The organism is Janthinobacterium sp. UMAB-60 (genome assembly GCF_900095235.1).
Taxonomy (GTDB): domain Bacteria; phylum Pseudomonadota; class Gammaproteobacteria; order Burkholderiales; family Burkholderiaceae_D; genus Janthinobacterium.
The window spans coordinates 147930-204754 of record NZ_LT607492.1 but is presented as its reverse complement, the minus strand read 5'-3'; the positions used below and the strand labels follow the sequence as shown (position 1 = coordinate 204754).

At 62.9% G+C, this 56825-nt stretch carries 54 protein-coding genes (1 of these 54 only partly in view); 31 read left to right on the top strand and 23 right to left on the bottom strand.

The genetic code is table 11. The features are described 5' to 3' along the window. Positions 1–310, bottom strand: partial view of a PLP-dependent aminotransferase family protein gene (locus K0F86_RS18345; protein WP_219135722.1) — the 5' end (the start) only. 1112 nt of this gene lie to the left of the window's left edge; the window shows 310 of its 1422 coding nt (coding positions 1–310); its start codon is at positions 308–310; its stop codon lies off the left edge, out of view. A gap of 158 nt (positions 311–468) precedes the next feature. Here K0F86_RS18345 and K0F86_RS18340 point away from each other — a divergent pair, with 158 nt between their 5' ends. The 3 genes from K0F86_RS18340 (at position 469) to msbA (ending at position 3977) form a co-directional block, all read left to right on the top strand. Then, positions 469–1431 (top strand): Dyp-type peroxidase, encoded by a 963-nt coding sequence (locus K0F86_RS18340; protein WP_219135721.1) that lies wholly within the window; start codon positions 469–471, stop codon positions 1429–1431. Between the two features lie 58 nt (positions 1432–1489). Beyond that, on the top strand, positions 1490–1873 hold the full coding sequence (locus tag K0F86_RS18335) for a hypothetical protein (protein WP_046682396.1): 384 nt from the start codon (positions 1490–1492) through the stop codon (positions 1871–1873). Positions 1874–2141: 268 nt separating this feature from the next. Further along, positions 2142–3977 (top strand): lipid A export permease/ATP-binding protein MsbA, encoded by a 1836-nt coding sequence (gene msbA / locus K0F86_RS18330; protein WP_219135720.1) that lies wholly within the window; start codon positions 2142–2144, stop codon positions 3975–3977. A gap of 4 nt (positions 3978–3981) precedes the next feature. On the opposite strand, the gene K0F86_RS18325 is transcribed toward msbA, so the two are convergent. Beyond that, a complete protein-coding gene (locus tag K0F86_RS18325; protein WP_219135719.1) occupies positions 3982–4389 on the bottom strand; it encodes a hypothetical protein in 408 nt (135 codons plus the stop codon). Between the two features lie 77 nt (positions 4390–4466). On the opposite strand from K0F86_RS18325, the gene K0F86_RS18320 reads away from it, so the two are divergent. From K0F86_RS18320 to K0F86_RS18310, 3 genes are all read left to right on the top strand, one after another. Beyond that, the gene (locus K0F86_RS18320; RefSeq protein ID WP_219135718.1) at positions 4467–5588 is read left to right on the top strand and encodes a toxin-antitoxin system YwqK family antitoxin; all 1122 of its coding nucleotides are present in this window, start codon (positions 4467–4469) and stop codon (positions 5586–5588) included. 27 nt (positions 5589–5615) lie between these two features. Then, positions 5616–6407 carry a toxin-antitoxin system YwqK family antitoxin gene (locus K0F86_RS18315; protein WP_219135717.1) on the top strand — a complete coding sequence of 264 codons (792 nt, stop codon included), beginning with the start codon at positions 5616–5618 and terminating at the stop codon, positions 6405–6407. A 124-nt stretch (positions 6408–6531) separates the two neighbouring features. Beyond that, a complete protein-coding gene (locus tag K0F86_RS18310; RefSeq protein ID WP_257572220.1) occupies positions 6532–6981 on the top strand; it encodes a MarR family winged helix-turn-helix transcriptional regulator in 450 nt (149 codons plus the stop codon). On the opposite strand, the gene K0F86_RS18305 is transcribed toward K0F86_RS18310, so the two are convergent. Next, the gene (locus K0F86_RS18305) at positions 6971–8314 is read right to left on the bottom strand and encodes a chloride channel protein (RefSeq protein ID WP_219135715.1); all 1344 of its coding nucleotides are present in this window, start codon (positions 8312–8314) and stop codon (positions 6971–6973) included. The two genes, K0F86_RS18310 and K0F86_RS18305, sit on opposite strands and share 11 nt — an antisense overlap. A 115-nt stretch (positions 8315–8429) precedes the next feature. Then, the gene (gene nhaR, locus K0F86_RS18300) at positions 8430–9329 is read right to left on the bottom strand and encodes a transcriptional activator NhaR (RefSeq protein ID WP_219135714.1); all 900 of its coding nucleotides are present in this window, start codon (positions 9327–9329) and stop codon (positions 8430–8432) included. A 157-nt stretch (positions 9330–9486) separates the two neighbouring features. On the opposite strand from nhaR, the gene K0F86_RS18295 reads away from it, so the two are divergent. After that, positions 9487–10449, top strand: a complete 963-nt coding sequence (locus K0F86_RS18295; protein ID WP_141172326.1) for a TerC family protein — start codon at positions 9487–9489, stop codon at positions 10447–10449. Positions 10450–10519: 70 nt separating this feature from the next. Further along, complete coding sequence (locus K0F86_RS18290; protein WP_096234556.1) at positions 10520–10921, top strand: TerB family tellurite resistance protein; 402 nt, start codon at positions 10520–10522, stop codon at positions 10919–10921. Between the two features lie 6 nt (positions 10922–10927). Here the strand turns inward: K0F86_RS18290 and K0F86_RS18285 are convergent, their stop codons facing one another. After that, positions 10928–11281 (bottom strand): YnfA family protein, encoded by a 354-nt coding sequence (locus tag K0F86_RS18285; protein ID WP_219135713.1) that lies wholly within the window; start codon positions 11279–11281, stop codon positions 10928–10930. An 89-nt stretch (positions 11282–11370) separates the two neighbouring features. On the opposite strand from K0F86_RS18285, the gene K0F86_RS18280 reads away from it, so the two are divergent. After that, positions 11371–12639 (top strand): glycerate kinase, encoded by a 1269-nt coding sequence (locus K0F86_RS18280; protein ID WP_219135712.1) that lies wholly within the window; start codon positions 11371–11373, stop codon positions 12637–12639. Here the strand turns inward: K0F86_RS18280 and K0F86_RS18275 are convergent, their stop codons facing one another. Continuing rightward, entirely contained in the window at positions 12640–13656 is a 1017-nt protein-coding gene (locus K0F86_RS18275) for a zinc-binding alcohol dehydrogenase family protein (RefSeq protein ID WP_219135711.1), read from the bottom strand. A 105-nt stretch (positions 13657–13761) separates the two neighbouring features. Here K0F86_RS18275 and K0F86_RS18270 point away from each other — a divergent pair, with 105 nt between their 5' ends. From K0F86_RS18270 to K0F86_RS18255, 4 genes are all read left to right on the top strand, one after another. Continuing rightward, entirely contained in the window at positions 13762–14664 is a 903-nt protein-coding gene (locus K0F86_RS18270; RefSeq protein ID WP_219135710.1) for a LysR family transcriptional regulator, read from the top strand. Positions 14665–14763: 99 nt separating this feature from the next. Then, positions 14764–16311 carry a DUF1800 domain-containing protein gene (locus K0F86_RS18265; RefSeq protein ID WP_219135709.1) on the top strand — a complete coding sequence of 516 codons (1548 nt, stop codon included), beginning with the start codon at positions 14764–14766 and terminating at the stop codon, positions 16309–16311. 20 nt (positions 16312–16331) lie between these two features. Further along, positions 16332–17516 (top strand): DUF1501 domain-containing protein, encoded by a 1185-nt coding sequence (locus tag K0F86_RS18260; protein ID WP_219135708.1) that lies wholly within the window; start codon positions 16332–16334, stop codon positions 17514–17516. Positions 17517–17608: 92 nt separating this feature from the next. After that, complete coding sequence (locus K0F86_RS18255; RefSeq protein WP_219135707.1) at positions 17609–18721, top strand: AI-2E family transporter; 1113 nt, start codon at positions 17609–17611, stop codon at positions 18719–18721. 214 nt (positions 18722–18935) lie between these two features. Here K0F86_RS18255 and K0F86_RS18250 read toward each other — a convergent pair whose 3' ends face one another. Then, positions 18936–19160: a hypothetical protein gene (locus K0F86_RS18250; RefSeq protein WP_010396348.1), complete on the bottom strand. Its 225-nt coding sequence runs from the start codon at positions 19158–19160 to the stop codon at positions 18936–18938. Between the two features lie 142 nt (positions 19161–19302). Between K0F86_RS18250 and K0F86_RS18245 the strand changes: the two genes are divergently transcribed. From K0F86_RS18245 to K0F86_RS18235, 3 genes are read left to right on the top strand one after another with little or no spacing between them, the layout of a single operon-like run. Further along, on the top strand, positions 19303–20061 hold the full coding sequence (locus K0F86_RS18245; protein WP_257572219.1) for a phosphatase PAP2 family protein: 759 nt from the start codon (positions 19303–19305) through the stop codon (positions 20059–20061). 5 nt (positions 20062–20066) lie between these two features. Further along, on the top strand, positions 20067–20981 hold the full coding sequence (locus K0F86_RS18240) for a diacylglycerol kinase family protein (RefSeq protein ID WP_219135706.1): 915 nt from the start codon (positions 20067–20069) through the stop codon (positions 20979–20981). A gap of 3 nt (positions 20982–20984) precedes the next feature. Next, the gene (locus K0F86_RS18235; protein WP_219135705.1) at positions 20985–21803 is read left to right on the top strand and encodes a metallophosphoesterase; all 819 of its coding nucleotides are present in this window, start codon (positions 20985–20987) and stop codon (positions 21801–21803) included. 250 nt (positions 21804–22053) lie between these two features. Here the strand turns inward: K0F86_RS18235 and cls are convergent, their stop codons facing one another. Together cls and K0F86_RS18225 are read right to left on the bottom strand one after the other, a co-directional pair. Continuing rightward, positions 22054–23445, bottom strand: coding sequence for a cardiolipin synthase (cls, locus tag K0F86_RS18230; protein WP_219135704.1), 1392 nt, complete (start codon positions 23443–23445; stop codon positions 22054–22056). Next, entirely contained in the window at positions 23442–25553 is a 2112-nt protein-coding gene (locus K0F86_RS18225; RefSeq protein WP_219135703.1) for a site-specific recombinase, read from the bottom strand. Before K0F86_RS18225 ends, cls begins: the two co-directional genes overlap by 4 nt. A gap of 317 nt (positions 25554–25870) precedes the next feature. Here K0F86_RS18225 and K0F86_RS18220 point away from each other — a divergent pair, with 317 nt between their 5' ends. Next, positions 25871–26980 carry a porin gene (locus tag K0F86_RS18220; protein WP_219135702.1) on the top strand — a complete coding sequence of 370 codons (1110 nt, stop codon included), beginning with the start codon at positions 25871–25873 and terminating at the stop codon, positions 26978–26980. On the opposite strand, the gene K0F86_RS18215 is transcribed toward K0F86_RS18220, so the two are convergent. From K0F86_RS18215 to K0F86_RS18205, 3 genes are all read right to left on the bottom strand, one after another. Beyond that, on the bottom strand, positions 26968–27546 hold the full coding sequence (locus K0F86_RS18215; RefSeq protein WP_219135701.1) for a DUF3617 domain-containing protein: 579 nt from the start codon (positions 27544–27546) through the stop codon (positions 26968–26970). The two genes, K0F86_RS18220 and K0F86_RS18215, sit on opposite strands and share 13 nt — an antisense overlap. A 67-nt stretch (positions 27547–27613) precedes the next feature. Next, positions 27614–29161 carry a TerC family protein gene (locus tag K0F86_RS18210; protein ID WP_219135700.1) on the bottom strand — a complete coding sequence of 516 codons (1548 nt, stop codon included), beginning with the start codon at positions 29159–29161 and terminating at the stop codon, positions 27614–27616. Between the two features lie 84 nt (positions 29162–29245). Continuing rightward, complete coding sequence (locus K0F86_RS18205; RefSeq protein ID WP_219135699.1) at positions 29246–29521, bottom strand: hypothetical protein; 276 nt, start codon at positions 29519–29521, stop codon at positions 29246–29248. 285 nt (positions 29522–29806) lie between these two features. Here K0F86_RS18205 and K0F86_RS18200 point away from each other — a divergent pair, with 285 nt between their 5' ends. Next, positions 29807–32653 carry a pitrilysin family protein gene (locus K0F86_RS18200; RefSeq protein ID WP_219135698.1) on the top strand — a complete coding sequence of 949 codons (2847 nt, stop codon included), beginning with the start codon at positions 29807–29809 and terminating at the stop codon, positions 32651–32653. 197 nt (positions 32654–32850) lie between these two features. On the opposite strand, the gene K0F86_RS18195 is transcribed toward K0F86_RS18200, so the two are convergent. The 4 genes from K0F86_RS18195 to K0F86_RS18180 form a co-directional block, all read right to left on the bottom strand. Next, positions 32851–33534 (bottom strand): OmpA family protein, encoded by a 684-nt coding sequence (locus K0F86_RS18195; RefSeq protein ID WP_219135697.1) that lies wholly within the window; start codon positions 33532–33534, stop codon positions 32851–32853. Positions 33535–33701: 167 nt separating this feature from the next. Continuing rightward, positions 33702–33848, bottom strand: a complete 147-nt coding sequence (locus K0F86_RS18190) for a lmo0937 family membrane protein (RefSeq protein WP_121670992.1) — start codon at positions 33846–33848, stop codon at positions 33702–33704. Between the two features lie 184 nt (positions 33849–34032). After that, on the bottom strand, positions 34033–34344 hold the full coding sequence (locus tag K0F86_RS18185; protein WP_219135696.1) for a hypothetical protein: 312 nt from the start codon (positions 34342–34344) through the stop codon (positions 34033–34035). Positions 34345–34443: 99 nt separating this feature from the next. Next, positions 34444–35100: a glycine zipper 2TM domain-containing protein gene (locus K0F86_RS18180; protein ID WP_219135695.1), complete on the bottom strand. Its 657-nt coding sequence runs from the start codon at positions 35098–35100 to the stop codon at positions 34444–34446. Positions 35101–35277: 177 nt separating this feature from the next. Here K0F86_RS18180 and K0F86_RS18175 point away from each other — a divergent pair, with 177 nt between their 5' ends. After that, a complete protein-coding gene (locus K0F86_RS18175; protein WP_257572218.1) occupies positions 35278–36054 on the top strand; it encodes a Crp/Fnr family transcriptional regulator in 777 nt (258 codons plus the stop codon). A gap of 78 nt (positions 36055–36132) precedes the next feature. Here the strand turns inward: K0F86_RS18175 and K0F86_RS18170 are convergent, their stop codons facing one another. Both K0F86_RS18170 and K0F86_RS18165 read right to left on the bottom strand, forming a co-directional pair. After that, positions 36133–36351, bottom strand: coding sequence for a glycine zipper 2TM domain-containing protein (locus K0F86_RS18170; protein ID WP_219135694.1), 219 nt, complete (start codon positions 36349–36351; stop codon positions 36133–36135). A 182-nt stretch (positions 36352–36533) separates the two neighbouring features. Further along, the gene (locus tag K0F86_RS18165; protein WP_219135693.1) at positions 36534–38570 is read right to left on the bottom strand and encodes an AsmA family protein; all 2037 of its coding nucleotides are present in this window, start codon (positions 38568–38570) and stop codon (positions 36534–36536) included. A 260-nt stretch (positions 38571–38830) separates the two neighbouring features. Between K0F86_RS18165 and K0F86_RS18160 the strand changes: the two genes are divergently transcribed. From K0F86_RS18160 to K0F86_RS18130, 7 genes are all read left to right on the top strand, one after another. After that, positions 38831–39235 carry a DUF4398 domain-containing protein gene (locus K0F86_RS18160; protein ID WP_219135692.1) on the top strand — a complete coding sequence of 135 codons (405 nt, stop codon included), beginning with the start codon at positions 38831–38833 and terminating at the stop codon, positions 39233–39235. Between the two features lie 32 nt (positions 39236–39267). Next, positions 39268–40167: an OmpA family protein gene (locus K0F86_RS18155; protein WP_219135691.1), complete on the top strand. Its 900-nt coding sequence runs from the start codon at positions 39268–39270 to the stop codon at positions 40165–40167. A gap of 192 nt (positions 40168–40359) precedes the next feature. Beyond that, positions 40360–40896 carry a ferritin-like domain-containing protein gene (locus K0F86_RS18150; RefSeq protein ID WP_070224913.1) on the top strand — a complete coding sequence of 179 codons (537 nt, stop codon included), beginning with the start codon at positions 40360–40362 and terminating at the stop codon, positions 40894–40896. Between the two features lie 58 nt (positions 40897–40954). Next, entirely contained in the window at positions 40955–41257 is a 303-nt protein-coding gene (locus K0F86_RS18145; protein WP_034786336.1) for a YqjD family protein, read from the top strand. Positions 41258–41275: 18 nt separating this feature from the next. Then, positions 41276–41662, top strand: a complete 387-nt coding sequence (locus K0F86_RS18140; RefSeq protein WP_219135690.1) for a phage holin family protein — start codon at positions 41276–41278, stop codon at positions 41660–41662. 185 nt (positions 41663–41847) lie between these two features. Continuing rightward, a complete protein-coding gene (locus K0F86_RS18135) occupies positions 41848–42186 on the top strand; it encodes a hypothetical protein (RefSeq protein WP_219135689.1) in 339 nt (112 codons plus the stop codon). A gap of 137 nt (positions 42187–42323) precedes the next feature. Further along, positions 42324–43478, top strand: coding sequence for a patatin-like phospholipase family protein (locus K0F86_RS18130; RefSeq protein WP_219135688.1), 1155 nt, complete (start codon positions 42324–42326; stop codon positions 43476–43478). 167 nt (positions 43479–43645) lie between these two features. On the opposite strand, the gene K0F86_RS18125 is transcribed toward K0F86_RS18130, so the two are convergent. The 3 genes from K0F86_RS18125 to K0F86_RS18115 all read right to left on the bottom strand — a co-directional run bounded on the left by K0F86_RS18125 (position 43646) and on the right by K0F86_RS18115 (position 44660). Then, entirely contained in the window at positions 43646–43948 is a 303-nt protein-coding gene (locus K0F86_RS18125) for a hypothetical protein (RefSeq protein ID WP_219135687.1), read from the bottom strand. A gap of 45 nt (positions 43949–43993) precedes the next feature. Beyond that, positions 43994–44146: a DUF3309 family protein gene (locus K0F86_RS18120; protein WP_010396415.1), complete on the bottom strand. Its 153-nt coding sequence runs from the start codon at positions 44144–44146 to the stop codon at positions 43994–43996. Positions 44147–44213: 67 nt separating this feature from the next. Beyond that, entirely contained in the window at positions 44214–44660 is a 447-nt protein-coding gene (locus K0F86_RS18115) for a glycine zipper 2TM domain-containing protein (protein WP_219135686.1), read from the bottom strand. A gap of 269 nt (positions 44661–44929) precedes the next feature. On the opposite strand from K0F86_RS18115, the gene K0F86_RS18110 reads away from it, so the two are divergent. From K0F86_RS18110 to K0F86_RS18100, 3 genes are all read left to right on the top strand, one after another. Continuing rightward, on the top strand, positions 44930–45484 hold the full coding sequence (locus tag K0F86_RS18110) for a hypothetical protein (protein ID WP_071078642.1): 555 nt from the start codon (positions 44930–44932) through the stop codon (positions 45482–45484). Positions 45485–45566: 82 nt separating this feature from the next. Continuing rightward, on the top strand, positions 45567–45878 hold the full coding sequence (locus tag K0F86_RS18105; protein WP_071078641.1) for a BON domain-containing protein: 312 nt from the start codon (positions 45567–45569) through the stop codon (positions 45876–45878). 177 nt (positions 45879–46055) lie between these two features. Next, complete coding sequence (locus K0F86_RS18100; RefSeq protein ID WP_219135760.1) at positions 46056–47147, top strand: AI-2E family transporter; 1092 nt, start codon at positions 46056–46058, stop codon at positions 47145–47147. A gap of 55 nt (positions 47148–47202) precedes the next feature. Here the strand turns inward: K0F86_RS18100 and K0F86_RS18095 are convergent, their stop codons facing one another. Both K0F86_RS18095 and K0F86_RS18090 read right to left on the bottom strand, forming a co-directional pair. Further along, positions 47203–48150 carry a YihY/virulence factor BrkB family protein gene (locus K0F86_RS18095; RefSeq protein WP_219135685.1) on the bottom strand — a complete coding sequence of 316 codons (948 nt, stop codon included), beginning with the start codon at positions 48148–48150 and terminating at the stop codon, positions 47203–47205. Positions 48151–48220: 70 nt separating this feature from the next. Continuing rightward, entirely contained in the window at positions 48221–49249 is a 1029-nt protein-coding gene (locus tag K0F86_RS18090; protein ID WP_219135684.1) for an OmpA family protein, read from the bottom strand. A gap of 478 nt (positions 49250–49727) precedes the next feature. Here K0F86_RS18090 and K0F86_RS18085 point away from each other — a divergent pair, with 478 nt between their 5' ends. Continuing rightward, positions 49728–55478: an alpha-2-macroglobulin gene (locus K0F86_RS18085; protein WP_257572217.1), complete on the top strand. Its 5751-nt coding sequence runs from the start codon at positions 49728–49730 to the stop codon at positions 55476–55478. A 17-nt stretch (positions 55479–55495) separates the two neighbouring features. After that, a partial coding sequence (locus tag K0F86_RS27625; RefSeq protein WP_257572222.1) for a transglycosylase domain-containing protein occupies positions 55496–56825 on the top strand: 1330 nt, incomplete at its 3' end.

Here is a 56825-nt window from a genome sequence, read left to right as displayed (position 1 = left end):
AGCGCAGGGTCGACAGCACCAGGCGGCTGACGTGCACTTCGGCCGGCACGGGGCTGGGGTGCGACGCCTGCATGCACAGGGACGGCGCGGCCGTATCGCTGGCCCGCTGGCGCACGAAGTAGCCGGACTGGGGCCGGCTTTCGAGCACGCCCATGCTTTCCAGCTTGACGTAGGCGCGCAGCACCGTGGTGATACTGAGCTTGTGCTGCTGGCTGGTCTGGCGCACTGAGGGGATGCGTTCGCCGGGCAAGAGCACGCCCTTGTCCACCAGTTGCTCGATGTCGCCGACGAGCTTTTCATACAATTTCATGCAATGGTTCCATTCCTGATTCTTGCTCTACATCATTGCATTATCGTCCAATTCATGACGACCTATAGTTACAAAGATCGCATGTTGCCTAAATGAAACTACCAACCTGCACTTCTGGTTTAATATCCATAGAGAAAACTAAAAGAGGAACATCTGTCATGGCAATTCCACAAAGCATGCTGTCCGTCGTCGCGCGCGATGAAGTGCATTTGCAGTTCAATGTCAAGGCCGGCATCGATATGCGGCAGCTATTCAAGTCGCTCAGTAAATTGTGGGAATCCGAGGTCACTGGCATCCTCGATCCCACCCTGAACCGCCATCATCAGTTGACGGGCGGCACGGCCAATGTGGTGCTGGGATTCAAGCCTGAGCTGTGGCGCGCCACCTGTCCCGGCGGCGTGCCGGACAACATGGAATCGTTCGCGCAGGATCTCGTGGGCGCCAACGGCAAGACGGCGCCCGCCACCCAGCACGATTTCTGGGTCTGGATCACGCAGTCGAACGCGGCCACCCTGTACGACAGCATGCGCACGACGCTCACTTTGCTGAGTCCCTTCGCCGAGCTGGCCAGCGAACAAGTGTGTTTTCCATATCACAATAATGTGACCTTCGACGGCTTTGCCGACGGCGTCGCCAATCCGAATCCGTTCCGCGCCCACGGCGTGGCCATCATTCCGGACGGCGAGGCGGGCGCGGGCGGCTCCACCGTGCTGCTGCAGAAATGGCGCATGGATGTCGAGCGCCTGCGCGCCTTGCCCGTGCACGCGGCCGAGCAGGTGTGGGGCCGCACCAAGGCCGGCAGCCATGAATTGTCGCCGCTGCCCGTCGATTCCCATGTGGGCCGCAACCAGTTCATCCGCGATGGCGAGGAAGTCGATATCGTGCGCCGCAATGCCAATTATGCCAATGCCGGCGAGGCGGGCGTCATGTTTGTCGGTTTTTGCCGCGATATCACGGTGACCATGGGCATGCTGCGGCAAATGTACGGCGTAGGCTATGATGGCGTCACCAAGACGGACAGGCTGCTGGATTTTTCCACGCCGCTGTCGTCGGCGATTTACTTCGTGCCCAGCATCGACGCCTTGCTGGCCGTGGGTATTTCGCCGGCGGATCCCGGCTAAGGGCCGCCCCGGCGGTTCCCGGTCCTGTCCCTATTCTTTACTTTACAAGGAGTTTTCCATGCGTATTCGTCCCGCCACACTGTTGTCCGCCCTGATCTTCGGCAGCGTCGTCTTCAGCGCTTCCGCTTCCGCCGTCGGCCTGGGTTTCCTGGCCGATACGCCGATGGCCTACCTGAACAAAAACGACAAGCCCGTCTTCGTGAAAGCCGTCACCGACGTGCTCAATGACAAGAAGGATGGCGAAACCGTGCAATGGAGCAATGAAGGCTTGCGCAATTCCGTGCGCATCGCCGCCGAGATCACGGCCAGCGACACGGAAAAGACGGACGCGCAAACCTGCCGCAAGGTGCAGGTGGGCTTGAGCGCCAAGGGCCAGGAGCAGACCCTCAAGCTGAAGGTCTGCAAGGCAGGCACGGCCGCGTGGAAAGTGGCGAAGAGCTGATTTTCCGTGCATTGCCCTTGCCGGTTCTGCGCCGGCAAGGTGCGACTTTCGTCTAAGTAGGTCGTGGGAAATTATTGTGAAGTTATGACGAACAGAACCGGATGCTCTGCAAGGCGCCCGCTGCGACGCAGTGCGAGCACTGCTAGCAGCGGGCAACACCGCAGAGCGTCGGTTATGGAAGTCAGAAATCACAATAATTTATTGCGACCTACTTAGGTAAGTCTGGCAGCGGTTAGAATCACGCTTTACCCTCACTTTTTCCAACTACATGCAGCAAAGTCGCCTCCTGTTCTTCCGCCTGGCCGGCCAGTTTCGCCGCTATGGCGCCATCGTTGCCGCTACCTTGCTGGCCGTGGGCGTGGCGTCCGCCACCGATGTGTTGTTAATCCGCCAGTTGCAAAACGTCGTCGATGCCATGCGCACGACGGCCAGCGAGCAGGTCGCGCCCGTGTCCGGCGTGATGGGCATGCTGCAGGGCTGGGTCGACCGTTTCCTGCCCGCGCATGCGGGACAGGTGGACTTGTGGGTCATTCCCGCCACCATCCTGGGCCTGGCCGTGCTGCGCATGGTCTCCAGCTTTGCCGGCGATTACGGTTCCGTATGGCTATCGAGCCGGGTGCAGGCCGATTTGCGCGAAAAGATGTTCGCCACCATCATGCGTCTGCCCAGCCGCTTCTTCGATACCACCACCACCAGCCTGACGCAGTCGCGCGTGGCCTTCGACGCCAGCCAGGTGTCGCAGGCGGGCTTGAACGTGCTCAACGTGATGGTGCGCGATTCCGTCGCCACCATCGGCTATCTGATTTTATTGTTCAGCATCGATGTGAAACTGGCCCTGTTCTGCATGGCCTCGATGCCCATCGTGGCCCTGGTCGTGACCCTGGCGGGCCGCCGCATGCGCCACCTGAGCAAGAGTTCGCAGCAAGCCGTGGGCGAGCTGACCTCCGTGCTGGACGAAAGCATCGCCGGCCAGCGCGTGGTGAAAATCTTCGGCGGGCAGGATTATGAACAGGCGCGCTTCGTCGACGTCGTCAAGCGCAACCGCCAGCTGGCCGTCAAACATGCGGCCACCTCGGCCATGAATTCCGGCTTCATCATGATGCTCGTCGGCATTACCCTGTCTTCCGTGATTTACTTTGCCATGCTGCGCGCGCAAAGCGGCGCCATCACGCCGGGCGCCTTCGTCGCCTTCATGGGCGCGCTGATGGCGATGCAGTCGCCGATCAAGAATTTAACCAAAATCAATGAGCCGCTGCAGCGGGGCCTGGCGGCGGCCGAATCCGTCTTCGGCTTGATCGACACCCCGCTGGAACCGGACCCGGGCACCATTGCGCCGGCGACCGTGCAGGGCAATCTGTCCTTGCAGAACGTCAACTTCCGCTACAACAGCGACGATCCCGATGCGCCCACGGCCTTGAGCGAGATCACGCTCGACATCCGCGCCGGCGAAACGGTGGCCCTGGTGGGCGGCTCGGGTGGCGGCAAGACGACCTTGCTGGGCTTGCTGCCGCGCTTCTACGACGTCAGCGGCGGCCAGATCCTGCTCGACGGCGTCGACGTGCGCGACTACGCCTTGCTGGCCCTGCGGCGCCAGTTCGCCCTCGTCAGCCAGGATGTGATTTTGTTCAACGACACCATGGCGGCGAATATCGCGTATGGCGACCCGGCCCCGGACCAGGGCAGAATCGAAGCGTCGGCTCGCGCCGCCTACGCGCATGACTTCATCATGCAGTTACCGCAAGGCTACGCGACCCAGGCGGGCCAGAACGGCTCGCGCCTGTCGGGCGGCCAACGCCAGCGCCTGGCCATCGCGCGCGCCCTGTACAAGGACGCGCCGATTCTGCTGCTCGACGAAGCCACCAGCGCGCTCGATACGGAGTCGGAGCGTTCCGTGCAGGCGGCGCTGGAAGTGCTGATGCGCAACCGCACCACCATCGTCATCGCCCACCGCTTATCCACCATCGAAAACGCCGACCGCATCGTCGTCATGCAGGGCGGGCGCCTGGTGGAGTCGGGCAGCCATGCCGCCTTGCTGCGGCAGGGCGGCGCGTATGCGCGACTGCATGCGAGCCAGTTGTCTCCCGTCAAGAATGGCGCGGCCTAGAGCCTTAGAACACGTGAATTTCCTGTAATACCAGCGTGGCGCCCGACGCCGCGCCCTCCACGCGAAAGGTGGCAGTCAGGTCCGACCAGGCGCCGTTCAGGGGCAGGGAATGACGCACCTCGGCGATCACTATGCCGCCATCCTGGCCGTCCGGGCGCTCGACGCAGCGCTCGTGCGGCGCGCCGCCGGCCAGCGCCGCCGGGGTGACCCGGTAGACCCGGCCATCCGCATACGCTTCCGGCGAACCATACCCTTCGATCACGGCGCGCAACAGCGCTGGCGTCCAGCCGTAATACGCGTCGTGCGCCGTGCGCGCATGGGCGCACGCGTAATCGCCGCGCGCCAGGTCCGCGATCCAGGCGTCGATGATGTCCAGTATCCGGGTGTCGCCGGGGGCGGCGGGCAAGTGCATGGCTTTCTTTCGTGACAGGGGGAAACGTTGCCTTCCTTTATGATGGCAGCCGCAGAATAACATCGCAACGGAACACAATGCACACACCACAGACGACGCGCGCGGCACTGGCCGCACTGCTGGGCATGGCCCTGGCCTTGCCGCTGGCGGCGCAGGAACAGCCGGCGGCGCCAACGCCAACCTTACTGGAGGAAGACCACAGCATGTATCTGGATGAAAATTTCATGCCGAGCAATCAGCGCCGTGCCGCGTATGCGCTGCGCACGCCGCCCGTGCGCGACGAGGCGCTGGGCGCCTGGCATGTGCGGCTCGAATTTCCCGACACGCCGGGCGTGCTGGCCTTTGAAACCTATGCCACGGATCTCGACCTGAGCCAGATCAAGTTCGTGCGTTTTCGCAAGTACTACTACGAGAATGGCCAGCTGCTGCGCGAAACTTATTTCGATGCCCAGGGCGAGGAGCTGCCCGGCGGCAGCGTGTACTTCGAGAATGGCCAGGTCAAGCAAAAGGTGACGCCGCTGCCGAACGGGCGCGACAGCATCTCGGAAACGTATCACGAGAACGGCCAGCTAATGAGCCGCACGCTGTATCACGGCGACGAGATGGCCGATGGCGAGCATGTGTCGTATGGCGCGAATGGCGCCGTCAGCAGCCGGTCTTATCAACGCAATGGCGAGATGCATGGCGTGCAGGAATCGTTTTATGCCGATGGCAAGCTGTTCCAACGGGGGCAGTTCGTCGATGGCAAGCGCGAGGGCGAGTTTGTCACGGTTGCCCAGGATGGCAGCGTGCTGGCCCGGACCGTCTGGGTGCATGGCCAGCCCGACGGCTGGTCGTTTGAAAGCCATGGCAATGGAAAACTGTCGAACAAGACGCTGTACCAGAAGGGTGCCGTGCTCAGCTTGCAAACGTGGGGGCCGAATGGCCGGCCCAATTTTGCGTGGCAGAAAGACGCCCAGGGGCGCGACCACGGCGACACGACTGACTGGCATGCCAACGGCGTGCGCGCCAGCGTGACCCCGTTTATTGAAGGCCAGCGCCACGGCTTGCTGCAGACCTGGTATAGCGATGGCAGCCTGCGCCAGATCGTGCCGTACGACCACGGCAGGAAGCACGGCATCGAGCGCCAGTGGGACCCTGCCGGCAAACTGGTGCTGGAACAGGCGTGGCAGGATGGCCAGCCCGTGGCCGCGAAGTAGGGGGATCGCATGCCATATCGACAGACTATGCGGACCATGCGCCTGGCGCTGCTGGCGGCGTTGATTGCCTTGCCGCTGGCGGCGCAGGGCGATACGTCGTTCTATGACAACGGCCAGCTCAAGCAAAAGGTGACCCGGCTGCCGAACGGGCGCGACCGTATTGTCGAGACTTACCATGCGAATGGCCAGCTGATGAACCGCATCCGCTACCACGGCCAGCAAATGGCCGATGGCGAGTATGTGTCGTACGGTCCGAATGGCAAGGTGAGCAGCCGCGCCTTCCTGAAAGGCGGCAAGATGCATGGGCTGCAGGAAGTGTTTTACGCCGATGGCAAGCTGTTCCAGCGCAGTCATTTTATTCATGACAAGCAGGATGGCGAGTTCCTCACCCTGGCCGAGGATGGCAAGGTGCTCGCGCGCAAGGTCTTGGTGGATGGCGAAGCCGATGGCTGGTCGTTTGAAAGCCATGACAATGGCCAGCTGGCGCAAAAGGCCCTGTACCGCAAGGGCAAGCTGCTGAGCATGCAGAAGTGGGGCAGTAACGGCAAGCCGTCGATCGCCTGGCAGCAGGACGCGCAAGGGCGCGAGCAGGGCGACGTGACGCAGTGGCATGACAACGGCGTGCGCGCCCAGGTCACTCCCATGCGCGACGGCCAGCGCCATGGCTTGCTGCAAAGCTGGTACGGCGACGGCAGTGTGCGGCAACTCGTGCCGTACGAACACGGCAAGAAGCACGGCATCGAGCGCGAGTGGGATCCGGCCGGCAAGCTGGTGCTGGAGCAGGCCTGGCGCCATGGACAGCCTGTAGCAGGCAGTTAGTCGAGCGCTTCCTTTGCAGGTATCATGCAGGGATTCCGGCCCGCCAGCAGGCGTGAAGCCGGCAGGATAACTGGAGGCAATGGTGGTGGAAGCGGAAGTTTCGGCGGTGGCCCGGGCACAGGGCATGGCCTTGCAAAACATGCGCGTCGTCATGCGCGCAGCGCAGCGGCACTCGGCGCAGATCGAGAAGCAATGCGGCGTGTCTGGCGCGCAATTGTGGGTGATGCAGGAATTGCTGGAGCACCCAGGCCTGCGCATGGGCGAACTGGCAAGCAAGATGTCGATCCACCAGACGACGGCCAGCAACCTGGTCGACGCGCTGGTGAAAAAAACCTATGTACGCAAGGCGCGCGACCAGCCCGACCAGCGCGTGGTCACACTCACCCTGACGGCGGAGGGCCAGGCCGTGATCGCTGGCGCGCCGCAGCCGGCGCGCGGCCTGCTGCCCAGCGCGCTGGCCCAGCTGGACCCCGACAGCCTGGCGCACCTGAACCAGGGCTTGAACGCCTTGCTGGCCGTGGTCGCCCCAGACGACCGCCAGGCGGGCATGCAGCCGTTTCCGTTTACGATGTAGTGTCCCGGCCAGCCTGCAACTGCAGCGGCAGCCGTTGCAGCTGCAGCTGCGCCAGCGCCCCGTACAGCGGTTCGCTGAGCACGCGCGAGACGGTGCTGGCCACCACGGCGCAGGCCATCAGGCTCAGCACCATACCGTGGCCATCGACCATTTCCATGACAATGATAAACGCCGTCAGCGGCGCCTGCGTGGCGGCGGCCAGGAAGCCCACCATGCCCAGCGCGATCAGCGCGGGCGCGTGCGGGTAGTGCAGCAGCACGGCGATATCGTGGCCGATGCCGGCGCCGATGGCCAGCGACGGTGCGAAGATGCCGGCCGGCACGCCCGACCACACGGTCAGCCACGTCGCCACATACTTGAAAGCAACAAAGGCGGGCGAGGCGTCGCTGGAACCTTCCAGCATGGCGCGCGTGGCCACGGTGCCGCTGCCAAACGTGGCGCCATGGCTGGCGATGCCGATGGCCGCCACCAGCAAACCGCAGACGGCGGCGAACAGCACGGGCCGGCCCTTTCTCCACGCGGATAATTTCCCCAGCGGGTTGCCGCGGGCGGACGCCAGCAGCAGCCGCGCGAACAGGCCGCCGGCCACGCCCGCCACCAGGGTCACGAGTAAACCTGGCAAGGCCAGCGCCAGGCCGATGGGGCCAGGGTGGATGATGCCGAAGTGCGTGGCGTTGCCGTGGATAGACACGGCCATCATGCCGGCCAGCACGATGCCGGCCACGATCAGGCCGCTGTTGCGCTGCTCGGGCGAGCGCGAGAGTTCCTCGATGGCAAACATGACGCCCGCCAGCGGCGTATTGAAGGCGGCCGCGATGCCGGCCGCGCCGCCGGCCACCAGCAGGGAATGGGCGCTCACCTGCGAGTGGCGCGGCAGCCAGCGGCGCGCGGCCAGCATCACGCCGGCGGCAATTTGCACGGATGGCCCTTCGCGCCCCAGAGACAACCCTCCCAGCAAGCCGCCCGCCGTCAGGACGATTTTCGCGGCACTGAGTTTCAGCGACACGAACAGCGAACGCTGCTCGGGTGCCACGGCCGGGTCCAGCGTCGCCATCACTTGCGGGATGCCGGAGCCGGCCGCGCCCATCGCGTAGCGGCGCGTCAGCCAGACCAGCAGGGCGGCGCAAGCTGGTGTCCACAGCAGGGCGAACCACCAGGCCTTGCCATTAAAAAAGAGAAACAGGTCCAGCGCTTCCTCCGCCAGCCACGTGAAGCCGACGACGACGAGGCCCGCGATGGCGGCCATGCCGACGACGACGGCGCGCGACCACCACAGGCGCGGGTTGGCAAATTCATGCTTGAAGGCAGAGGGGATGTCGTGCAAGTGCTTCATTGCGGCAAGTCCAGGAAGGGGCGCGCAGGGCGTCGGGGAGGCTTGTCATTATATAGATATATTTGTTCAAATGTATTCACGGGGTTTTAATTGTGGAACGTCAGTTGCAGAACTGCTACACGAACAGTTCGTGCCGCGCGCTCTGGCTGATGGCGACGGTGGCCGGGTGGCTCAAACGCCGTTCCGTGGTGATCGCATACACTTGCTCGACGAGGCTGTCGACCCGGCCCAGCGCCACCACGGCGTACTGTTCGCAGACCTGGGGCGCGATGACGGTGGGCGCGAAGAACAGGCCGGCGCCGGACTGGCCGAAGGCTTTCATCATGGCGCTGTCGTCGAATTCGCCCACGATGCGCGGATGCAGATGGTTGTCGCCCAGCCACTGCAGCAAGCGCCCGTAGATGGCGAAGTCTTCGCCCGGCAGCAGCAGCGGCGCACCATCGAGGCATAGCGGAAAGTCCCCCGTCAGGGTGGCGGCCAGCGCTGGCGTACCGAACAGGGTCATGCCGCTTTCGCCCAGCAAATGGTTAAAGCCGCGCACGCTCAAATGGGCGGGCATGGGGCGGTCCGCCATGATCAGGTCCAGCCGGTGCACGGCCAGGTCCGCCAGCAGGCTGGCGAGCCGGCCTTCGCGGCAAATGATGCGCAGCGGTTCGGCCAGACCCAGCGCGGGCGCGACCAGGCGGCAGGCGATCAATTTCGACACGGAATCGGCGCAGCCCACGCGAAACGTCGTCGTCGCCGTGCGCGACTGGTCGCGCACAATTTCCAGCAGTTCATCGCCCGTGTTGAAAATGTTTTCTGCATGGCTGAGGATGCGCCGGCCCGTGTCCGTCAATTCCAGCTGGCGCCCGCTGCGGCGGAACAATTCCACGCCCAGGGTGTCGGCAAACTCGCTGAGCTGCCCGGAGATCGATTGCGGCGTCAGGTGCAGCTGTTCGGCTGCGCGCGCGATGCTGCCCGTCTTGGCCACCATCCAGAAATAGCGCAAGTGCTTGAAGTTAAGTGTCGACATGCTTTTCCCTGAAGCTAATACATCGAGTTTTTCGATGTATTCGTCAATTATATTCGATTTGTTCGATGTTTATATTCGGACTATGATGGCTGCTCAATTCATGCAAGGAGAGTGCCATGGGCATCAGGATAGAAACAGACAGTTGCGGAGGCCGCCGATGAACGGCCTGGAGAGTATTGCAACGGCACCCATGTGGGCCGGCTTCATCGCCTTTGTCCTGGTGATGCTGGCGCTGGACTTGTTCGTTTTCGGCGGCAACAAGGCGCACAAGGTCAGCGTCAAGGAAGCGGCGACGTGGTCGCTGGTGTGGGTCAGCCTGGCTCTGCTGTTCAACGGCGGCCTGTGGTGGTATCTGAACGGCACGGCCGGACCCGAAATCGCCAACCAGAAGGCGCTGGAATTTTTCTCCGGCTACCTGATCGAGAAAGCGCTGTCGGTCGATAACGTGTTCGTCTTCCTGCTGATCTTCAGCGCCTTCCAGGTGCCGATCCAGTACCAGCGCCGGGTGTTGATTTACGGCGTGCTGGGCGCGATCGTCATGCGTGCCGTAATGATCATGGCCGGCGCATGGGTGGTAAGCGAGTTCAGCTGGGTGCTGTACCTGTTTGGCGCGTTCCTCTTGATTACCGGTATGCGCATGCTGGTGGCGGCCGACTCAGAGCCTGACGTGGCGAACAACCCCGTGTTGCGCTTTGCCCGCCGCCACTTGCGGGTGGCGGACGGCGACCACGGCGAGCGTTTCTTCGTGGCAAAAGGCGGCTTGCGCTATGTCACACCGCTGTTCCTGGTGCTGATCCTGATCGAGGTGACGGACCTGGTCTTCGCGGTCGATTCGATCCCGGCGATTTTCGCCATCACGACGGACCCGTTCATCGTCTTCACGTCGAACCTGTTCGCCATCATGGGCTTGCGCGCCTTGTACTTCCTGCTGGTGGACGTGGCTGACCGCTTCCACATGCTCAAGTATGGCCTGGCGATGGTGCTGGTGTTCATCGGCGCCAAGATGCTGATCATGCCGTGGTACCACGTGCCGGTGGAAGCTTCGTTGCTGGTGGTGGCGGTGCTGATCGTATCGAGCTGCGTGGCGAGCGTGTTCATCACCCGCAGCGACAAGAAATAAATAGCAATACGGCGCGCCCCGCACGGCGGTGGCGCGCTTTTTAATTAATTAACTGAGAGAGTAGAAAATCATGCGTACCTATGAAGCGAACAGTCCCCAGGCAGCGGGACGTATTCTGGCCCTGATGATGGTAGTCGATGGCAACCTGGCCAGCGCCGAGCTGCAAGCCATGCACCGCAGCAAGATCCTCGAGCATATCGACCTGGCGCCGGCCGCTTTTCAGCAGTTGCTGCAAGACTTGTGCGACGACATGCTGACCTCGACCGTGCATGGCGCGGTACAGCTGGCCAATGGCGTGATCGACAGCCTGCTCGATGAAATCGATGATCCGGACTTGCGCCGCAAGCTGCTGCAAGCCATGTGGAAGATCGCCGACGCCGACGACTGGCTGGCCGATGGCGAAGCCGTGTTGCTGGCCCGCGCCAGCGCCGTGTGGTCAGCGGAAACGAACTTCCGTGCGCACGGTGCCTGATGCACATCAAGCCGTCTTGTGCCCCATGGCAATGACGGCGGCGCCAGCCAGGGCCAGGCCCACGCCGGCGATGTCGGTCCAGGCGGGCGTGATGCCGTCCACCAGCCACAGCCATCCCAGCGCCGTGGCGATATAGATGGCGCCATACGTGGCATACACCCTGCCGCTGGCGGCTGGATGCAAGGTCAGCAGCCACACGAAGATCAAGAGGCTGATAGCGGCCGGCAACAGCAGCCAGGCGCTGCCCTTGTTGCTCAGCCACAGCATGGGCAGGTAGCAGCCCAGCAGTTCAGCCACGGCCGTGACGGTAAACAGCCCGAAAGTGCGGGCAAGACTGGTCCATTCGATGGCGTCGCTCATGGTGTTCCTGTGATGTGGTCAAGGCGCCATTCTAGCTGCCGGGCTGCCGGCACTGCTATGATCGGGTTCGGATACCCGAGGAGAACACCATGACGACGATCCCGGCGCCGCGCGCCTTGTTGCAAGCCATGTTCCAGGCCGCCATCGCAGCGGCCCAGCCATCGCACTGCATACCGCCCCATCTGCCGCCCCCGCCCAAGGGACGGCTGATCGTCATCGGCGCCGGCAAGGCGTCGGCCGCCATGGCGCAAGCCGTGGAGCGGCACTGGCCGGGGCCGCTGTCCGGACTGGTGGTCACGCGCTACGGTTACGCCGTGCCGTGTGACCGCATCGAGATCGTGGAAGCGTCGCACCCCGTGCCGGACCAGGCCGGGATGGACGCGGCGCGGCGCATGCTGGACCTGGTGGCCAACTTGCAGCTTGATGACACGGTGCTGTGCCTGATCTCGGGCGGCGGCTCGTCGCTGCTGGCCTTGCCGCTGGACGGCATCAGCCTGGAAGACAAGCAAGCCTTGAACCGCGCGCTGCTGGCGTCGGGCGCCACCATCGGCGAAATGAATTGCGTGCGCCGCCATTTGTCCGCCATCAAGGGGGGCAGGCTGGCGGCCGCCTGCCATCCGGCGCAAGTCATCACCCTGGCCATTTCCGACGTGCCCGGCGACAAGCTGGGCGATATCGCTTCCGGCCCCACGGTGGGCGACGCGACGACGTGCGAGGACGCGCTGGCCATCGTGCGCCGCTACGGCATGGACTTGCCGGACAGCATACGCGCAACGCTGGAAAGCGGGCGCGGCGAATCCGTGAAACCCGACGACCCGCGCCTGGCGCGCACGCAGACGACCCTGATCGCCACGCCGCAGATGGCCCTGGAAGCGGCGGCAGCCGTGGCGCGCGCGGCCGGTATCACACCGTATATATTAGGCGATAGCCTGGAAGGCGAGGCGCGCGACGTGGGCAAAGTCATGGCCGGCATCGCGCTGCAAACGGCCATGCGGGGCCAGCCGTTTCCCGCCCCGTGCGTGCTGCTGTCGGGCGGCGAAACGACGGTCACCGTGCGCGGCAACGGGCGCGGCGGGCGCAACGTGGAATTTCTGCTGGCGCTGGGCATCGCGCTGGACGGACACGCGGGCATCCACGCGCTGGCCGGTGACACGGATGGCGTCGACGGCCAGGAAGACATCGCCGGCGCGGTTCTGGCGCCGGACACCCTGCGGCGCGCCTGGGCGCTGGGCACCAAGCCGCGCGACAGCCTGGACAACAACGATGGCCACGGCTTCTTCCAGGCGCTGGGAGATTCCGTGATTACTGGCCCGACCTTGACGAATGTCAATGATTTCCGGGCCATCCTGATTACCTGATTAATTAAAATTTTCCAGCACGATCTTGCCCTTGGCCGTATTGCTTTCCAGCAGGGCATGCGCGCGTTTCAAATTTGCCGCATTGATCGTGCCAAAGCGCTCGGCCACGGTGGTCTTGATGACGCCTGCGTCGACCAGCTGCGCCAGTTCCTCCAGCAATTCATGCTGCCGGACCATGTCGGCCGTCTGGAACAGTGAACGGGTAAACATCAGTTCCCAGTGCAGGGACACGCTCTTGCCCTTGAACTTGCGCACGTCGATGTGCTCGGGGTCGTCGATCAGGGCAAATTTCCCCTGCGGCGCGATCAGTTCGACGATTTGCTCGAAATGCTGGTCCGTCTGGTTCAGGCTGATGACGTAATCGACTGGCGGTAAACCCAGGCGCGTGATTTCCCCCGCCAGCGGCAGGCTGTGGTCGATCACGTGGTGCGCGCCCAGTTCCTGCACCCAGGCCGCCGTCTCTGGACGCGAGGCCGTGCCGATGATGGTCACGCCCGTCAATTGCCGCGCCAGCTGCACCAGCACGGAGCCGACGCCGCCGGCCGCGCCGATCACCAGCAGGGACTTGCCCGTGAGGTTCTTGTCGCGGCTGAGCTGCAGGCGGTCGAACAGCAATTCCCAGGCCGTAATGCTGGTGAGGGGCAGGGCGGCGGCCTGGGCGAAATCGAGGCTGGCCGGCATGTGGCCGACGATGCGCTCGTCGACTAATTGAAATTCGCTGTTGCTGCCGGGGCGGTTGATGGCGCCCGCGTACCAGACTTTATCTCCCGCCTGGAACAGGGTCACGTCGGGGCCGACGGCCGTGACGACGCCGGCCGCATCCCAGCCCAGCACTTCCGGCTGAGCGTCTTGCGGCGCGCGGTTCTTGCGCACCTTGGCGTCGACGGGGTTGACGGAGATGGCGTGCACGGCGACGAGCAGGTCGCGCCCCGTGGCGACGGGCGTGGGCAGCTCGATGTCGAGCAGGGCGTCGGCATCGGTGATGGGCAGGCTGTGGTGGTAGGCGATGGCTTTCATGATTATCCTTGGTCAAGAGTGGGCAGGCGATGACGTATGATGGTTGCTTTCGCGTCCGGGAAAAAGAGGGCGCGTACCGAAACACTTTCAAAGGAATGCTGAAAATTGCTGCGACTCGATGACTTGCAGGTGTTTGTGCGCACGGCCGACCGGGGCAGTTTGTCGGCGGCCGCGCGCGAGATCGGCATTTCGCCCGCGCTGGCCAGCGCCGCCGTCAAGCGCCTGGAAGGGGAGCTGGGCTTGCGCCTGCTGACCCGCACGACACGTTCACTGAGCCTGACGGCGGAAGGCACGCAATACCTGGAACACGCGCGCGAAGCCTTGCGCCTGCTGCGCGCGGGCCACGACGCGCTGCTGGCCGGCAAGGACAGTTTCGGCGGAACCTTGAAAATTGCCATGCCTTCCGATTTGGGGCGCAACCTGATGCTGGGCTGGCTGGACGAATTTCAGTCGCGCCACCCGAAGCTGCAGTACCAGCTCAGCGTCAGCGACCGGGTGGCCGACATGGTGCGCCAGCAAGTCGATATTGCCCTGCGTTACGGCCAGCAGGACGATTCGAGCATGGTCGCCATGCCGATCGCGCCCGCCAACGACCGCGTGCTGGTGGCGTCGCCCGCTTACCTGCGCGAGCACGGCCCCCTGCTGGCGCTGGAAGACTTGTCGCAACGTAATTGTCTGCGCTTCGCGCTGGAAGATGGCTTGCACGACCGCTGGACTTTTTATCGCTTGCCGCAGCGCGAGCAAGTCACCGTGCAAGTGAGCGGCAACCGCAGCGCCGACGATGCCGACCTGGTGCGGCGCTGGGCCGTGGCGGGCCTGGGCATCGCCTATAAATCGCGGCTCGACGTTGCCGGCGACGTGGCGGCCGGCCGCCTGCAGGTGTTGCTGCCCGAGGTGGCGGGCGAGGCCACGCCCTTGCAGCTGGTATGCATGCACCGGGCCCAGGTGACGCCGCTGGTGCTGCAGCTGCGCGATTTCTTGCGCGACAAGTGTGCGGAGTTGACATAACGGCACTATTGATTACAACTCGTTGCAAATGGCAATCATGCGCGGGTCAACCTGAGCGTACCCTCAGGCATTGTGCATGAAACCGCCTGAAGGATAGCCATGACTCCGAAACAACTGTTGCCGACGACCTTGATGTGCCTGCTGTTGCTGGCCGGCTGCGCCGCGACGGCACCGCCGGCCGCGCAGCATGCCGCCGCCGCGCCCGACAATGCCGCGCAAGGCATCGCCATGCTGGAACGGGCCAGCTGGGGCGTGAATGGCGGCAGCGTGCGCCAGTTGCAAAAGGAAGGCTGGAGCGCTTACCTGCAGGCGCAGTTGCATCCAGGCAAAATCAGCCTGCCGCCCGCCGTGCAGGCGCAGATCGACGCCATGACGATCAGCCAGGTGCCGCTCGATCAATTGGTGATGTCGATGGAGCAAAAGCGCAAGGAGTCGGCCGCCGTCATGGATGACATGGCAAAGCAGCAGGCGCAAAAGGATTACCAGCAGGAACTGAACCGCCTGGCGCGCGAGGCGGCCACGCGTTCGCTGTTGCTCGACGTGTATTCGCCGAACCAGCTGCAGCAGCAACTGAGCTGGTTTTGGCTCAACCATTTCAGCGTGCACCAGGGCAAGCACAACTTGCGCGCCATGGTCGGCGATTACGAGGCGAACGCCATCGCCCCGCATGCCCTGGGGAAATTTCGCGACTTGCTGGGCGCGACCGTCCACCATCCGGCCATGTTGCGCTACCTGGACAATGAAGCCAATGCCGTCAAGCGCATCAATGAAAACTATGCGCGCGAACTGATGGAGCTGCACACGCTGGGCGTCAACGGCGGCTACAGCCAGGCTGACGTGCAGGAACTGGCGCGCATCCTGACCGGCGTGGGCGTCAACCTGGGAGGGGACACGCCGAAGGTGAAACCGGCCTTGCAATCGCAATACGTGCGCCGGGGCTTGTTCGAATTCAACCCGAACCGCCACGATTACGGCGACAAGCAATTCCTCGGGCAAACGGTGAAGGGCAGGGGGCTGGCCGAACTCGACGAAGCGCTGGACCGCCTCAGCCGCAGTCCCGCCACCGCGCACTTTATCAGCGGCAAGCTGGCCCAGTATTTCGTCGGCGACAATCCTCCCGCGCCGCTGGTGGCGCGCATGGCGGCCACCTTCCAGCACAGCGACGGCATGATCGCCGACGTGCTGCAGACCATGTTCAACAGTCCCGAATTCAGGCAATCGCTGGGCAAGAAATTCAAGGACCCCATGCATTATGTGGTGTCGGCCGTGCGCCTCAGCTATGACGACAAGCCCATCCTCAACGCGGGCCCCATGCTGAACTGGCTTTCGCGCATGGGCCAGCCCCTGTACGGACGCCAGACGCCCGATGGCTATCCCATGACGGATGCCTCCTGGGCCAGTCCCGGCCAGATGACGACGCGCTTCGATATCGCCCGCACCATCGGTTCGGGCAGCGCCGGCCTGTTCAAGACGGATGGCCCGCAGCCGCAGGAAAAAGTGGCGTTTCCCCAGCTGGCCAGCGCCCTGTATTACCAGTCGCTGCAGCCAGGCTTGAGCCCCGCCACGCGCCAGGCGCTGGAGCAGGCCGCTTCGCCGCAGGAGTGGAACACCTTTTTGCTGTCTTCGCCAGAAATGATGCACCGCTAAGTTGAAACCGGAGGATTGCCATGAACCGTCGTGACTTGTTGAAAGCCCTGGCCGCCGCGCCCTTGCTGTCGCATGCGGGCAGCTTGCTGGCCGCACCCGCCACGAATGCCCGGCTGTTGTTCGTCTTCTTGCGCGGCGGCTATGACGCCAACAACCTGCTGGTGCCGGTCGGCAGCGATTTTTACTATGCATCGCGGCCGAATATTGCCATTGCAAAACCTGGTGTGGAAAACGGCGCGCTGGCCTTGAATAGCGATTGGGCCCTGCATCCGGCCCTGCGCGAGACCATCTACCCCATGTTCACCGGCGGCGAGGCGGCCTTCATCCCGTTTGCGGGCACGACGGATTTGACGCGCAGCCATTTCGAGACGCAGGACAGCATTGAGCTGGGGCAGGAACTGGGCGGTCGGCGCGATTTCCGCTCGGGTTTTTTGAACCGGCTGGCGCAAAGCCTCAATAGCAACAATCACGCCATTTCCTTCACGGACCAGCTGCCCCTGATCTTCCAGGGCGGCGTGCAAGTGCCGAACATGGGGCTGCGCTCGGTGGGCAAGTCGGGCATCGATGCGCGTCAAAGCCAGCTCATCGCCGCCATGTACAAGGGTACGCCCTTGCAGCAGCCGGTCAGCGCGGGCTTTGCCGTGCGCGACGATGTGACGAAGGAATTGACGGGAGAGATGCAGGCGGCCAACCGCAACGCCATCAGTACCAAGGGTTTTGAACTGGAAGCGCAGCGCATCGCCCGCTTGATGAAGGACAAATACAATATTGGCTTCGTCGACGTGGGCGGCTGGGATACGCACGTGGGGCAGGGCGGCGCCAACGGCTATCTGGCGGGGCGCTTCGACGAGCTGGGACGGGGCCTGGCCGCGTTTTCGCAGGAAATGGGCAGCGCCTGGCGCAATACCGTGGTGGTGGTGGTCAGCGAATTTGGCCGCACCTTCCGCGAAAACGGCAACCGCGGCACGGATCACGGGCACGGCAGCGTGTTCTGGGTGCTCGGTGGCGGTATCAAGGGCAAGCAGGTGGCGGGCGAGCAGGTGGCGATTTCGCAGGCGAACCTGTTCCAGAACCGCGACATGCCCGTGCTGAATGAATACCGCGCCGTGCTGGGTGGCTTGCTGCGCCGCACCTTCGGCTTGACGCCAGCGCAACTCGATCACGTGTTTGCCGGCGTCAGGCCGGTGGAGCTGGGGCTGGTGTGATGTAAGGAACCTCCGTGTTACGCTACGCCTGCGCAACTGGCGCGTAACTCAGCCCCATCACTGTCCCCGGTGCGGGGCACGAATGGAGTGGTATGACCGATACCCAGCGCGACATCGTCAGCGCAGGCTTTTCCCTGGCCTTGATTGCCGTGACGGCCTTCGTCATGCAGCGTTTCTTTTTGCCGCTCGTATGGGCCGGCATCCTGTGCGTGGCCACCTGGCCCCTGTACCTGCGCGTGCGCGCGGCGCTGGGCCAGCGCACCATTATCGCTGCAGCCGTGCTGACCCTGGCGTTCGCCTGCATCTTCATCATTCCCGTGCTGTTTGGCGTGGCGCAGGCCGCGCGCGAAGTGCCCGTGCTGGCCAATTTTGTCGTCCATGCGAATACCGACGGCTTGCCCGTGCCGGACTGGGTGGCGCATATTCCCCTGGCCGGCAGCGCCATCGGCGACTGGTGGCTAGCTACGTTGAGCCAGCCCCACGGTCTCGGTCACTTCTTTGCGGGCAGCGCCGTGGGCGGTTTTCATTCCGCGCGCGATATCCTGAAAATCCTAGGCGCGGACGTGTTTCACCGCCTGGTCGACTTCGGCCTGGCGTTTTTATGCCTGTTTTTCTTTTACAAGGATGGTGAAGCGCTGACGCGTCAGATCACGGCCGTCGGCAGCCATTTTTTGCGTCCTGAACGTTGGGGCCGCTATGCGCAAAAGATCCCGACGGCCATCCGCGCCACCGTCAACGGCCTGGTGCTGGTGGGGCTGGCCGAAGGCGTGCTGATCGGTATCGCCTATGCGATTGCCGGCTTGCCGTCGCCGGCCCTGTGGGCGTTTGCCACCGGCATCCTGGCCATCATCCCGTTTGGCGCGCCGCTCGCGTATGTGTGCGCCGCCGCCTTGCTGGTCTTCCAGGGCAATGTGGGCGCCGCCATCGGCGTGGCCGCGTGGGGCACCGTGGTGCTGTTCGTGGCCGACCACTTCGTGCGTCCCGGCATGATCGGCAACGCCACCCGCTTGCCCTTCCTGGCCGTGTTGTTCGGCATTCTGGGCGGCGTGGAGACACTCGGTCTCGTGGGCTTGTTCATCGGCCCCGTCGTGATGGTGCTGTTCGTTACGCTGTGGTACGAGGCGAATGTGTTCGACAAGCTGCCGCCTGCCAACGCTGCTACCAATACACCTGCCAGCCCGGCCGCACCGGAACGCACGCAGTAATGAGGGGTCGGCCAGCGTTGCCGCTGGCCGGTACTGGCGCGTTCCCGGCGTGGCCGGGCGAGGCTTTCAAGCAAGGTCGTCGAAAGCCCCGGAATACGCCTAGAAAAATCGTAGCGAGCGGCAACGAGTTGTGGCTAAGAAGCGCAGCTGTACTTTAGTACAGCGAGCATCGCAGGCCGCAAATCGCGCCGCGCAGTAGATTTTTAAGGCGTATTTAATGCGCTTTAGATAATATTAAAAGCCAACGGCGCATCAGCAGCACTTCAACATAGCCCGGCTCGATGCCCGTACCGCACTCGATCAGGGGATTGACGGTGTAGTAGCGCTTGCGGAAGTCGCGGCAGACGAGGATTTCGCGCTTGCCCATGCGGACGAGGAAAGAGCTTGGGGCGTATTCCAGGCCGAACCGTGAGCCAAAACCGCTATTCAATGTTGCCATGACAATTCCTTTGAGGGAGATGTGTTGAACGAGTCATCAGAATAGCATAACTACTGTATGAAAACACAGCTACTGTATGAATAAACAGTATTTTTTTTACGGGTGTGGTTTTTTTGATCATCACCAGGGACATGAAAGAGAGATGAGTTTGCAAGAGAAAAATGACATGGGCATGACCACGGGCTGGACCATGAAACTGCGGCGCTTCGTCGAGGCGCGCCTGTCGCCCGAAGGCGAGCTGGGCCTGCATATGACGGTGGGCGTGGCGCTGATGCTGGTGGCCATCGTGGTGTTCCACGAGATCGCCGAAGCGGTGATGGGCATGGCCCAAATTACCGTGATCGACCTGCAGGTGGCGCAGTGGTTCAACCAGCATGCCGTGCCGTGGATCACCAGCTGCCTGCTGGTCGTCACGCACCTGCACGGCGTGATCGGCGCCATCACCCTGGCGACCCTGCTGGGCTGGTATCTGCACCGCAAGGGCGCCACCTACTGGTTGTTTACCCTGCTCATTACCATGCCGGGCGTCATGTTTTTGAACCTGCTGCTAAAGTACATTTTTGTCCGCGCGCGGCCCAGCTTTGACGAACCCATCCTGCAGACGGCCCTGAGCACGTACAGCTTTCCGAGTGGCCATACGGCCACCTCGACGGCCCTGTACGGCTTGCTGGCTGCCTACCTGATTTGCCAGACGGCGCCGGGCGCCTGGGGCAAGCGCATCGCCATCGCGCTGGGCGCCTTCCTGATGGCGGCGCTCGTGGGTTTCAGCCGCATCTACCTGGGCGCGCATTACCTGAGCGATGTGCTGGCAGCCATGGCGGAAAGCTATGGCTGGCTGGCCATCTGCATCGCCGGCGTGTCGACCCTGCGCCGCCGCCGGCATATCCGGCAAACCACATAAGGGGAATGATCCTGAGTAAAATTGCAGTCATCATCAACGGGGGCGCCGGCTGTGGCTATGCGCCCGATTGGGCGCAGCAGCTCGAAGCACAGTTCCTGGCCGTAGGCCTCGACGCCGCCATCACCCTGGCGCAAAGCGGCGCCGACATGATCGCCACCGCCGAGCAAGCCTTGCGCGATGGCGCGCCCATCGTCGTGGCCGGTGGCGGCGACGGCACCATCAATGCCGTCGCCTCCGTCGTTGTCGGCAGCGGCACGCCGTTTGGCGTTTTGCCGCTGGGCACCCTGAACCATTTCGCCAAGGATTTGAATATTCCTTTGGCGCTTGATGCGGCCATCGCCAATGTGGCGCACGGCGTGCCGCACCAGGTCGACGTGGGCGAGGTGAATGGCCGCATCTTCCTGAATAATTCCAGCCTGGGTCTGTATCCCGATATTGTGCGCGATCGCGAAAAGCAGCAGCGCCGGTTGGGACGAGGCAAGTGGCTGGCCTTCAGCTGGGCGCTGGTGGCGGCTTTGCGCCGCTATCCGTTTCTCAGCGTGCAATTGAAACTCAACGACGCCGTGCATGCGCGCCGCACGCCTTTCGTCTTCATCGGCAATAATGAGTATCTGATGGAAGGCTTGAATATCGGCGAGCGCGAACGGCTCGATGGCGGCCGGTTGAGCCTGTACGTGGCGCAGCGTCCGGGCCGCCTGGGCTTGCTGAAACTGGCCTTGCACGCGCTGTTCGGCAAACTGTCGCAAGCCAAGGATTTCGATATGCTGACGGCCAATGACTTGGAAATTGCCACGAAACACCGCCGCCTGCGCGTGGCCACCGATGGCGAAGTGACCATCATGAATACGCCGCTGCGCTACCGCATCCGTCCCGCCGCGCTGGACGTGATCGTGCCCGCGCGGGCGCCAGCCCAGGAGTAGGCCATGCGTACCCTCGTGCATTTATCCGATTTGCATTTTGGCAAGGTCGATGCGGCCCTGCTGGCGCCCCTGCGCTCCCTGGTCGAGCGCCTGGAGCCGGACGTCGTCGTTGTTTCCGGCGACCTGACGCAGCGCGCCCGCAGCGTTCAATTCCAGCAGGCGCGGGCTTTTCTCGACAGCTTGCCGGGGCCGCAGGTCGTGGTGCCGGGCAACCATGACGTGCCCCTGTATAACGTCTTTTCCCGCTTCCTGACGCCGCTGGTGAAGTACCGGCGCCATGTGACGGACGATTTGTCGCCCGAATACGTGGACGAGGAAATCGCCGTGCTGGGCATCAACACGGCCCGCTCCCTGACGTTCAAGGATGGCCGCATCAGCCACGAGCAGATCGATGTGCTGCGTGAACGCCTGGGCCGTTTGCCGCCCGGTCTGACGCGCATCATCGTCACGCATCATCCATTCGACTTGCCCGAGCATTTCGACAAGGATGACCTGGTGGAGCGCGCGCCGCTGGCGCTGCAAATGTTTTCCGAATGTGGCGTGGACCTGTTGCTGGCCGGCCATTTTCACGCCAGCCATGCAGGCGACACCTCGGCGCGCTACAAGATCGACGGCTACGCCGCCCTGATGGTGCAGGCGGGCACGGCCACGTCCACGCGGGGCAGGGGCGAGTCGAACTCGTTCAATGTCATCCGCATCGAAGACAGCGGCATCCGGGTCGAGCGCTACAGCTGGAGTGACGAGAAGGCCGACTTTGAAAAAGTCAGCACGGAAGCGTTCGAGCGCCAGGGGGGCGTGTGGGCCAGCTTGCGGCCGCTGTAGGTCGGATTAGCGCGGCGAAGCCGCGCGTAATCCGACGCTATTGTTGGCTTTGATAATAGCTGTGGTGATGTCGGATTACGCTGATGTCGGCTTACGCTGCGCTAAGCCGACCTACGCCGACCTACGCCGACCTGCACCGGTAGCAGGAGTAGCCGGCAAAATGGCCAGGGCTAGGCGCGTTGCCGAAGACAGTACGAATAGTACGGCGAGGCAATGCAACAACGCCCTGGACTTTTTGACGGCTACTCCCTTACAGCCAGTAGTTCATGAAGCGCGCCGCCCATTCCTTCATGCGGTCCGAGATGGGCCGCGTTTCCCATTTCGCCCTGGTGATCTCTTCCGAGTCGCGCAAGTCTTCCTGGAAGGCGTTTTCCATTTCGCGGCCGAAGCTGTCGCCCAGCACGATCACGTTCAGTTCGCTGTTATGCAGGAAGCTGCGCATGTCGATGTTGGTCGAGCCCACGGTCGACCAGGCGCCGTCGATGACGGCCGTCTTGGCGTGCAGCACGGCCAGTTTTAAATGAAAAATGCGGATGCCGCCGGCCAGCAACTGGTCGTACAGTGCGTGTCCCGCATGGAACACCAGGCCGCTGTCCGACACGCCGGGCAGCACCACGGTGACGTCCACGCCCCGCTTGGCGGCGGCCACCAGCGCATCGACCGTCTGCTGGTCGGGCACGAAATAGGCGGACGTGATGTGGATCGATTTCCTGGCTTCCTGGATGGCTAAAATATACGCCTTGTAGATTTCAAAGCCGCCGTCCGGTTCGCTGGCTACCACGCGCACCAGCTTGTCGCCCACTTCGGACAGCACGGGGAAGTAATTGGCGTCCGGCAAGTCGGCCTGGTCTTGCTGGGCCCAGGTGCGGATGAACAGCCACTGGAAGGCGGCCACGGCCGGGCCTTCCACTTTCACGTGGGTATCGCGCCAGCCCACGTCCTTCTTGTCGGTGGGTTTCGATTTCGAGCGGAACAGCGAGCTTTTCGCATAGGTATCGCTGATATTGACGCCGCCCGTAAACGCCGTCTTGCCGTCGACGATCAGCACCTTGCGGTGGTCGCGGTTGTTGATCTTCCAGTCGTCGCCCTTCAGCTTGGCCGGATTGACGGGGTTGAAGGCCACCAGGCGCACGCCGGCCGCGCGCATGCGCTCGAAAAACGCCTGTGGCACGCCGATCGTGCCCACGCTGTCGTAGATGACGTTGACCGTCACGCCCGATTGCTGCTTTTCGATGAGCATGTCGGCAAATTTCATACCCAGCGGGTCCTGGTCAAAGATGTACGTTTCCAGGTTGATACTGTGTTTCGCCTCGCTGATGGCCTGGAACATGGCGGCCATCGTTTGCGGGCCGTCAAACAGCAGGGTCACCTTGTTGCCCTTGATCAAAGGCACGCCCGTGGCCGCCTCTTCCAGCGCGGCCTGGGTTTTCAAGTCCATGCCGGACTTGGCCCAGCGCTTGTTGAGCAGGGCGGCGCGGCTGTTGACGTTCAGCAAGGCGCCCTTGCCCGTGATCACATTCGGCCTGGCCACGGGGGCCAAGGTGGTGTTGAGGTTCTTGACATTGGGCAGCGAGGCGCATGCAGCCAGGGTCCAGCACAGCAGTAGGGCGGTGAGGCAGGATTGCATGCGCCTGGTGGTCATTTTTGAGCCTTGGTCGTGGGTGACAGGTTTGCCGTATCATCGGCCAGTGCCAGGGGTGGCGGGTTTTTCGAACCGAAGAAGAAGACGATGGGCGAGCGCAGGAAGCGCTTGCCCAGAATCTTCAACAATTGCATGCCGTGCTTGAAGCGCACCTGGCGCGAACGCAGGGCTACCCACAGGGCCAGGCCGAAGCTGACCAGCAGGTTGGCCGTGCCGATGGCGAAGATGCCCGACAGCGACTTGACGGCCAGCTGCCAGCTCATGTTGTGGTCCAGTCCCACCAGCGCCGTGGCGAAGTTGGCGGCCGAGAAGGTAATGTGGCGTATATCGATGGGCAAGCCGATCAGGAAACCCAGGGTGCCGATGGAGCCCAGCAGGATACCGAAATAGAAATTCCCCATCAGGCCGCCCAGGTTGTTTTCCAGGTACAGTCCCAGCCGCTGCAAGCGATCCTGGCCGATGACGCGGCCCAGGCCGCGCAATTGCGCGATGCGCTGCGCCCAGCGCGTGTACAGCGCCTGATTGTCGTAGTAGCCGGAAATCAGGCCGGCCACGAACAGGCACACGCCGGCAATCATGGCGTAGAAAATGGCGGGGCTGCCGATGGGGTCGATATCGTGCAGCAGATGCATGGCTTTTTCCGGCGACACCAGGTGGTGGCCCGTGATCGCCTTGTAGCCGAGCGCGATCAGCCACGCCGTGGGGATGGCTGTGGCCAGGTTGCCCAGCACGGCCATGTTTTGCGTGCGGAAGACCTTGTTGATCAGTTCCGCCATGCTGTCGAGGTCGATATTCCGGCCATCCTTGCTGTGCAGGCCGGCGGCGATGCGCGAGGCCGTCATGGCCGGCTGCTTGGTGGCCACCGTGAAGTGCAACAAGTGGATGAACATGAAGCCGATCGAGTAATTCATGCTGAACATGAACGCTTCGACCAGCGGCGCCGAGCGCAGATACGACATCAGGATCTTGAATAACGCCATGAAGCCGATGATCACGCCCGCGCCCGCGGACGAGAGGAACATGGCGCCCATCTCGCGCCGGTTTTCCGCGATGTAGTGCTCGCCCGTGCGGCTGGCGTTTTCCGTCACATTGCGCGCCAGCAAGTTGATATTGTCGGAAAACAGGTCGCTGACCTTGTATTTGTGGTTATGCGCGCGGATCAGTTCCAGCGCCAGCCCTACGGCGCCCGCGCGGCGGCGGCTGACCGGTTGCGGGTGCAGCAAGTCTTGCGTGGCGTCCACCGTGATGGCGGCGATATCCACGTTGCTCGATGCGGGCAGCTCGCCGCTCGTGTCGACGAGGAACAGCAGCTTGCGCAGGCGGTCGATGCTTTGCGCCAGCGCCACCAATAGATAGGTGAGGGGAATGCTGGTGCCCTGGTACAGGGCCTTCTTGCGGATCTTGGCGATGACAGCATCGCACTGGTCCAGCATCACCAGCAGGTGGCGCGCATCCTCGATGTGCTCGATGTTGCCTTGCAGTAAATTCGTGTAAGCGTCCAGGTAGGCGTTCACTTCCGTGTTCTGCACCATGAATGGCGACTGGAACACTTCGATTTCATTGTGGAAACGCGTCAGCTCCGGTTCCAGTCCCATGGCGCAGACGCGGTAGGACAGGGTGCGGATGGCGTCGAGTATGCCGGGCAGCATGATATTGCCATCGCCGACGGCCAGTTCGATGTCGTCGCTGGTGAGCACGTCGAACAGCTCCAGCCAGTCCGTGGCGGGCACATTGCTGATCCACAAATAATCGGTCTTGAGGTACAGCACCTGGTCGAGCGCGTCGTTCAGGTATTCGTCGCCCAGGGCGGGGGGCAGCATGCGGTAGGCGATGCGGCGTTTCAATTCGGTGAAAAAACCACTGTTCGACAGCACGCCGATGTCCGTGTACAGGCTGGCGTGGCGGCGCGCGGCCAGCACGCGCAGCACGTATTCGTGCAGGGCGCGCGCTTGCGCGGGGTTACCTTTGAGAAGCTGGCGCAGGGTGCGCACGTTGGCGATCGCGGTAGCGCTGTCGTGCGGGCGCTTGGGACGCAGTGAGTTGAATAATTCCACCAGCAAGTCGATATTGCTGGAGTTCGGGTCAATGCGTTCGAGGATAGCTAGCATGCAGAAAAACGGGCGAGCCGCTGTCGGTAAAACCAGTAGTGTACCGCCTGCGTCAAATCGCGCAACGTTCGCCACCGAACATTGCTTTGCGGCAGGGCCTGCTTTTCACGCCATTTTGCCGCAGATTGCCACAATCATGGTCACTCTTGCGTGTTGTCAGTGTGCGACTCTTTTCCCGGGGCTAAGCTGAAGTTTCTGTTGCACAACGCACGGATGGCTGGACAAAAAGCGAGGATAAGGTAACACTAAGATCAGACACACAGCGCATGTCCTGATCAATACCGGGAAGTTTCACCCACGTCACCGAGATATTTATCATGAAGACCTCGTATTTTGCGCTTGCTGTGATAGGGATGGGGCCGTTCGCGCTGGGCGCAACGGCCCAGGCCGCCGATGGCGCGGGCAGTGCCGCATCCAGTAACGTTGCCGTGTACGGCGTGCTCGACGCGGGCATCGTTGCCGAACGGGGCTGTGCCGCCAATTGCGCCGGCAGCAAGGTGTCCGGCGGCGTCGCGTCCGGCTCGCGCCTGGGGCTGCAGGGCCGTGAAGCGCTGGGCAATGACGTGTCCGCCGTATTTGCCCTGGAAGCGGGCGTGCAGAACGACACGGGCCAGTCGGAAGACGGCCGTCTGTTCGGCCGCCAGGCTTACGTGGGCCTCGACAGCCGCCTGGGCGCGCTGACCCTGGGGCGCCAGTACAACCTGCAATACCTGGCGCTCACCGATGTGGCCGACCCGTTCAAGGGCGGCATGGCCGGCAGCGCCAGCAACCTGGCCGGCTACAGCGTGAAACGCTACGACAATACCGTCAAATACGTGTCGCCTGCCTTGCGCGGCGTGTCCGCCAGCGCCATCTACAGTTTTGGCGAGTCGCCGTACAGCAGCGCCAACAACCGCGCGTATGGCGCCACCCTCGGCTATTCGGCCGGTGCCGTGAATCTCAGTGTGTCGCACCAGCGCAAGAACAACTTCATCCTCGCCTCCGGCACCTTGCCCGCCATCGACATGTCGTCGCGTAACACCCTGATCGCGGCAAATGTCGACCTGAAAGTGGCCACCGCCTTTGCCGCCGTGGGCGTGAACAAGGGCTATGGCAGTTCGCCGTGGGACCCCAGCAATGCGTACGGCTCGCTGGCCCTGTCGATGTCGTCCTCGGACAGCCGCGACACCCTGCTGGGCGTGTCCGTGCCCGCGGGCGGCTTCAAGCTGCTGGCGTCCTGGGTGCGCAAGGATGACCGCGACCTGGCCAACCGCGACGCCACGCAGGTCGCCGTCGGCCTTACGTATTCGCTGTCAAAACGCAGCGATTTCTACGCGTCCTACGCGAAGATCCACAACAAGAACGGCGCCCGCTACACGGTGGGCAATGCCAGCGATGCGGGACGCGGCGACGCGGCTTTTAATATGGGCTTCCGTCACGGCTTCTGAGCAGCAGCGGTTGATGGCGCAGGGCAGCCCGCTCCCAGCCACTTGCCGTTGCTCGTCACATTCACCTGTTCCGGCGTGCCGCGCGCGCTGGTGGTCACCGCCAGCTGCATGCTGAACGCCTGATCGCCCGTGAACATGACCTTGCCTTCGCCGCTCGATTTCGGCTTCGTGCAGCTGAATGACACGTGCATGCCGCCCGCGATGTCGCTGTTCTTCGAGGTGCAGTCGCCGGGCTGGCCTGTGGGAATCTGCTTGCGCGCGGCCATGTCCGGCGTCACGCACGCCGTCACGCGCACGGCGCCGTCGGCGCCCACGGTGGGCATGGCCATGCCGCGGCTGGCGGCCATGCTTTCCAGTTGCTTGCGTTGATCGGGAGGAAGGTTGCCCAGTTGCTGCAGCACCATGGACATGGCGTTGTCGGTGGCGGCATCGGGCGAGGCCATCTTGCTGTCGACTTGCCACAGGCCCGGCTTGATGGTGGCTGCCTGCGAGGCGGCCATGACATTGGCGTGGGCGCCCAAGGCGGCGCAGGCCAGCAGGGTCAGGCGTAGCAGGGATCGTTTCATGTTGGCATCTCCAAAAAAGGCAGACCCCAGCATACGGCATGGCAAGCGGGACACGCTTGCCATTGTGTTACAAACTGTGATCGGGCTCGATGCGGCGCACGTCCACGCAGGTGATGCGGCGCTCGTCCGCTTCGACGATTTCATAACGCAGATCATCGAGCTCCAGCACTTCGCCCACGGCCGGCATGTTTTCGAAGTGCGCCAGCAGGAAGCCGGCCAGCGAGTTGTAGTCGCCGTCTTCGCTGACCAAGGACTCCGTCTCGAAGACTTGCTCCAGGTAATGCAGGTCGGTGGCGCCATCGATGCGCCAGTGGCCTGGGCCCAGCACCTCCACGTCGGGCAGCTCGTCCTCGTCGGGGAATTCGCCGGCGATGGCTTCGAGGATGTCGATCGGCGTGAGCACGCCTTGCACGGTGCCGAACTCGTCGACCACCAGCACCAGTTGGCCACGCGAGCGCTTCAGGGTTTCCATGGCTTTCAGCACGCCGGCCGCTTCCGGCACGACGACGGCTTCGCGCATGCTGGCCGGGTCGATCTTGCCATGCGAGACGAGGTCTTCGATCAGGTCCTTGCTGCGCGCGATGCCGGCCACATTGTCCAGGTCATCATTGCAGACAGGAATCATGCTGTGCGGTGTGTCGCGCAGCAGTTGCAGCATCTTCTCGCTGCTGTCGTTCAGGTTGACCCACGAGACGTCGCCGCGCGGCGTCATCACGGAGCGGATCGAGCGTTCGGCCAGGGTCAGCACGCCGCTGACCATGTTGCGCTCTTCCACGCCAAAGGCGGAGACATCGGGCATTGCCTTGACTTCATGCTCTTCGACGGCTTCGCGGCCCTTGCGCCCGCCCAGCAGGCTCAGTACGGCTTGCGCCGTGCGGTCGCGCAGCGGCGCGTTCGACTGCAGCTTGAGGAAGTTGCGGCGCGCCAGCTGATTGAAGAACTCGATGACGATGGAGAAACCGATGGCGGCGTACAGGTAGCCTTTCGGAATGTGGAAGCCCAGGCCTTCGGCCACCAGGGAGAGGCCAATCATCAGCAGGAAGCTCAGACACAGCACCACGACGGTGGGGTGGGCGTTGACGAAGCGCGTCAGCACCTTCGAGGCGAGCATCATGACGACGATGGAAATGACGACGGCCGCCATCATCACGTACAGGTTGTCCACCATGCCGACGGCCGTGATGACGGCGTCGAGCGAAAAGACAGCGTCGAGCACGACGATCTGCGCCACGACCAGGCCGAAGCCGGCGTAGACTTTCGGGCCCGTCTGGGCATGCGTGACGCCTTCGAGGCGCTCATGCAGCTCGGTGGTGGCCTTGAACAGCAGGAACAGGCCGCCGACGAGCAGGATCAGGTCGCGCCCGGAAAACGAGAATGTCCCTAGGGAAAACAATGGCGTGGTCAGGGTGACCAGCCAGGAAATCAGCGAGAGCAGGCCCAGGCGCATGACAAGGGCCAGGGTCAGGCCCAGCACGCGCGCCTTGTCGCGCTGGTGCGGCGGCAGCTTTTCCGCCAGGATGGCGATGAAGATCAGGTTGTCGATACCCAGTACGATTTCCAGTACGACCAGCGTCAGCAGGCCGACCCAGATTGTCGGGTCAAATAACCATTCCATGTGTGTAACCTTGTAAAGTCAATCAATATAAAGCGTGCCCGGCGGCGGATTGCCCCGGGCCTGAATGCGCTGCGTGCTGCGGTGTCAGTGGCGGACGCGCGGCGGCCGGGTGGCCTGCCGCGCGTCCGCCTCGGCAAGTGCTCCCGGTCCCGCCTGCCAAATGATGGCGCAAAACGGCGCCCCCTGGCGCGAGGTCGGGTATAGCGTGATGGGGTCGTTGTCGCATTCGTCGGCGTCGCAGTTGTCACCGGGCAAATCCGCATGGGCGCCGGGGTCAAGGCAATCGGTGACGAAGGCAGGCGTGGCGGTAGTGCCGGCCGCGATTGCATGCTGGAATGGGGAAGGACTGGCGTAAGCCATGCTGGCGAACGCCTGGGGCAAGGCGATGAAAACAAAAAGGCAGAGCAGGACGAGAGCTCGTCTCATATACAGGCAGATAGTTCTGGAACCGTGGAGTATAACACGGGCATATAACAGCTTGATGACAGGGACTTGCGTAACTGATAAGTATGCCGTAAATTGTGAGAGCAATCATTTCCCTGGGCAGCGAAGACGCAGCGCGGGTCCATGGCAATTCTTGCGTTCGTATTCCATTGCGCCCGCTTTTGCGCTCGTCTAATAACGTAGTGTTACCAGGATTCTGACTTGAAACCTATTACCGCCCTCTTGCTTGCCGCCGGCATCCTCTCGCCGTCGTTCATCCTGGCCGCCACCCCGGTGGAAGCCGCACCGACCCAGAAAACCGGCAAGGCCGCACCGAATCGCGGCGCCGCCGTCAAGGTCACGTCCGTCGAAGGCATCACCGAATACCGGCTGAGCAATGGCTTGCGCGTGCTGTTGTTCCCCGATGCCAGCAAGCCGACCCTGACCACCAACATCGTCTACCTGGTCGGTTCGCGCCATGAAAACTATGGCGAAACGGGCATGGCCCACTTGCTCGAACACCTGCTGTTCAAGCCCAGCGCCAACTTCGGCGTCAGGAAGGGCACGAAAACCCCCGTCGAGATCCTGAATTCGACGGGCGCGCAGTTCAACGGCACCACCTGGTACGACCGCACCAATTACTACGCCACCTTCCCCGCCAACGACGACAACCTGCGCCAGATGCTGGCCATGGAAGCGGACCGCATGGTCAACGCGGCCATCGACCAGAACGACCTGTGGAACCCCGTCACGAAAAAAGGCGAAATGACGGTCGTGCGCAACGAGTTCGAAATGGGCGAGAGCGACCCGATCGGCGTGACCAGCGAACGCATCCAGGCCATCGCCTACGACTGGCACAACTATGGCAAGTCGACCATCGGCGCCCGCTCCGACATCGAACAGGTGAACATTCCCCGTTTGCGCGCGTTTTATCATAAATATTATCAGCCGGATAACGCCGTGCTGATGGTGGCGGGCCGCTTCGATGAAGCCAAGGTCTTGCAACAGATCAATGACCTGTTTGGCAAGATCCCGAAACCCACGCGCGTGATCGAACCCACCTACACGGCCGAGCCCGTGCAAGATGGCGAGCGCGCCGTGACGGTGCGCCGCAGCGGCGGCACGCAATTCGTCGGCGCCGGCTACCACGTGGCGCCGTCCGGAAACCCGGACGCCGTCGCCATCGAGGTGCTCGGCCACGTGCTGACGGACGCACCGGCCGGCCGCCTGCACAAGGCGCTGGTGGAAACCAAGCTGGCCAGCAAGATCGAATACAACTCCGTGAGCAACCTGGAGCCGGGCTACAACCTGTTCGGCGCGCTGGTGCCCGTCGATGGCAACCTGGATGCGGCGCAAGCGGCCATGCTGAAAGTGCTGGAAGAGCTGAAATCGCAGCCGATCACGGAGGCGGAAGTGGCGCGCGTCAAGCAGCAACTGAACAAGCAGGTGGAACTGATCACCTCGAACACGGCGCGCATGACGATCGCCCTGACGGAGTCCCTGGCGGCCGGCGACTGGCGTCTGTTCTTCCTGCAGCGCGACCAACTCGACAAGCTGACGACGGCGCAGGTGCAGGCAGCGGCCGAGAAATACCTGAAGAGCTCGAACCGCACCCTGGGCCGTTTCATCCCCACCGATGCGCCGGACCGCACCGTTGTGCCGGCCTACGCCGACGTGGCGCCGCAACTGGCCGGCTACACGGGCCGCGCCGTGGTGGCGCAGGGCGAGATGTTCGACCCGAGCCCCGAGAATATCGAAGCACGCACCCAGCGCTTCACCTTGCCGAACGGCTTGAAGGGCGCCTTGCTGCCGAAAAAAACCAAGGGCAGCACCGTCAGCGTCGTGCTGAAATTGCAGATCGGCAGCGAAGAGAGCTTGCGCGGCAAGGGGCAAGTGGGCAGCTACACGGCCAATCTGTTGTCGCGAGGCACGGATAAACTGTCGCGCCAGGAAGTGAAGGACAAATTCGACCAGCTGGGCACGCAAGTGGCGATCACGGGAGGCGCCGAGGGCGTGACCGCCATGCTGACGGGCAAACGCGAGAATTTGCCGGCCGCCATGGACCTGCTGGCGCAAGTGTTGCAAAAGCCGGCCCTGAACGAAACGGAATTCCTGGAATTGCAGCGCGAGCAGGTCGGCCGCGCCGAGCAGGAATTGCCTGAACCGCAGCCGCAGGCCGTGAACGCCTTCCGCCGCCTGCTCGACGCCACGCCGCCAGGCCATGTGCGCCATATCGGCACCTTGCCGGAAGAACTGGCGCAATGGAAAGCCATCCAGGTGGCCGATGTGAAAGCCTTCCATGGCGCCTACTATGGTGCGTCGAGCGCCACCTTTACCGCCGTGGGCGACTTCGATCCGGCCGCGCTGAAGGCGCAAGTGGCCAGCCTGTACGGCAGCTGGAAGGCGCAGCAGCCGTATGTGCGCATTCCCGACGCCGTCAAGCCCGTCAGCGGCGAGAAAGTCACCCTGGAAACGCCGGACAAGGCGAATAGCGTGCTGTTCGCCATCCAGCCGATTGCGCTCAAGGATGATGCCGCCAGCTATCCGGCCTTGCTGATCGCCAATCACATGCTCGGTGGCGGCGCCTTGCGCAGCCGTCTGGCCGACCGCATCCGCCAGAAGGAAGGCCTGTCGTACGGCGTCGGCTCGCAAGTGACCGTGCCATCGCGCGAGCCGGCCGGCTTCTGGTTGGCCTACGCCATCAGCGCGCCGCAAAACACGGTCAAGGTGGAAGCGGCCCTGCGCGAGGAAATCGCCAAGGTGCTGGCCGACGGCTTCACGGAAGCGGAACTGGCCGAAGCGAAGAAGGGCTGGCTGCAATCGGAAGAAGTGGGCCGCACGCAGGACAGCGGCCTGGCGCGCGGTCTGGCCGATTACCTGGCGCAAGACCGTACCATGGCCTACGACAAGGACCTGGAAGCGAAAGTGGCTGCATTGACCTTGGCGCAAGTGAACCAGGGCTTGCGCGAGTACCTGAAGCCAGCGGCCGTGTCGATCGTGACGGCGGGCGATTTTGCCAAGGTGGCGAAAGAGGGCGAAAGCGGCGCCAAGGCAACGACGTCGAAATAAGCTGTTTTAAATAAAGAAGCCCACTGGCAAGTGACCTTGCCAGTGGGCTTTTTGCTGTTGTCGTTGACGTAATAGTCACGACACCGAACAAAACCGTAGCGAGCGGAAGGGAGAGGTGGCCGAGAAGCGGAACCGTACTCTAGTACGGTGAGCATCGCAAGCCACCTATACCGACGCGCAGTAGGTTTGGTTCGGTGTTACCCCCGTGGGGCTAGCTCTGCTACGTAGATTTCCACGCGGCGATTGCGTGCGCGTCCGGCCGCATCCGCATTCGAGGCGATCGGCTCGCGGGCGCCGCGGCCTTCCGTGACGACGCGCGTTGGCGACACGCCGCGCATGGCCAGGTAGTCGCGCGTGTGGGCCGCGCGTTCCACCGACAGCGGTTCGTTGATGGAAGCGCTGCCCGTGCTGTCCGTATGGCCGATGATGCTGACCGTGGTGTTCGGGTTTTCATTCAGGGTGGCGGCAAAACGGTCGAGAATGGGGCGGAAGTTGCCCTTGATGTCGGCGCGGTTGGTGTCGAAGGAAATATCGCTTGGAATTTCCATTTTCAGGCGGTTATCGGCCGTCTGCGACACTTGCACGCCCGTACCCTGTGTCGCTTGTTCCATCGCGCGCTTCTGGTTTTCCATGCGGTTCGACCAGATATTGCCGACCACGGCGCCAGCTGCCGCACCGAGCAGGGCGCCGCCGGCCGTGCGGCCGCCGCTGCCGCCGCCGGTGGTGCCGCCGATCAAGGCGCCCAGGCCCGCGCCGATGCCGGCGCCCGTGGCCGTGCCACGTTGCGTCGAGGACATATCCGCGCAGCCAGTGGCGGCCAGCGCGAGGACCAGCATGCCGATCAGGGATTTGGCGCCAGGGCCGTTTTTGAATGCTTTCATGGATTTTCTCCTTGTTTTGTTATTGGGACATACCCAGGACTACCCGTACACGTTACTGCAAAATGAAGCTGCTTGCCAGTGCGTGCCCACTGTCGGTAAATGGCGGCAAAAGAGCGGCGCCCGTTTGCACGCGCGCCGCTCTTGTCAGGCCAGGCTAACGGCCTGGGCTATAAACCGCGCCCGCTGATCAGGCGCAACAGGATCATGATGACCGCGACTACCAGCAGGATGTGGATGAAGCCGCCAATGGTATAGGAAGTTACCAGGCCCAGCAGCCAAAGAATAATGAGTACGACGGCGATTGTATACAACATGATATGTCCTCCGAGAGTAATGTGTGGATGACGGCGACTGCCTTGCCCTTGCGGGCGCTGGCGCGTGGCGCCGTCATCGGTTTTTTGTCATTGCGCGGCGATTGGGTCGCTGAACGCTGATGCCATGACTAAGTGTCTACTTTGTTTCGCTTGAGTTCTGTACGCTGTCGTACACAAGGATCAACTATCGGGACCGGTCAGCGTGGTCATCTGCCATGCCCGGTATCCAGGCCAGCATGCCGGCCATGCCGACGGCGCCCGCCAGGCAGCTGACCATGCCGCCCGTCAACAGCAGCATCACGCCGAACACGGGGGCGCTCGCTTGCAATGGCGCCAGGTCCAGCGCGCAGAAGCCCAGCGCGGTGGCCAGAATGCCGGCCCCGATAAAGCCGAGCCAGATCCGCTTACCGCCTGCCTTGTCGTTTTCCATCGCAGCTCCTTGAAGATATTCGTTGAACTTTCCTGAGTGCATCATCTCGCGGGACGGCGTACTCATCTGTACGCCAACGAACATTGCCAAAAAGAAAACGCCCGGATGGGCCGGGCGTGTGTTCGATTTGCCACGCATGGCGGCAGCGATACCGCCGCGGTTCGCTTAGCCGATGGCGCGCAAGCCGCCGTTGACGACGCGCACACGGTCGCCCTGGCGCCAGTTCGGCGCGGCGCTCTGGTGCACGGTGCGCGTCTTGCCGTTATCGAGGCGCACGACGATGTTGTAGCTGCGCGTGGCGCGCACGCTGCCTTCGATCTGGTTGCCGGCCACGGCGCCGCCAACGGCGCCCAGCACGGTGGCCAGCTGCTTGCCGTGGCCGCCGCCCACCTGGTTGCCCAGCAAGCCGCCGACGACGGCGCCGCCGGCCGCGCCCACGCCGCTGCCTTCGGCGCGCGTATTGACTTCATGGATGGCTTCGATCACACCACAATTGCTGCACACCTGCGGCGCCGGGGCGGCCGCATATTCTTGCTGTGGCTGCTGCTGTGGCTGCGGCTGGCGCACGGGTTGCTGCTGTTGTTGCGGCGGCAGGGCGGCCAGCGCTTGCGCGCCGGCAGGCTGCAAGTTCGCTTGCGGCTGGTTCGCCTGCAAGCTGGCCAGCTGTTTGGCCGACGTGCTGGCCGCCAGTGGCTGGGCATCGCGCTGGGACGAGGGCAGCCAGCCCATCAGGGCCGCCGTGCCCACGCCGCAAAACAGCAGGACGGCGACGGCGGCGGCAAGCACCAGCGGATGGAGGGATTTGGTGGTGGTAGTAGTCATGGAGAGCTCCTTGGTTTTTTTGAAATAATGAAATGGGTAGTGCGTGTTATCCGTGCATGCAGCCAGTGTGCTGTGCTGCGTGCCCCGCTTCCGTGCGTCACCGTACATACAGGGACGGTACTGCGCCGTAGGCTAAGTAAAAATTATGTCGAGTTGTAACGACACCAAGGAAAAGCAATGCCACCAACGAACGCCAGCATGACCCTGTCCCGCGATGCAGGCCGATCCGGCCTGGGCACGCCTGCGGGCGCGCTTGATGCCGGTAACCGCTTGCTGGCCAGCCTGCCCGAGCACGACTTGCGGCACCTGACGGCGCTGTTCGATAGCGTCACGGTCGAGGTGGGCGAGGTGCTGTACGAACCGGGCCAGCATATCGGTCACATCTATTTCCCCGGCGACTGCCTGATCTCGCTGCTGGCTGTGGCGGAAGGCCGCATGACCCTAGAAGTGGGTTCCGTCGGCCGCGAAGGCGTGCTGGGCGCTTCCGTCGCGCTGGGCCATGACCTGGCGCAAGTGCGTGCCGTGGTGCAACGTTCCGGTACGGCCAGCCGCATCGGGCGGGCCGAGTTCTGCGCCGAGTTCGCCCAGCTCGATTCCCTGCAGCGCCTGCTGTACCGCTACACGGACACCTTGCTGGCGCAAGCCATCCAGATTGCCGTGTGCAGCCGCTTTCACGTGCTCGAGGCGCGCCTGGCCCGTTCGCTGCTGATCACGCGCGACCGCCTGCAGTCGGAAAAATTTCACCTGACGCATGAATTCCTCGCCCATACCCTGGGCGTGCGGCGGGTCGGCGTGACCAAGGCGGCCAGCGCGCTGCAACAGCAAAAACTGATTACCTACAGCCGCGGCAATATCGAAATCCTCGATTCGGCCGGCCTGGAAGCCGTTTCCTGCCGCTGCTATGCGCTGGTCAAGGACAGCGGCGCCATCGGCATGGCCAACGTCTTCGTCTGATTTTCCTCATCTGTGTGCCGCGGACGCAAAAAAGCGGGGTGGGCGCCTGGGCACCCACCCCGCTTTCTTGAGCGCCAATTACTTCGGCTTGACCTGGTTACCGATCACGCCGCCGACTGCGGCACCGCCGACTGCGCCGACAGCGCTGCCGCCGGTCAGCACGGAGCCGGCAACGGCGCCGATACCAGCGCCGATGGCCGTGTTTTTATCCTGGCCCGACATATTCGCGCAAGCGGTCAGGCTCAGCAGCAGAGCGACAACGGAAGTGGTAGCGGCGATTTTTTTAATGATTTGCATGATAGTTCTCCTATGAATTCGGACCTCGTGGCGCCGGCCTGGCAGGGGGCCGGTGGAATTTCGTATCGCCACGTCTTGGGTGTTTCAGGCACGATCACAGAATAGGATTGTGACAAGGCAGGGTCTGTTCGGCAACGCACATAGGGCTGTAACAATTGTAATCGTGCACGGCCAAGTGTGACTCACCGGCTTTTGCGCGGTGTCTTGCCCGGTTTCGGCGCCACCGGCTTGATGCGCGCCTGGGCCAGCAGGGCTGCGCATTCGCTGTTTTCGCCGGGACCGGCATTCACCAGCGGCAGCAGCGCCGCCACGGGCGCCACCACGGCCAGCGCCAGGGCGCCGCCGGCGCGCAGGGCCAGCACGCCCTTGTCGACGCTCACGTCGGGCTTGCTGAAGGTGCCCCGCACATACAGGGGCGAGCGCAGCGAAAAGATGCGCAAGCCCTTGCTGTCCGGCTGCAAGGTCAGGTCCAGCTGCTCGTTGGCCAGGTTCACCGTGCCGTCGATATGCAGCACGGCATCGTCCGTGTCGACGAGGAACTGGCGCGTGCGCATCAGCCCCTTGGTGACGACGAAATCGGCGGCCATGCAGTTCAGCTTGACCTGCTTGTCGCCCACCAGCTTGGTCAGCACGATACTGCCGATATTCAAGCCCATTTCTTCCAGCAGCAGCTTGCTGATGCTGCCCCGGTCGATCAGCGCGCGCACTTCGCCGTTTGAACCGCCCAGCAGGCTGGCGACGGAATTGCCCGTGGCCGACAGCGAAGCGTCGCCATTGATTTCGCCCACGCTCGCTTGCAGGGCCGGCAGGCGGGGAAACAGTTGCTGGATGTGCAGATGGCGGGCGCTGGCCTTGAGTTCGGCCGCGATGCCGTTGGCGATGACCTTGCCGCTGCCGTCCAGCCTGATCTGCGACGTCAGGGTGCCGCCCGCCACGTTGAAGTTGAGCGGCGTCAGGGACAGCACGCCATCCGTCAGTACCAGATGCGTGTCGAGCTTGCTGATCGGCAATTCGGCGTCACGCGTGATTTTATCGGCCGTGTAGCGCACGTCGGCATCCAGGCTGGTCCAGCGCTCCGTCTTGAAGGTTTCCACCGGCAGCACGCGGCCGGCCGGCTGCGTCGACGGCACGCCACGCTCCTTCTTGCTGGCGCTGGAATCGGCGCCCACCAACGGACCCAGGTCGGAAAATTGCAGCAGGCGCGAGTGGACTTCACCCGTCAGGCGCTTGCGCGGCTTGCTGGCGGAAAACGCCAGCTTGCCGCTGATGTCGCTGGAACCCACCTTGCCGCTGAACTGGTCGTACACCCATTCGCCGCCGCGCGGCGCCAGCGTGCCCGTCAAATGGCCTTCCGTGCTGAAGTGCGGCGTTTCCGGCAACAGCACGCCCGTCAAGGGATACAGGCGCGCCATGCTGGGCCCGGATATTTTCAGGCGCACGTCGAGCGCGGCCAGGTCCGCCGGGCGCGTCAGCGTGCCTTCGATGGCCACGCTGCTGCCGCTTGCGCGCATGTCGGCCTGGATGGGGAAGGGCGTGCCTTGCTGCTGCAGCGACAGCACGCCGCCCGCCTTGCCGCCGCCCTTGACGCTTTCGCCATGATATTTGCCCGATAGCGTCCAGGCGACGCCGTAGCGCGCATCGTCCGCGATGGTGTCGACGTCGGCGCGCATCGCCGTGTGCGTGACAGCATCGTCCAAGGTCACGCTGCCCTTGCTGAAGACCACGCTTTGCAGTTCCAGTTGCCACGGCGACGGCTGCTCCTGCTTGTCGAAGGTCCAGTTGTTCTTGCCATCCTTGTTGCGCAACAAGCGCACCTGCGGTGTGTCAAAGCGCAATTGCGGGATGATGATTTTCTTGCCCAGCAGGGCCAGGGGATTGAGTGTGAACGCCAGCTGGCTCACGCTGGCCAGCTGCGCCTGCTCATCCGTTCCTGCCATGGCGCTTGGGTTGCCCAGGCGCACGTCCTTGGCCTGCAAGTGCGGCCACGGCAGGTAGGCGCGCCAGCCTTGTTGCCCTGCGGTCGATGGCTGCTGCCATGTCAGCGACAGGTCGCCCGCGATGGCGAAGGGCCGGCCCAGCGCTTCGCTGGCGCGCGCATTGAGCCAGGGCTTGGCGCGGTTCCAGTCCATATTGAGCAGGACGACGGTGGCGACGACGGGTAACGCGATAAGTACGGTAGCACTGGCGAGGGCGATTTTCTGGCGGCGTGACAGTTGCATGGGGGACTATTCTTTCTGGACAAGTAGACACGATGCTACAGGAATCGCTACAAAGCCGGGCCCGTTTCTCGCTTTTACGGCCCGGCACGTGCGCTGGCGCACGTTGCCCATGCAAGTATTGTCGATTTCTTACTCTATGTGCGGCACCGAACGGATATGTGGGGAGCCAGAGCCTATAACGTCATACATCAAACGCAGTTCCTGATTCCAGATGTACCGACGTTGATACCTACCGCTTAACATTCTCCAGGAGAAAAAAAATGACAAACCGAGATTTCATCAAAACCCCCGTGACCGCTCTGGCCGCCTGCCTCACCGCCGTTGTTCTGATGACGGGCTGTTCCAGCCTGAAAACGCCAGCCACGGCCGATGTCGCCGTGTCGCGCGCCGCCGTCGATAATGCCGCCAGCGCCGGCGCCGCCGAGCTGGCGCCCGATGAAATGCGTTCGGCCCGCGAAAAAATGCGCATGGCTAACCAAGCCTTGAAAGACCACGACTACAAACTGGCGCGCGACCTGGCCGACCAGGCGCAAGCCGATGCCAAGCTGGCGCAAAGCAAGGCCAACTCGGCCAAGGCCACCAGCGCCGCCGATGAAATCAACGAGAACATCCGCGTCATGCGCGAAGAACTCGACCGTGCCAATCAGCAAGCTCCAAAACAATAATCAACAACAATAACTAATAACAGGATTCCATCATGAAAAAAGCTACTTACACCACGATTCCCGGCCTGCTGGCCATGGCCGCTCTTGTTGCCGCCTGCAGCTCCGCACCGACCACCACCAGCCTGCTTGACCAGACGCGCGGCGACTACATGGCGGCGCAATCGAACCCGCTGGTATCGACCTATGCGCCACGCGAATTCCGCGAAGCCAGCGCTGCGCTGGAAGCGGCAAACGCGGCCGCCACGCGCCAGGATGATAGCGAAAAAGTCGACAAGCTGGCCTATCTGGCCAAGCAAAAGATAGCCACGGCGCAAGAAGTCGCCAAGCAGAAAGCCGCGGAAGCCGATGTCGCCAACGCCGGCAAGCAGCGCGATCAATTGCGCCTCGATGCGCGCACGCAGCAGGCTGACCAGGCCACGGCCCGCGCTCAGTCGGCGCAAGCGGATGCGCAAGCGGCCAAGGCCCAGGCGCAAGCGGCCGAAGCGTCGGCCCGCGATGCGCAAGCCCGCGCCGCCGGACTCGAAGCGCAACTGGCCGACCTGGCCGCCAAGAAAACCGAACGCGGCATGGTCATCACCCTGGGTGACGTGCTGTTTGGCACGGACAAGGCGAACTTGACGGCCGATGGCGTGAATACGGCGCGCAAGCTGGCCGACGTACTGAAAAACAACCCGCAGCGCACCGTGCTGATCGAAGGCTTTACGGATAGCACGGGCGGCTCCGCGCATAACCTGGAATTGTCGCAACGCCGCGCCGAATCCGTGCGCAATGCATTGCTGGAGCAAGGCATCGGCCGCGACCGCATCGCCACGAAAGGCTACGGCGCCGCCTATCCGGCCGCCGGCAATGACAGCGCGGCGAATCGCCAGCTGAATCGCCGTGTGGAAATCGTCCTGTCGGAAGATAACACGGCCATTCCCGCCCGCCGTTAAAACACCAGGCCAAACCTGCTGCGCGTCGCGACTTGCGGCCTCCGATGCTCACTGTGCTATAGCACAGCTCCGCTTCTCGGCCACAATTCACTGCCGCTCGCGACGGTTTTGCCTAGTGTTTGATTTGTTAGTAGGCAGCACCGGCCGAAGGTTGGCCGGTGGATACCCATGCAAGACTTGAAAGGAAACATCATGACCCAAACATCTGTTGAGATTCCAGCTGGTATCGACACGGCCGCCATCCGCGCGGCCGCCAAAAACCTGGACGACGGCGCCGTGACGGCCGGCTACCAGGGCGATCGCCAGGAGTTGATCACCCTGCTGAATGGGGCGCTGGCCACCGAACTGGTGTGTATTGCGCGCTACAAGCGCCATTACTACACCGTGAGTGGGCGCGACAATGGCACCATCAAGGCCGAGTTTCTGGAACATGCGCAGCAGGAGCAGGAACACGCCGACTGGCTGGCCGAACGCATCGTGCAATTGAATGGCAAGCCAGATTTTAATCCGGCAACATTGCTTGCACGTAGCCATGCCGAGTATGATGACTCCGAAGACGTGCAAAGCATGGTGCGTGCCAATCTGATCGCGGAACGGGTGGCGATCGAGTCGTATCGCCAGATGATCGTCAAAATCGGCGACAAAGACCCGACCACGCGCCATTTGTTGATCAAAATCATGGCTGTCGAAGAAGAGCACGCCGATGATATGCGCGATCTAATGGAATAGTGTTTTTGAGTAAAGTAGGTATAGTAACTACATTCATCCACAGCTAAGGAGCTAAACCATGTTGGAAAACAATATCACCACCGTCAATAACGATGTCAAAACCCTGGTCAAGGATGCGCAAGCCCTGTTCAGCGCCGCTGCCGCCCTGACCGGCGAAAAAGCCGATGAAGTGCGCGTCAAGGGCATGAAAACCCTGGACGCCGCCCTGGCCAAGGCGCACGAAGCGCAAGCGTCTGCCATCGTTGCCACCAAGCAGCTCGCCTCCCAGGCGGACGGTTATGTCAAGGAAAATCCATGGCGCACGGTGGCCGTCGCCGCTGGCGTCGGCGTGCTGGTCGGCTTCATCCTGGGCCGCAAGTAATCCACTGTCAGGAGCGATATGGACAAGTCTGCTTCGTCTCACCAGGGGCCGGGATTGATCGGCTCGGTCGCCGGCCTGGCCAAGAATGCCGTCGGACTGATGTTGTCGCGGCTGGAACTGGCCACCATCGAACTGTCGGAAGTGCGCAATCACATGCTGCAGCTGGTGGTCATTTTCGCGCTGGCGACGGTGGCGGGCTTGTTTGCCATCGCTTACGGCAGCGTGTTGATCGTTTTCCTGGCCTGGGATAGCCTGGGCTGGAAGATCCTGGCGATCATGACGGTCGTGTTCGTACTGCTGGCCATCGCGCTGGTCATGTATGCGCGCGCCATGCTGAGTCAAGGAAAGTTGTCCATGCCCGCCACCATGGCGGAATTGAAGGCCGACCGCGACATGCTGATGTAAGAGCCTATTCCAGTAGTGAGCGTCATCTGCTGGTAGTTCATCAGGAGCGCGGACAAGGCGTGAGGAGGACGCGTGGCGAGCCACGCGACGACGATCAACGCAGTCCCCGCTTCTGAGGGGCGCCAACAGGGGATGTATTCATCATCTACTGGGATAGGCTCTAAGCTGCCTTACGAGGAGAATTCATGTCGGAAAACGACAAACCGGCGGCGCAAGCCGCCCGCAAGCGCATGCTGATCGCCCAGGGTGAAATGTATCGCGTCGGCATCGTGCATGCGCGCGCCAACGTAGGCTATGCATTGCGTCCCGAATCGCTGTTGCAGGGCGTGGTCGAGACGGCGGTCGGCTTTGCCGGCCACCGCGTCGAGTCCTTGCTGGCGCCGGGCGGCATGCGTTTGCAAGGCGCCATGCCCTACGTGCTGACGGCGCTATCGTTCATCGGTCGCAAGAAGCTGGTCAAGCCGGCCCTGGTCCTCTTGGCCGTTGCCGCCGTTGCCGCCAGCTGGCTGCGCCGCAAGCGCTGAACGCCAGTCATGTTGCACAGGAACGCCGTCATCGACGGCGTTTTTTTTTGCCCGCACCCAAGGTCCGACGCGCACCGACGCAATCCCTTACAATGATACCCGCCGCATTCCGCGCGGCGGACAGAGGGGCCATCTTGATGACGCATTCGAAGACACCGATCAATCAGTTAAATCCCTCGCGCCTGCGCATCGTGCTGGTACTGCAGGGCGGCGGCGCACTGGGTGCCTACCAGGCCGGCGTCTACCACGCGCTGCACGAACATGGCCTGGCGCCCGACTGGGTGGTGGGCACCTCCATCGGCGCCATCAATGCCGCCATTTTGGCCGGCAACAAGCACGAGGACAGGCTGGTGCGCTTGAAACAGTTCTGGCAGCGCGTGGCGCACCGCGACAGCGTCGACATGAATATGATTTCTGATCAGCAGCGCCGCTCGAACATCTGGCTGGCCACGCTCGATACGGTGCTGCGCGGCGTGCCCGGCTTCTTCAAGCCGCGCACCTTCAGCCTGTTTCCCGCCGGAATCGCCGTGAAACCGGAGGAAGCCAGCTTCTACGATACGGGCGAGCTGGCCAGCACGCTGGAGGAACTGGTCGATTTCGATTACCTGAACCAGCCGGGCGGCATGCGCCTGACGGTCAACGCGCTGCGCGTCAAATGCGGCAGCCTCGTCAGTTTCGACAGCCAGCAGCAAGCGCTGACGGCCGAGCATATCCGCGCCAGCGGCGCCTTGCCGCCCGGCTTTGCCGGTGTGCGCGTCGATGGCGATTTATATTGGGATGGCGGCCTGTACTCGAACACGCCGCTGGAAACCGTGCTCGACGACACGCCCCACGTCGACACCCTCGTCTTCATGGTGGATTTATGGAGTTCGGAAGGCCCGGAACCGACCACCCTCGATGAAGTACAGACGCGGCAAAAGGACGTCACCTTCGCCTCGCGCTCGAAACGGCATATCGAAGATTACGTCAACACGCATACCTTGCAGCACAAATTGCGCGAACTGTACGCCAAGTTGCCCGACAGCGCGCACAACCGCCAGCAGACGGAAGAGCTGGTAGCGCTGGGCTGCGACAGCACCATGCACATCGTGCGCTTGCCGTACGCGGGGCGCGACTGGCACATGGCGGCCAAGGATATCAATTTTTCCAAGGGCTCCATCGAATGGCGCTGGGAGCAGGGCTACCAGGACGCCTTGCGCGCCATCAAGGCGGCCGGCTGGCTGGCCTTTGTCACGGAAGACACGCCGCTGGTGGTGCACGAGCTACCACCCTACGAGCGTGACGCCGCTTAGTGACGCCTGTCAAAACCTGCTGCGCGTCGGTATAGGCGGCCTGCGATGCTCACCGGCTCGGCGCCCCCGTACAGAGTACGGTTGCGCTTCTTAGTCACCTCTCCCTTCCGCTCGCGACGGTTTTGTCAGGCGTTGCGGTTTGTCTGGCGTCGCAACAGCACGACGCATCACTGCGGATGGGCTGCCTCGCGCAGTTTTTCCGCGTTTGCCATGTCTTGCCGGTAAGTATCTTGCGCATCCTTCAGGCAGCTGGCGCGCGTGGCGGAGGGTTCTGAACGGCAGGCTTTTTTGGCCTCGGCCAGGGCCGCGGCGATTTCCTTGCGCAAGGTGCGCAGCTGGGCTTGCGCCGTGCTGTCTTCCTGGTACCAGCGTTGCGGGTCGCCCGCTTGCGGTGTGGCCGTCTGGGCCAGTGCCAGTGGCGCCAGGCTGCAGGCGAACAGGGTGGCCAAGAGTGTGTTGTGGATAGTCATGATATTTCCTCCTTGAAATAGAAAAGGCGCCGCAGCGCCTTTTTTTTACAACCTGCCCGTCAGTAATAGCAGGATCAGTATCACGACGACCAGGCCGGCGATGCCGCTGGGGCCGTAACCCCAGTTGCGGCTATGCGGCCAGGTAGGCAGGACGCCGACCAGGGCGAGGATCAAGATGATCAGAATGATGGTGCCCATGGCAACTCCTTGTTATCGTACGACTTATGCGGGATGGCGGACGCTTGCTGGCAAGCGCCGCCGAAAATTAATAGCGGTAGACGCGGCCGTCAACGACGCGCACGCGGTTGCCCGGGCGCAAATCATTCGCGCTGTCCTGCACCAAGGTGCGGTATTCGCCGTTGTCGAGGCGCACGCTGATCTGGTAGGCCTGCGCTTGCTGCTTGCGGCCTTCCACCTGGTTGCCGACCAGGCCGCCAGCGACGGCGCCCGCCACGGTGGCGGCCGTGCGTCCGCTGCCCGAACCGATGGTATTGCCCAGCAGGGCGCCGGCGATGCCGCCGACCACCGCGCCGGCGCCGCTGCTCTGTCCGCCGCCTTGCACGATCTGGATGGAGTCGACAGTGCCATACATGGCGGACTCAGGCTGGTTGGCCGGGTAATACTGTTGTGACTGGGTAGGGCCGGTGGCGCAACCGCTGAGCACGGCGGTGGCAGCGAGCATCAGTGCAGCCAAGGTGGCGTTGGTTTTCATTTTATTCTCCTGACGAGGTGAGGGTGTAGTGCCATCTTAGTCACGCCCCTGTCCCCGGTCTGTACGCTGCCGCACGCACTTATTTGCTGTCGAAAATGGCGTTGTGGGTTGGAGCGACCCAGCAAAACGTTGTTATTTCTCCCTGACTGCCTTCCGCGTTCAAAATAAATTACTTGTGTACGGCAGCGTACAGAAGAGCGGCGGCGATCCACGTAAAACGGTAGTCATGCCAAGCAGACATGCTTGCTACCACCAGGGAGAAATACAACATGAACAAGAATAAGCTCTTCACCGCCATCGTCGTCAGCCTGGCATGCGCCGCCTGGGGCGGCCAGGCAGTGGCCGCCACGCCGGAAGCGAAAGCAGCCTACAAGGCGGCCAACGAACAGGCGGGCCTGAATTACAAGCTGGCACATGCCGAGTGCGAAAAAATCACGGGCAACCCGAAGGATGTCTGCATCGCCGAAGCGAAGGCCGTGCGCGCCTACGATGAAGCAGTTGCTCAGGCGCAATATACGAATACCCTGCGTGCCTACACCAAGGCGCGCATCAAGATTGCCGATGCCAATTACGACGTCGACCTGGCCCGCTGCAATGCGCTGACGGGCAACGACAAGGATGTCTGCGTCAAGCTGGCCAAGTCCACCAAGGTGGCGGCCCTGGCTGACGCCAAGGCAGACAAGAAAGTCATCGAAGCGCGCAGCGATGCGCGTGAAGCAAAAAGAAAAGCCGAGTACAAGGTCGCGACAGAAAAATGCGATGCATTGGCCGGCGCAGCCAAGGATGACTGTATCAAGGCTGCAAAAACCCAGTTTGGCTACTGAGCTCCCTCCGGCGCGCAGTCACCACACTGGTATAAGAAGCTCATTGTGAGCACATTGATTGACCACTCCTAAGGAAAAAACCATGAAATTCACTAAATCTATCGCTACTGGCCTGTTCATCGCTTCCCTGTTCGCCGTTGCAGGTTGCGCTTCGACCCCAACCAAAGAAGGCACGGGCGAGTACATCGACGACGCGGCCATCACCACCAAAGTGAAAGCCAGCATCTTCAATGAGCCTACCCTGAAATCGACGGAAATCAACGTTGAAACCTTCAAGGGCGTGGTTCAGCTGAGCGGCTTCGTTGCCCAGCCAGCCGATGCCGCCAAAGCGGGCGAAATTGCCCGTGGCGTCAAGGGCGTGAAGTCGGTGAAAAACGACATCCGCGTCAAGTAATGGCCTGACCTGCCGCAGTGCCCAGCCCCAGGGCTGGTCCTGCGGCCCTCCACCGACCGTCGCGGGAATCGCATGCATATCCAGCCTACAGATACCCCGCCCGAGCCGGTGGCGGCTGCCTCCACCGAGCCTGCCGGGCCACCTCCCGGCGCGCCCGTGGAGCAGCCAGACTCAACCTTGCGCCTGCCGCTGCATGTCAATGCGCGTGGCCTGGCCCTGGGCATCATCGCCACCGTCAGCTTCATCTATGCGCTGCAGTGGGCACAGAAATTCCTCATTCCCGTCATCTTCGGCATTTTCATTGCCTATACCCTCAATCCCGTCGTTACCTGGCTGGAAAAGCTGCGTCTGCCGCGCGCCATCGGCACCACGATCGTCACGGCCCTGATACTGTTCGGTTCCGTCGTCGTGATCGAGCGCGTGCAGGGCGAATTTGAATCCATCGTGGAAGAGTTGCCGGCCGCCACACAGAAACTGTCGCGGCTGATCGCCGAGAACACGGGCGGCAAGAACAGCACCTTCCAGAAGATGCAGGCCGTGGCCAATGCAATCGAGCAAGTGGCCGCCGGCGCCGAGGCCCGCCGCAACAACCGCGCCGCCGCCGCCGCCGAGGCGCCCAACTTCAAGATCATGGACTGGGTCTGGGCCGGCTCGCTGGGCCTGGTGGGCTTTCTCAGCCAGGCGACCATGGTCATCTTCCTCGTGTTTTTCCTGCTGCTGTCGGGCAATACCTTCAAGCGCAAGCTCGTCAAGCTGACGGGACCGTCGCTGAGCCGCAAGAAGGTCACCGTGCACATCCTGGAAGACATCAATACCTCGATCCAGAACTATATGTTCATGCTGCTCGTCACGAATGTCTTGCTGGCCGTCCTGATGTGGATCGCCCTGCGCATGATCGGCCTGGAAAACGCGGGCGCCTGGGCCATCGTGGCCGGCTTGCTGCACATCATGCCGTATTTCGGCCCGCTGCTCATCACCATCGCCACGGGCCTGGTCGCCTTTTTGCAGTTCGAATCGCTGCAAATGGTCTTGCTGGTGACGGGCACGTCGATGGCCATCGCCACCCTGGTGGGCACCTTTGTCACCACCTGGATGACGGGACGCATCGCCCGCATGAATCCCACGGCCGTGTTCATCAGCCTGCTGTTCTGGGGTTGGTTGTGGGGCGTCTGGGGCTTGTTGCTGGGCGTGCCCATCATCGTCATGGTGAAGGTGGTGGCCGAGCGCGTGCAAGGCATGGAAGTGGTGGCCGAGCTGCTGGGCGAGTAGTTCTCTAACATGCAAACGGCGCCCGCGGGCGCCGTTTTGACATGCGTCAGTCTGTTCAGGACTGGTGGCGTTTCAGTATCTTGACTTGCACGTCGCCGTCGTCCGTCTTCGGCATGTCCTTCATGCTGCCCAGCTGCAGGGCGAACTGGCGCGTGAATTCGGCGCCCAGGAAGAAGATTTGCGCCGAGTAATACACCCACAGCAGCAGGGCCACCAGCGAACCGGCCGCGCCATAGCTGCTGGCCACGCCGCTATTGCCGATATACACGCCAATCGCATATTTTCCCAGGGAAAACATGAAGGCCGTGCCCACGGCGCCGATCAGCACGTCGCGCCAGGACAACCGCACGCGCGGCAGCATTTTATAGATGACGGCAAACAGGCTGGCGATGACGGCAAAGCCGATCAGGTTCGACAAAATGGTAAACAGCACGGCCGTGTCTTTCCACACGCCTTCCCAGAAGTTGGCGAGGATGGCCATGGCGGCGTTCACCACCAGCGACACCATCAGCAGGAAGGCCAGCACCAGCACCAGGCCGAAGGACAGCAAACGCGTGCGCAGCATGTCCCAGGCGCCCGCTTCCTTCAGCGGCGGTACTTGCCAGATTTCATCGAGACTGGCTTTCAGTTCGGCAAACACGCTGGTGGCGCCAAACAGCAGCAGGGCGCTGGCGATGAGGGTGGCGATGCGGCCCTGCTCATGGTTCTTCGCGCCGGCCAGCACCAGCTGGATGGCTTCGGCGCCCTGCGTGCCCAGCAAACCCTGCAGTTGACCCATCAGTTCGCCGCGCGCGGCGGCCGGACCATAGAAAAAGCCGGCGATGGCAATCACCAGCACGAGGATGGGGGCGATGGAAAACAGGGTGTAATAGGCGAGGGCGGCGCCCTTGCTTGAAGCGCGGTGCTCCAGCCATTCGGTGACGGAACAGACGATGACGCTGCGCATTTGCTTGCCGAACGGCGCCAGGCCGGCCAGGCGGGGATAGCGGGTAGAAAAATTCATGATGACTTTCAATGCAAAAAAGGGGCGCGAGCCCCTTTTTTTATTCACAAGTGGCGTACCACTGTTGAGTTTACTGCACGCGGCGTTCGATGGTGATTTGTTCCACTTCAACGCGGCGGTTTGGTTCCAGGCACTTGATCAGGTCGGCACGCTTCTTGTTATCGCAGGTGACGACAGGATTGGTGGAACCCTTGCCTTCGGCCGTCAGGCGGTTGGCGGCCACACCATGGGCGACCAGGTATTCCTTGACTGCATCAGCGCGCTGCTGCGACAGTTTCAGGTTGTACTTGGGCGAGCCGATGCGGTCGGCATAACCACTGATGACGACGTTGTTGACGTCCGGCGCTGCATTCAGCACGCGGGCGATTTCGTCGAGCTTGGTCTGTGTCGGACCCAGCTTGGCGCTGTCGAACGCGAACAGTTCCGTTGCCGCCATCGTCACTTTTTCAAAGCGTGCTGGCGGTGGTGGCGGTGGTGGTGGCGGCACGACCACGACGACTTCCTCGCGCACTGGCGGCGGTGGCGGTGGTGGCGGCGGTGCAGGCGGTTTGTCGAACGCGAAGTTCAGGCCCACGGTGACGTAGTAGTTGTTCGACTTGCTGCTCGGGTCGAAGGTATTGCCGCGCAGGAAACCGTGCACATTGCGTACGTCAGCCTGGAGGGACAATTGATCCGTGATGCTGGACTGGAAGCCCAGGCCCACGCTGGCGTACGGCGAACTCTTCGTGCGTTCACCGAAGGCGGAGCTGGTGTCCTTGTCGCGCTGCATGCCGGCACCGACCAGCAGGAAGGGACGGAAGGCTTTACGCGAGAACATGTACAGGCCGTCTACGCCCAGCGTATTTTGCTGGTAGCGCTGACCGCCATCCTTGGAGCGGGCGTATGTGGTGCCCAGCTGGATATCCCAGTCCGGGGAAACAGGTTTACCGAAACGCAAGCCTGCGCCATAGCCGGTTTTATCCGTGGCAAAGTCGGAATCTGGCTTGAGTGCGTTGATGCTAGGTTGAATGTACCAGGAGGGATTGATTTCCTGGGCCTGTGCGCCGAGGGCGGAGCACAGTACTGCGGCGGCAACGGCGATTTTTTTTAGATTATTCACAAGTAACTCCCAACGTTGATAAGAGATTTTCTCTGCTGCATCAATGCGACAACTGCCAGACATGCTATTGCTAGAGATAGACGATAGACAACAATTCCAGGTGCGCTTTCTTGCGATAAATGCACTGCTGTTGGACTAGAGAATACGGTTGCAGGTTCAACCGGTCGGTGCGTTGGCGCACAAAGCATTGTTGTACATCAATGGTGTTGCAGATTCACGACAAATACTTTGCTGTTGAAAAAAACTAATTCGCCTCGGGAAAATTTTGCAATCACGGCCACTTCCGGGCGCCGCGACGGCAGGCAATCGTACGACTTGTTACTGGCATGCCACTGTATATTAGCAACAATGATGGGCTTGATAACTAATATTACATTGATGTTGTATTCCTGCCGCGTTCGCTTGCCTTGTCTAGCTTCCACCGGGCAACTTTTGCGCGCCGCAGCCAGCTCCGCCACTTTTCATCAAGGAGTTACCCGTGCCTGACCTTCCTCGTGTTTTTTCTTCCCCGCTGTTTGGCAAGCTGGGCCGGCTATGTCTGTCGCTGTCGCTGGGCCTGGCTATGCCGGCCTGGGCCGATAGCGGCGTGGCCCTGTTTTCACCGAGCGGCACGGTCAAGGCGGTGCGCCAGGTGCGGGCCCAGTTCGCCACGCCGATGGTGCCGTTCGGCGACATGGGCTTGCCCGCACCGTTCGCCATCGATTGCGGCAAGGCCGAGCCTGGCGTCGTGGCGGGGGCGGGGGCGGGGCGCTGGGCCGACGAGCGCAACTGGAACTTTGATTTCGAGCGCGACTTGCCGGCCGGCGTAGCCTGCAGCTTCAGCTTGAAGCCGGGGTTGAAGGACCTGGCGGGCCAGCCTTTGCAGGGAACGACGTCGTACCGCTTTTCCACGGGCGGCCCGGCCATCGTCGAGGCCGTACCGTATGACGGTCAGCCGTATATCGATGAAAACCAGATCTTCGTGCTGGGCCTGGATGCCGCGCCGAACGAGGCCAGCGTGGCCGCGAACGCGTATTGCCGCGCCGACGGCATCAATGAAAAGATTCCCGTGCGCTTGTTCAAAGGCAAGGAACTGGAGCAGGTATTGACCCTGCGCAAGAGTTTCCTCGACCGCTACCTGACTGTCTACTTCAAGAAGCGGGGCACGGTCTGGAAAGTGGGCATGCCCGTCGCCAGCAAGGGCGCGCCGCCGCTGCCCGTCACCGTGCTGCAATGCAAGCGCAGCTTCCCCGCCAACGCCAAGGTCTCGCTCGTATGGGGCGAGGGCATCGCCAGCGCCAGCGGCATCGCCACGGAGAAGGCGCAAACCCTGCAGTTCAAGACGCGGCCCGATTTCACGGCCAAATTCAGCTGCGAGCGCAGCAATCCCAAGGAACAGTGCATCCCCTTCCTGCCCATGCGCGTGCAATTTTCCGCGCCCGTGAGCGCTGCGCAGGTGCGCGCCATGACCCTGAAGGGCGGCGGCAAGACGTATGCGCCGACGATTTCAAAAGACGAAGAAAAAGCGGAATTCCTGTACGGCGCCACGTTCAACGGCCCTTTCCCCGTGCAAGCCAGTTTCGTGCTGGCCCTGCCACCGAAACTGACGGATGACGCGGGCCGCGCCTTGCTCAACCGCGCGCGCTTTCCCATGACGGTGCGCACGGGGGAACAGCCGCCGCTGCTGAAATTCCCGGCCCCGTTCGGCATCATCGAAGCCAAGGGCGACGGCTTGCTGCCCGTCACCGTGCGCAATATCGAGCCCGTGCTGTCAGGCAAGGAAGTGACAACGCCATCGGCTGCCGCCACGGGCGCCACCTTGCGCGTGCCCGACAATGACGACAAGTTCATCATCGAGTGGATGCAGCGCCTGGCCGGCAATGGCGACGGGGGCGAGTACTGGCAACCGTACGCCCAGTATGCGGGCAATATGAGCAAATCCGTGCTGGCGGACGCCGCCGGCGCGCGCCCCATCAGCCTGCCACGCCCCGATGGCAAGAAAACCTTTGAAGTGATCGGCATTCCTTTGCTGAAACCGGGCTTCTATGTGGTCGAGCTGGCCAGTCCCATCCTCGGCAAGGTGTTGCTGGGCAAGCCGACCACGGCGTACATCCGCACGGCCGCGCTGGTGACGAACCTGGCGGCGCATTTCAAGCATGGTGCGCAATCGTCGCTTGTGTGGGTGACGTCGCTCGACAAGGGCGCGCCTGTTGCGAAAGCGCAAGTGGCCGTGCGCGACTGCGCCGGCAAGCTGCTGTGGCAAGGCGCCACGGGCGCGGACGGCGTGGCGCACATCCCCGGCGAGCTGGCCAACTCCAGCTGCAAGAACAATGGCGGCTACTTTATCAGTGCGCGCAGCGGCGGCGACATGACGTTCACCCTGTCGGACTGGGTGGGCGGCATCGAAGCCTGGCGTTTCAATTTACCCACGGACGACACGCGCGCCGACAACACCTTGCTGGCCACGGTATTCGACCGCACCCTGCTGCGCGCTGGCGAAACCGTGCACATGAAGCATTTCATCCGCAAGCACACGGCCGAGGGCATGAGCCTGGTCGACAAGAACAACGGTCCCGGCAGTGCCACCTCCGTCGTCATCACGCACCAGGGCAGCGACCAGAACTATCAATTACCGCTGCGCTGGTCGGCCAGCGGCACGGCGGAAAACGACTGGGGTATTCCCGCCGACGCCAAGCAGGGCGAATACAGCGTCACCATGGCGGGCCGCCCGTCCGGCAGTTTCCGCGTGGAAGCGTTCCGCGTGCCGACCATGAAAGCCGTGCTGCAGGGACCGAAAGCGCCCGCCGTGCAGGTCAGGCAGCTGGCCCTCGATGCGCAAATCACGTATCTGGCCGGCGGTGCCGCCACGAATGCGCCCGTCAAGCTGCGCACGCTGCTGCAAGACAAGAGCGTGACGTTTGCCGACTATCCCGATGTCAGCTTCAGCAATGGCGACGTGAAGGAAGGCCTGGTGAAGCAGGGCACGGGCTACGACGACGATGAGGGCGAGTGGCAGGACGAAGGCCGTGGCGGCCCCTCTGGCGCCGGAGCGGCTGCCGCGCGCACGCAAAGCTTGACCCTGGACAAGGCGGGTGGCGCGCGCATCGTCATCGACCAGCTGCCGCAGTTGTCCGTGCCACGCGACCTGGTGGCGGAAATGGCGTTCCAGGATGCGAATGGCGAGACAGCCTCCGTCGCCACGCGCGTGCCGCTGTGGCCATCGAATGTTGTGATCGGCATCAAGCCCGACGCCTGGGCCTTGAGCAAGGATGCCTTCAAGTTCACGGTGGCCGTGCTCGGTACCAATGGCAAGCCCGTGGCGAATGCGCCGGTCGCCGTCGACTTCTTCCAGCGCAACAGTTACTCGCACCGCCGGCGCCTGATCGGCGGCTTCTATGCGTATGAAAACAGCAGCGAAGTCGTCAAGCTGGGCCCGGCTTGCTCTGGCAAGACGGACAACAAGGGCCTGTTGATGTGCGACGTGAAGGCGCCCGCCAGCGGCAATCTGATTTTGCGCGCCCGCACGCAGGATGCAGCCGGCAACGCGGCGGTCGCCAACCGCGAAACCTGGGTGGCCGGCAGCGGCGACTGGTGGTTCAACGCCAGCGACAATGACCGTATCGACGTGCTGCCTGAAAAGAAACGCTATGAACCGGGCCAGGAAGCGAGCTTGCAGGTGCGCATGCCGTTCCGTTCGGGCACGGCGCTGATCACGGTCGAGCGCGAAGGCATCCTCGACACCTATGTGCGCCAGCTCAATGGCCGCGAACCGGTGGTGAATATCCCGGTCAAACCGAACTACGCGCCGAATGTATATGTGTCCGTGTTTGTCGTGCGCGGGCGTGTCGATGGCGTGCAGCCGACGGCCTTGGTCGACTTGGGCAAGCCGGCCTACAAGATGGGCATCGCACCGCTGAACGTGGGGTGGCAGGCGCATGAGCTGAACGTCATGGTGGTGTCCGACAAGGAAGTGTACAAGACGCGCGACAAGGCGGAGGTTTCCGTGCGCGTGCGCCGCGCCGACGGCAAGGCCTTGCCTGCCGGCGCCGAAGTGGCGCTGGCGGCCGTCGACACGGGTTTATTGGAACTGATGCCCAACGATAGCTGGAAGTTGCTCGATACCATGATGGCGCAGCGCAGCCTGCAGGTGGAAACGGCGACGGCGCAGATGCAGGTGATCGGCAAGCGCCACTTCGGCCGCAAGGCTTTCCCGGCCGGCGGTGGCGGCGGCAAGGGTGCCAGCCGCGAGCTGTTCGACACCCTGCTGTTCTGGAAGGGCACCGTCAAGCTCGACGCCAAGGGCGAGGCGACCGTGCAAGTGCCGCTCAACGATTCCTTGACGGGATTCCGCATCGTTGCCATCGCCAGCGCGGGCAAGGAATTGTTCGGCACGGGCAGCACGGACATCCGCAGCTCGCAAGACTTGATTTTGATGTCGGGCTTGCCGACCCTCGTGCGCGAAGGCGACCAGCTGCGCGCCGGCTTTACGGTGCGCAACACCTCGGCCGCCTCCTTGAGCGTGGAACTGAACGCCACGGCGGCCGGCAAGGCCTTGCCGCGCCAGAGCTTGACGTTGGCGGCGGGCGAAGCGCGCGAGGTGGGGTGGGATTACCAGGTGCCGCTCGGTGCACAGAATATCGTGTGGGAGATAGGCGCGAAGGCGGGTAGCCATACCGATAAACTCAAAATCACGCAAAAGGTGGGCCAGGCCACGCCCGTGCGCACGTATCAGGCCACCTTGCTGCAGGTCGACAAGCCCGTCAATATGTCCGTGCAAATGCCGGCCGGCGCCTTGCCGGGGCGGGGCGGCATCCAGACCAGCTTTGTCGCCAAGCTCGGGGGCGAGCTGCCCGGCGTGCGCGAATACATGGCCGCGTACCCGTACACCTGTTTCGAGCAAAACACGTCGAAGGCCATCGCCCTGCACGACCAGGAGGCGTGGAACAAGCTGGCCGCCAGCCTGCCCGCCTACCTGGACAGCGACGGCTTGCTGAAATATTTCCCCATCATGGAGCAGGGCAGCGACAGCCTGACGGCGTATGTACTGTCGGCAACAAGGGAAGCGGGCTATGCGATTCCCGAACAGACGAAAAACCGCATGGAAGCAGCCTTGACGGCCTTCGTGCAGGGCCGCATCGTGCGCCATTCCGCGCTGGCCACGACCGACCTGGCCGTGCGTAAACTCGCTGCGCTGGAGGCGCTGTCGCGTTCCAATAAAGTGCCGCCCGATGCGCTGGAGAGCATCAGCATCAGCCCGAACCTGTGGCCCACGTCCGCCGTCATCGACTGGAGTTTGTTGCTGCAACGCACACCGAGCCTGGCGCGCCGCGATGCCTTGCTGGCCGAGACGCAGCAGATTCTGCGTTCGCGCCTGAACTTCCAGGGCACGACCATGGGCTTCTCCACCGAGCGCAAGGATAACTGGTGGTGGCTGATGGTCTCCGGCGACGTCAACGCCAACCGTTTATTACTGGCCGTGATGGACGACCCGGCATGGAAGGACGATATCGGCCGCCTGGTGCGCGGCAGCATGGGGCGGCAGAAGAAGGGGCGCTGGGATACCACGGTGGCCAACGCCTGGGGCACCCTTGCCATCGATAAGTTCTCGGCCAAGTTCGAATCCACGCCAGTGACGGGCGCCAGCGCCGTCAAGCTGGGCGGCGATACGCAAGCGCTCGTGTGGAATGGCGCGGCGAAAGTCGGCCCCGTGCTGCAGGCGTGGCCGAAGGGCACGGACACGCTGGGTCTGGCGCACAGCGGCACGGGTAAACCGTGGGCCACGGTGCAAAGCCTGGCGGCCATCCCGCTCAAGGCGCCCGTGTCCAGCGGTTACACGATCAAGAAAACCATTACGCCAGTGGAACAGAAAACCACAGGCCTATGGTCGCGCGGTGATGTCTACCGCGTGCGCCTGGATCTGTCGGCGCAGGCGGACATGAGCTGGGTGGTGGTCGACGACCCGATTCCCGCCAGCGCCACCGTGCTGGGCAATGGCCTGGGGCGCGATTCGCAGCTGCTGACGGCCGGTGAAAAATCCACGGGCTGGGTCTGGCCCACGTTCGAGGAGCGGGCCTTCGACGCTTTCCGCGCCTACTACGCCTTCGTGCCGAAGGGCAACTGGAGCGTGGAATACACGGTGCGCCTGAACAATGCGGGGGATTTCAGCCTGCCGGCCACGCGCATCGAAGCCATGTATTCGCCCGAGATGTTTGGCGAGTCGCCCAATGCGAATGTGAAGGTGGGGCAGTGAAAGGGTTTGTTTTACTGATGGGCTGCCTGCTGGCCGGCCCGGCCGTCGCTGAAGCGATATTGACGCCGGCCCAGGTGCAGGCTGCCTACCGTAGCTCGGAAGCGCAGTTGCTGGACCGCAGCGGCGCGCCCTTGCAATCGTTGCGCGTGGACATGAAAGTACGGCGCTTGCCGTGGGTGCCGCTGGCCGACATCTCTCCCGCCGTGCAGCAGGCCGTGCTGCTGGCGGAAGACCAGCGCTTCATGCACCATGGTGGCGTGGATGTGTCCGCGCTGGCCACGGCCGCCTGGGACAATCTGTTTTCCAAGAAAGCCCGGGGCGCTTCGACCATCACCATGCAGCTGGCGGGCCAGCTGGACGCGGACTTGCAGGCGTCCTCGGGCGGCCGCAGCCTGCGCCAGAAATGGGACCAGATGCGCACGGCGCAAGCCATCGAGGACAGCTGGAGCAAGGCGCAGATTTTCGAGGCGTATTTGAACCTCGTATCGTTCCGTGGCGAGCTGCAAGGCATCGCCTCCGCCTCCTACAGCCTGTTCGGCAAGGCGCCGTCCGGCCTGAACCAGACGGATGGCATCATCCTGGCCAGCCTGGTGCGGGCGCCAAACGCGCCGCCGGCCACCGTCACGCGCCGTGCCTGCGCGCTGGCCAAAGAGTGGCGCATGGACAGCAGTTGCCAGCTGATTGGCCAGCGCGTGCAGACGGCCTTGCAGCGCACGGCCCTGTACGCCGACCTCGCGCCGGCGCCGCAGGTGGCGCAGCAGCTGCTCAAGCAATCGGGCGCGTCCGTGCGTAGCACCCTCGACGGTCCCTTGCAGCGCTTCGCGCAGGAAAACTTGCGCCAGCAGCTGGGATCTTTGCGCGAGCGCAATGTCAACGACGGCGCCATCATCGTGCTCGACAACCGCAGCGGCGACATCCTCGCCTATGTCGGCAATGCGGGCGGCAGCCACGTCGATGGCGTGACGGCCCTGCGCCAGGCGGGTTCCACCCTGAAGCCTTTCCTGTATGAACTGGCCATCGAGCGCCGGCTGATGACGGCCGCCTCCGTCATGGACGACTCGCCGCTCGACGTCGCCACCGCGTCGGGCATGTATGCGCCGCAAAACTACGACCGCAATTTCAAGGGTTACGTCAGCGCCCGCACCAGCCTGGCCAGTTCCCTCAACATTCCCGCCGTGCGCACGGTGCTGCTGACGGGACAGGACGGCTTCTACAACCGCCTGAAGGACGTGGGCCTGTCCAGCCTGACGGAACCGGCCGAATACTACGGCCCCTCGCTGGCGCTGGGCTCATCGGAAGTGACCCTGCTGGAACTGGCCAACGCCTACCGCGCGCTGGCCAATGGCG

Coding starts and splice junctions, on each gene's coding strand:
- K0F86_RS18340 (WP_219135721.1), top strand. CDS start 469: ATGGCAATTCCACAAAGCATGCTGTCCGTCGTCGCGCGCGATGAAGTG.
- K0F86_RS18335 (WP_046682396.1), top strand. CDS start 1,490: ATGCGTATTCGTCCCGCCACACTGTTGTCCGCCCTGATCTTCGGCAGC.
- msbA (WP_219135720.1), top strand. CDS start 2,142: ATGCAGCAAAGTCGCCTCCTGTTCTTCCGCCTGGCCGGCCAGTTTCGC.
- K0F86_RS18325 (WP_219135719.1), bottom strand. CDS start 4,389: ATGCACTTGCCCGCCGCCCCCGGCGACACCCGGATACTGGACATCATC.
- K0F86_RS18320 (WP_219135718.1), top strand. CDS start 4,467: ATGCACACACCACAGACGACGCGCGCGGCACTGGCCGCACTGCTGGGC.
- K0F86_RS18315 (WP_219135717.1), top strand. CDS start 5,616: ATGCGGACCATGCGCCTGGCGCTGCTGGCGGCGTTGATTGCCTTGCCG.
- K0F86_RS18310 (WP_257572220.1), top strand. CDS start 6,532: ATGGCCTTGCAAAACATGCGCGTCGTCATGCGCGCAGCGCAGCGGCAC.
- K0F86_RS18305 (WP_219135715.1), bottom strand. CDS start 8,314: ATGAAGCACTTGCACGACATCCCCTCTGCCTTCAAGCATGAATTTGCC.
- nhaR (WP_219135714.1), bottom strand. CDS start 9,329: ATGTCGACACTTAACTTCAAGCACTTGCGCTATTTCTGGATGGTGGCC.
- K0F86_RS18295 (WP_141172326.1), top strand. CDS start 9,487: ATGAACGGCCTGGAGAGTATTGCAACGGCACCCATGTGGGCCGGCTTC.
- K0F86_RS18290 (WP_096234556.1), top strand. CDS start 10,520: ATGCGTACCTATGAAGCGAACAGTCCCCAGGCAGCGGGACGTATTCTG.
- K0F86_RS18285 (WP_219135713.1), bottom strand. CDS start 11,281: ATGAGCGACGCCATCGAATGGACCAGTCTTGCCCGCACTTTCGGGCTG.
- K0F86_RS18280 (WP_219135712.1), top strand. CDS start 11,371: ATGACGACGATCCCGGCGCCGCGCGCCTTGTTGCAAGCCATGTTCCAG.
- K0F86_RS18275 (WP_219135711.1), bottom strand. CDS start 13,656: ATGAAAGCCATCGCCTACCACCACAGCCTGCCCATCACCGATGCCGAC.
- K0F86_RS18265 (WP_219135709.1), top strand. CDS start 14,764: ATGACTCCGAAACAACTGTTGCCGACGACCTTGATGTGCCTGCTGTTG.
- K0F86_RS18260 (WP_219135708.1), top strand. CDS start 16,332: ATGAACCGTCGTGACTTGTTGAAAGCCCTGGCCGCCGCGCCCTTGCTG.
- K0F86_RS18255 (WP_219135707.1), top strand. CDS start 17,609: ATGACCGATACCCAGCGCGACATCGTCAGCGCAGGCTTTTCCCTGGCC.
- K0F86_RS18250 (WP_010396348.1), bottom strand. CDS start 19,160: ATGGCAACATTGAATAGCGGTTTTGGCTCACGGTTCGGCCTGGAATAC.
- K0F86_RS18245 (WP_257572219.1), top strand. CDS start 19,303: ATGAGTTTGCAAGAGAAAAATGACATGGGCATGACCACGGGCTGGACC.
- K0F86_RS18240 (WP_219135706.1), top strand. CDS start 20,067: ATGATCCTGAGTAAAATTGCAGTCATCATCAACGGGGGCGCCGGCTGT.
- K0F86_RS18235 (WP_219135705.1), top strand. CDS start 20,985: ATGCGTACCCTCGTGCATTTATCCGATTTGCATTTTGGCAAGGTCGAT.
- cls (WP_219135704.1), bottom strand. CDS start 23,445: ATGACCACCAGGCGCATGCAATCCTGCCTCACCGCCCTACTGCTGTGC.
- K0F86_RS18225 (WP_219135703.1), bottom strand. CDS start 25,553: ATGCTAGCTATCCTCGAACGCATTGACCCGAACTCCAGCAATATCGAC.
- K0F86_RS18220 (WP_219135702.1), top strand. CDS start 25,871: ATGAAGACCTCGTATTTTGCGCTTGCTGTGATAGGGATGGGGCCGTTC.
- K0F86_RS18215 (WP_219135701.1), bottom strand. CDS start 27,546: ATGAAACGATCCCTGCTACGCCTGACCCTGCTGGCCTGCGCCGCCTTG.
- K0F86_RS18210 (WP_219135700.1), bottom strand. CDS start 29,161: ATGGAATGGTTATTTGACCCGACAATCTGGGTCGGCCTGCTGACGCTG.
- K0F86_RS18205 (WP_219135699.1), bottom strand. CDS start 29,521: ATGGCTTACGCCAGTCCTTCCCCATTCCAGCATGCAATCGCGGCCGGC.
- K0F86_RS18195 (WP_219135697.1), bottom strand. CDS start 33,534: ATGAAAGCATTCAAAAACGGCCCTGGCGCCAAATCCCTGATCGGCATG.
- K0F86_RS18190 (WP_121670992.1), bottom strand. CDS start 33,848: ATGTTGTATACAATCGCCGTCGTACTCATTATTCTTTGGCTGCTGGGC.
- K0F86_RS18185 (WP_219135696.1), bottom strand. CDS start 34,344: ATGAGTACGCCGTCCCGCGAGATGATGCACTCAGGAAAGTTCAACGAA.
- K0F86_RS18180 (WP_219135695.1), bottom strand. CDS start 35,100: ATGACTACTACCACCACCAAATCCCTCCATCCGCTGGTGCTTGCCGCC.
- K0F86_RS18175 (WP_257572218.1), top strand. CDS start 35,278: ATGCCACCAACGAACGCCAGCATGACCCTGTCCCGCGATGCAGGCCGA.
- K0F86_RS18170 (WP_219135694.1), bottom strand. CDS start 36,351: ATGCAAATCATTAAAAAAATCGCCGCTACCACTTCCGTTGTCGCTCTG.
- K0F86_RS18165 (WP_219135693.1), bottom strand. CDS start 38,570: ATGCAACTGTCACGCCGCCAGAAAATCGCCCTCGCCAGTGCTACCGTA.
- K0F86_RS18160 (WP_219135692.1), top strand. CDS start 38,831: ATGACAAACCGAGATTTCATCAAAACCCCCGTGACCGCTCTGGCCGCC.
- K0F86_RS18155 (WP_219135691.1), top strand. CDS start 39,268: ATGAAAAAAGCTACTTACACCACGATTCCCGGCCTGCTGGCCATGGCC.
- K0F86_RS18150 (WP_070224913.1), top strand. CDS start 40,360: ATGACCCAAACATCTGTTGAGATTCCAGCTGGTATCGACACGGCCGCC.
- K0F86_RS18145 (WP_034786336.1), top strand. CDS start 40,955: ATGTTGGAAAACAATATCACCACCGTCAATAACGATGTCAAAACCCTG.
- K0F86_RS18140 (WP_219135690.1), top strand. CDS start 41,276: ATGGACAAGTCTGCTTCGTCTCACCAGGGGCCGGGATTGATCGGCTCG.
- K0F86_RS18135 (WP_219135689.1), top strand. CDS start 41,848: ATGTCGGAAAACGACAAACCGGCGGCGCAAGCCGCCCGCAAGCGCATG.
- K0F86_RS18130 (WP_219135688.1), top strand. CDS start 42,324: ATGACGCATTCGAAGACACCGATCAATCAGTTAAATCCCTCGCGCCTG.
- K0F86_RS18125 (WP_219135687.1), bottom strand. CDS start 43,948: ATGACTATCCACAACACACTCTTGGCCACCCTGTTCGCCTGCAGCCTG.
- K0F86_RS18120 (WP_010396415.1), bottom strand. CDS start 44,146: ATGGGCACCATCATTCTGATCATCTTGATCCTCGCCCTGGTCGGCGTC.
- K0F86_RS18115 (WP_219135686.1), bottom strand. CDS start 44,660: ATGAAAACCAACGCCACCTTGGCTGCACTGATGCTCGCTGCCACCGCC.
- K0F86_RS18110 (WP_071078642.1), top strand. CDS start 44,930: ATGAACAAGAATAAGCTCTTCACCGCCATCGTCGTCAGCCTGGCATGC.
- K0F86_RS18105 (WP_071078641.1), top strand. CDS start 45,567: ATGAAATTCACTAAATCTATCGCTACTGGCCTGTTCATCGCTTCCCTG.
- K0F86_RS18095 (WP_219135685.1), bottom strand. CDS start 48,150: ATGAATTTTTCTACCCGCTATCCCCGCCTGGCCGGCCTGGCGCCGTTC.